We start from the raw sequence: 55296 nt of genomic DNA on the forward strand, positions 1-55296 counted from the left end.
CCCGCGCTAACGGCGAGATCGAAGGGTTCGCGCAGCAGGGCGCGCTGGGCCGCGAGTGCCGCCGCGACCGGCCCCACCCCGCTGACGACCACGCGGGCGGGCAGGTCCGCGAGGCGGGCGGCTTCCCCGGCGGTGGCGACGACGATCAGAACCTTCATGGCAACACCTGCATGGGGCCAACGTAGCGCGCCCCAGCCGCAGCCGGGGCGCAGCACAGAAGCCTGGGCCTACTCCGCGACGTTCAGGCGCACGGCCACGTTGTCGCGGGTCGCCACGCTGTAAGGGCAGACCTGGTGCGCGGCGTGCATCAGGGCCTCGGCTTCTTCGCGGGACAGGCCCGGAAAGCGGCCCTCGAGTTCCACGTCGAGCGCGAAGGCGAGGCCGTTCTTGTACAGGCCCACCCGGGCGGTGACGGTGCTGGCCGGGTCGAGTTCGATTTTCTGCCGCAGGGCGACCACGCCGAGCGCCCCCTGAAAGCAGGCCGCATATCCGGCGGCGAACAGTTGCTCGGGATTGGTGCCGGGGCCGCCGTCACCGCCCATCTCGCTGGGCCGGCTGAGGTTCAGGTCGAGGCGGTCGTCGCTGGTCTTGACGGAGCCGGTGCGGCCTCCGGTGGCGGTGGCTTCGGCGGTATACAGGTTGCTCATGGGAACCTCCGGGACAGGAAACAGGGGAGAGGCGGGGGCAGAAACTTCGACTTCTAGCTAAAGGTACACAAGGGAGGGGACGGCGTGTTCGGGCCTGTCCGGTCAAGTCACGGCAAAAAAGGCGGACGCCCCCGCAGAGGCGTCCCCTGGAACGGGAAAGGTCAGGCGTCCGGCTTGGTGGGGGCGGCAGGGTGCGGCGGCTGCACCGCGCTCGCGCCGTTCCCCCGGGGCTGGGCGCGGTTCTGGAGAAGGCTCAGCAGGTTCACGCCGGTCGCGTTCTCGACCTGCTCGACCATGCCGATGATGTTGGCGGGGAGGGTCTGCACGGCGCTTTTGGTCGCCTGGCCGTTGCCGGAGTCGATCACGGTCAGCTTGTCGATGGTCATACCCTGCACGCTCCGGGCGAACTGCTCGACGATGTCCGGCAGCATGTTCAGCACGTAGGCGCGCTCGCCCTCGGGGCCAGCCTGGCGGAAGGCGTCCACCATCAGCGCCACGGCTTGGGCCTTGGCGCGGCCTTCCTCGATGATGGGGGCGGCGGCGGCCTGGGCGGCCAGCAGCTCGGCCTCACGTTTCGCGCGGGCGGGGGCGACCACGTCGGCCTCCAGGCGCTTCTGGTTGAGCAGCACGCGTTCCTGTTCGAGTTGCTGCTCGGCCACCACGCGGGCCTGCTCGGCGGTGACTTTGGCCTGGTTCTCGCGGGCGGCGGAGATGGCTTCGAGTTCGGCCTTGCGAATCCGCAACTCGTTCTCGCGCTCCAGGATCGCCTGCTGGGCGGTCGTCTGGGCGATGGTGGCGCGCTGCCTGGCCTGGGCTTCCACCTCGGCGGCCTCGGCGTTCTGCTGCGCCTCAATGATGCGGGCCTGACGCTGGGCCTCGGCGCGGCGCTGGCGCAGGGTGGCTTCCAGCGCCGCCTGCTCCTGCTCGAAGTTCTGGGTGGCGCGCACCTTTGCCAGTTCGGACTGCACGGCGGCCTCGTTCTGGCGCGAGAGCTGGACCGCGCCCAGCTCGGTGCGGCGCACCTCCAGCTTGTTCTGTTCTTCCAGGATCGCCTGCTGGCTGATCGCCTGCGCGACCTGGCTGCGCTGCACGGCCTGGGCTTCTGCCTGGGTGGCCTCGGCGTTGCGCTCGGCCTCCGCGATGCGGGCTTCTTTCAGCACCTCGGCGGTCTTGCGCCGCCCGATGGAGTCGAGGTAGCCGCCCACGTCGGTCACGTTCTGAATCTTGAGGGTGTCGAGCTTGATGCCGAGGTTGTTGGTGTCGTGTTCGGCTTCCTCGATCAGCGCCTCGGCAAAGCGCAGGCGGTCCTCGTTGATCTCCTCGGGCGTCAGGGTCGCCACCACGCCGCGCAGGTTGCCTTCCAGCGTGTCGCGCACGATAGAGGTCAGCGTCTCGCGCGGCACGTCCAGAAAGCGCTCGATGGCGTTGCTGAGCTGCGGTTCCTGCGCGTTGATCTTCACGTTGGCGACCGCGTGGATCTTGAGGGGAATGCCGCCCTTGGAGTAGGCGTTCTCGATGCTGAGGTCCAGCGGAATGGTCGTGAGGTCCATCCACGACACCTTTTCCAGCACCGGAATCCGGAAAGCACGCCCGCCGCGAATGACGCGGTAGCCGACCGTGTCGCCCTCGGCGGTCTGGCGGCTGCGGCCCGAGATCACCAGCACCTTGTTGGGCGGCACCACGATCAGGAAGTTCTGGATCAGGACGAGAATCAGGATGATCCCCAGCAGGATCAGCCCGGCGGTAATCAGTGTTCCGGTCAATACCATGTTGCGTTCCTCCTCGGGGGTCTGGACGCGGGGGGTCTGCGCTCCTGCGGGTCGCGGGCGCTCACGGCTGCCGCCCGTCCCACGCTTTCACGTCCAGCACGCCCGCATCTGTTCCGATCACGATCACGGTGTCACCCGCGTGCAGGGCATCGTCGCTGCGGGCGAGCAGATGTTCGATCTGTCCGGCGACGGTCAGCGCCACCTTGCCGGGACGGCCGGGGCCGGGCGGCACCAGCACCTGCCCGGTGCGCCCCGCCAGCCGCGCCGCCGCGCCGCTCACCTCGCCGCGCGAGCGGGCCAGGCGGAAGGCGAAGGCGGTCAGGGCACCCACCACCAGGCCCGTGACCAGCGCCACCACCAGCCGCCCCGGTCCCGAGAGGCCCGCCGCGCTGCCCACCACCCCCGCCAGCCCGAAAAAGGCCGCGAAACTCACCAGTGCCCGCAGCGAGAACCACGACGCCAGTTCGCCCGTTCCCGGATGCTCCGCGTCTGCGGGGTGCGCGCCCAGGTCGCCGTGATGCCCGCCCAGCAGCGACAGGGCCAGCAGGCCGCCGCCCACGATCAGGCACAGCAGATAGATGTCCATTGCCAGGCTGTCCTCCTCGCTCTACGGTACGCGGCAAAGAGGGGGAGAGTTGCCGGAGTTGCCCGCGCCTTTGCCCCCTGGTCCCGCGTTACGGCATCAGGCGCTCGATCCGCCACCCCTCGCCCGCCCGGACGTAGCGGAAGCGGTCGTGCAGGCGGCTGGGGCGGCCCTGCCAGAACTCCCACTCCTGCACCTGCACCCGGTAGCCGCCCCAGAAGTCCGGCCTGGGGACGGGCGTGCCTTCCGGGTAACGGGCGTGCAGCGCGGCCAGCTTGGCCTCCAGCACCGCCCGGTTCGCCACCGGCGCGCTCTGCGGGTCGCTGACGTGTGCGGCGAGCTGGCTCTCGCGCGGGCGGGCGTGAAAGTAGGCCGTGCTTTCCTCGCTGGGGACCCGCTCGACCGCGCCATACGCGCGCACCTGCCGCTCGTGTTCGGCCCAGTGGAACAGCAACTCGGCCTGCGGGTTCTCGCCCAGGTCACGGCCCTTGTGCGAGTCGTAGTTGGTGTAGAAGGTCAGGCCGCGTTCATCTGCCCCGCGCAGCAACACGGTGCGGACACTGGGCCGCCCGGACGCGCCGGCGGTGGCGAGGCTCAGCGCGTAGGGTTCGCGCAGGCCCGCTTGCAGGGCTTCTTCCAGCCAGCCCTGAAATTGCCGCAGTGGATCGGGGTTCAGGTCGGCCCGCCGCAACTCGGCGCGGGTGTAGGAGAGGCGCAGGGAAGTGAGGTCAGCCACGGGAAGCTCCTTCCTCCTGAGGGGGCGGGTCCCGGAGCGGCTGACACCGCGCGCAGAAATGCGTGCCCCGCTGCGCCAGCACGATTTTCCGGATGTCGCTGCCGCAGCGTGGGCAGGGCTGCCCGCCACGGCCATAGACGGCGTGACGGCCCTGGAAAAAGCCCACGTCGCCGTCGTGCTGGCGGTAGTTGCCGGAGCCGTTGCCGAGCGAACTGCCGCCCGCCTCCACGGCCTCGGCCATCACCTCGCGGACGGCGTGGTAGAGGCGGCCCGCCTCCTCCCGCGTCAGGTGCGTCTGGGCCGGGTGGAGGCGGGCGCGCCACAGGCTCTCGTCGGCGTAGATGTTGCCCACGCCACTGACGGGCTTCTGCGAGAGCAGCCAGGGTTTCACCGCCCCGGCCCTGGCTGCCAGCCGCGCGAAGTCCTCCTCCCGGAAGTCGTCCGAGAGGGGTTCGGGTCCCATCGCGGCCAGGGTGGGCATCCCGTCGTATTCGCCCGCCGGCACCACGGCCATCTTGCCGAAGCGGCGCGGGTCGTTGAAATAGAGGGTGCCCGCGTCGGTCGTCAGCGTCACGCGCGTGTGCGGCCCCTCTTCCAGCCGGAACCCGCCCGTCATGCCCAGATGTACGATCAGTTCGAGGTCGTGGGGAGCGTCCCCGGCGGCGTCCTGCGCGGCCAGGTGCAGCATCAGGTACTTGCCCCGGCGCGACAGCCCGCTGACCCGGCGGCCCAGGGCCAGCTGCGTGTCGCGGTAGCGGTGCGGCGCGTCGTGGGTGACCTGAAGGATGGTGCGCCCCGCGAGCAGCGGCTCGATCTTGCGGCGCGTGGTCTCGACCTCGGGCAGTTCCGGCACCTGCCGAGCATAGGCGATGACGGCGCGGGCGAGTGGAAGCCGGGCGGCAGTGGACGTGCCGGGCCGGAGCCGCGCCCTATCCTCTCCCCATGCCCACCCTGCTGCTGACCGGCTTCGAGCCGTTCCATACGCACCCCGTCAACCCCAGCGCCCAGGCGGCGGAAGCTCTGGACGGCCTGATGGTCGGGAGGGCGCGCATTCAGTCGGCCCTCCTGCCCGTCGAACCGCAGGCGGCGGCAGACACCCTGCGTGCTCTGCTGGACCGGCAGCAGCCGGACGCGGTGCTGCTCACCGGCCTCGCGGCGGGCCGTCCCCAGGTCACTGTGGAGCGGGTCGCCCTGAACGTGATGGACTTCCGCATTCCCGACAACGCCGGGCAGGTGTACCGGGGCCACCCCGCCCACGCGGACGCTTCCGCGCCTGCCGCCTACCTCAGCACGCTCCCCCTGCGGGCCGTCGTGGCGGGGTGGCGCGCGGCGGGAATTCCCGGCGAGATCAGCAACACGGCGGGGTTGTACGTCTGCAATGTCGTGATGTACCACGCGCTGCATCACCTCGCGCAGACGGGCCGCGCGCCGGTGCCCTGCGGTTTTCTGCACGTGCCCGCCAATGCCGGGGTCGCCCTCGCCCTGCCGGAAGACCGCCCGGCCCTGCCCTACCTCCCGCAGACGGAAATCACGCGGGCCGTGCAGGTGGCGGCGGAGGTGGTGGCCGCTGGAGCGTGAACCCTGGCCCCGTTGATCGCCGCGCTGCTTTCCCCCGCTCGCCTTTCAGGGAAAGGGCGCTTTCCCCGCGACCCAGCCGCCGTCCAGCCCCCCCGTCCAGTGCCACTCCCCGGGAGCGCCGGGTTTGCGGGCCAGCGCTGCCGTAACGGCGGCGAGGGGCACGCGCCGGGCAAAGCGGGTCCGGGCGTGCCAGGCGGCGAGTGCCCGGGCAGGATCACCCGGACGCAGCCCCCGCAGGGCCGCGTCGGCACGGTTCACGGCAAGGTCGAACAGGGCCTCGGGCACCGCGCCCGCCGGGGCTGCCCCGTCCGGGTCGGGGGCGTTCAGGAAGGGGCGCTCGGTGGGGGCCACGGGCCGGTCAGGCGGTGTCGCCGGGCCGTGGCGCGAGGTCGTGGGAGGTCGCCGCTGGCCGGTTCACGACTTCATGCGGTGGAGTTCCACCACGTAGCGCGCGAGTTCCTGTGGGGTGGCGACCTGGCGGGCGATCTCCACGCGGGCTTCCAGCACGCCCACATCGTAGGGGTCCACGCGCAGGAACTCGCCCGCGAACAGCAGGGCGCGCCTCAGATCGCCCTCCTCGCGGGCGCGGTTCAAGCGCCCACGCAGTTCCAGCGTCAGCAGCACGCGCAGTTCCTCGCGCAGCTCCTCGGCCCACTCGCTTTCCATCCGCAGGCCCGGCAGAAAGGGTCCCCGGTACAGCGCCAGTGCGCGCGCCACGTCGCCGCTCTCCAGCGCCCGGCGCAGTTCGGTCACGTCCAGCTGCACGTGGACATCCGGCCCCAGGTGGTAGCGCGGCTGCTTGGGGCTGCCTTCCATCTGCAACACCTCCGGCCCCAGGCGCACGCGCAGCTCGCGGAACACCGCCCGGAAGTAGTCCCCGGCCGTCTTCGGGTCGCGGTCGGGATAGATGGACGCTTCCAGTTCGCGGCGCGTGCGGCCCGGATTCAGCGCCAGGTACGCCAGGGTCAGCACGCTCCCCTCCAGGCTGAGGGGCACCCGCTCGCCCCCGCGCTCCACCTCCGCGCGCCCCAGGGTCGAGACGCGCAGGTGCAGGGGCGCGGCGGCCTCCGAGCGGGCCGAGGTATCCGGAACGGCCAGCTTTTCCAGCACCAGTTGCATATCCGGCGCGAGGTCGGGGTCCAGCAGGGCACGCTGGACCAGATTCGTGAGTTCCTGAAGGTCCGGGCGGTAGAGCATCCGGTCGCGGGCGCTGATCAGGGCCGTCAGGGCCTCGCGGAAGGTCGCCAGGCTGCCGGCGTCGTTCCCCTGCCCGGCCCGCGCCTCCGCGAGATGCAGCAAGGCGCGGAGGCGCTGCCCTTCTCCGAGGCCCGGGGCGTCCAGGGCGCGCGTCAGGGCTTCGGCGGCCTGGGCGTGGTGTTGCCGCCGCCGCAGCAGCACGCCGCGCGTCATGGTCACGGCGGCGTGCGTGGCGTCCGGGGCCAGGTCCAGCAGGGCTTCGAGTGCCCGCCCGTGTTCCCCCTGACGGCTGTAGAGGTCCGCGAGGCGGGCGGCGGTCCACATCAGCAGCTCGAAGTCCTGGGTCGTTTCCACCAGGGCGCGCAGCTCCTGAAGGGTCCGCAGATAGGCCGCCTGATCGCCGGTCAGGTGGTGCAGTTCGGCCTCGACGGTCAGCAGGTACGCCCGGGGGGTGAGGGCCTGGGTCTGGGCCAGGGCTTCCCCGGTCTGCGTGAGGGTGACGCGCGCCCCTCCGAAGTCCCCGGTCAGCACCTGAACATTGGCCAGGCCGGTCAGGGCCGAGAGGCGGGCAATGGGGGTCCGGTCGGCGGGGAGCAGCCGGAGCGCCTCGACGTATAGATGTCGGGCGCGCACCATATCGCCGACCTGCACATGCATCTGGGCGACGGTCTGGGTCACCCGTCCGATCAGTTCGTCGTCCCCGAGGGCCATGTAGCCGCGCCAGGCCCGCTCGCAGCGTTCCAGCCCCTCGGCCATACGGCCGGCCTGAAAGTCTGCGGTTCCCCACCAGCGCAGGGCGCGCAATGCCAGTTCTCCGGTGAGGCCAGGGGTGATGGTTTCAAAGTGCCGGATGGCTTCCGGGAAACGGCCCTGAAGGCGCAGCAGGTTGCCGTACTCCACCCGCGCCTCCTCGTTCCCCAGCTCACTGGCGCGCATCAGGGGGAGTTCTGCATCCGAGAAACGGCCGCTGGCCATGTAGGCCATGCCGAGGAGCCGCCACTCTTTTCCCGTGATGGGCGGCAGAGCCGTAAGGCGGGTAATCACCGTGTCGTACTGCCCGGCATCAAAGCATGCCTGGATCTCCGCGAGCCGCTCCACGTCAAAAGTCATTTCGTAGGTTTAGAATACTCCCATGACCAAAAAAATCGTGAAGGCGGTGGCGGTGCTGTTCGTCCTGGGTTTCTCGCTGGCTCAAGCCGGTGCGAACGACTACGGCATTCTGAAGAAGGCGCAGGTTTCCTCGCCGGACGGTGCGAACGACTACGGGATCCTGCGGACGCCCTGAGAGTGTTCAGACGTTCAGCTGGGGAGACGGGCCGCGTGCCTGCCTCCCCTTTCTGCTGCCCGCTCACCCCGGGTGCCGCGCGTCGGCAAACGCCTGCTGGGCGCTGAAGCTTCCCCCGAGCTTCTCGTACACGCCGTCCGCGCCGAGTTCCCAGGAGCCGCGTTCGTCGGCCCATTCGGTGGCCATGATTTGCAGGAAGTGGTCACGGTGGCGGTCGTCCAGCACCGGGGCGATCACCTCCACGCGGCGGTCGAGGTTGCGGCTCATCCAGTCGGCGCTGCCGAAGTAGACCTCGGGGCTGCCCCCGCCCCCGAAGGCGTAGATGCGGGCGTGTTCGAGGTAGCGGCCCAGCAGGCTGCGGACGCGCACCGTCTCGGAGAGGCCGGGCACGCCGGGGCGCAGGCAGCACACGCCCCGGATAATGAGTTCCACCCGCACGCCGCCGCGCGAGGCCCGGTACAGCGCCTCGATCATGCCGGGGTCGGTCAGCTGGTTGACCTTGACGCGCGCCCAGGCGTCGTGCCCGGCCTGGGCGTATTCGATCTCGCGGTCCAGGAGTGCCTCGAAGCCGCTGCGGGCGGTGTCGGGGGCGACCAGCAGGCGGGTATACCCGGCCTCGGCGTAGCCGGTCAGGTGGTTGAACAGTTCGGACACGTCCGCGCCCAGGTCGGGGTCGGCGCTCAGCAGGCTGACGTCGGTGTACAGCCGCGCCGTCTTGGGGTTGTAGTTGCCGGTCCCGATATGGACGTAGCGGCGTAACCCCCCCTCCTCCCGGCGGACGACCAGCGTGACCTTGGCATGCGTCTTGAGGCCCGCCATGCCGTACACCACGTGTGCCCCGGCGCGTTCCAGTTTGCGTGCCCAGGAGATGTTGCGCTGCTCGTCGAAGCGGGCCTTGAGTTCGATCAAGGCCACGACCTGCTTGCCGTTCTCGGCGGCGGTCCGCAGGGCGCTCAGCAGCCGGGGGTCGTCCCCGGTGCGGTAGAGCGTCTGCTTGATCGCCAGCACCTGCGGGTCGAGCGCGGCCTCCTCCAGAAAGTTCAGCACGTTGGTGAAACTGTCGTAGGGGTGGTGCAGCAGCACGTCACCGTGACGCAGGGTGTCGAACATGCCCCCTTCCTCGTCGCCGTCGAGGTCGGGCACGGCGGGCGCGAAGGCCGGGAAGCTCAGGTCGGGCCGGCCCACCGGCAGACCCATCAGGTCGGCGGTGCCCAGCGGTCCCTCCAGCGTGAAGATGTCTTCCGGTGCCAGCCGCAGCCGCTCTTGCAGGAAGGTGATGATTCCCGGCGGCGTGTCCGCCATCACCTCCAGCCGCACCGCCGACCCGAAGCGCCGCCGCCGCAGGCCGTCCTCGATGGTGGCGAGCAGGTCCTCGGCCTCCTCCTCCTCGAACTCGTAGTCGGTGTTGCGTGTCACGCGGAAGGTGTGGGCGGCCAGCACGGTGCGCCCCTTGAACAGCTCGTTCAGGTGCGCGGCGATCACGTCTTCGAGCAGCAGCAGCGTGTCACCCACGGGCACGATCCGTGGCAGCACGCCCACCGGCACCTTCACCCGCGCGAAATCCGGTTCCTCGCCCTCGCCGCTGCCGAGCAGCACCGCCAGGTTCAGGCTGAGGTTGCTGAGGTACGGAAAGGGGTGGCTGGGGTCCACCACCAGCGGCGTCAGCACCGGCTGGATCTGCGAGAGGTAATGCTCGCGCAGCGCCGCCCGCGCCCGCTTGCCCAGGTCCGAGACCCGCACCAGCCGCACCCCCGCAGTGGTCAGGTCCTTGAGGGTCCTCCGGGCCGCCTTCTCGATCTCGCGCAGCATGACGTGTGTCCGCTCGCGCACCAGCCCCAGCGTCTCGCGGGGCAGCAGGCCGTCGGGGCTGGGGGTCTGCACGCCCGCCGCGATCTGACGGTGAATCCCCGCCACGCGCACCATGAAAAACTCGTCGAGGTTGCTGCCGCAGATCGCCGCGTACTTCAGGCGTTCCAGCGGCGGGTTGCGCTCGTCCCGTGCCTCGGCCAGTACGCGCCCGTTGAAGGCCAGCCACGACAGCTCGCGGTTCAGAAACGGGCTGTCCGGATTGGCAACCGTGCTGAAGGTCCGTCCCCCCTCGGCGGGCAGGGCCGCAGGCCGGGCAGACTTCTTGCGCCGCGTACCCTTCGCGGGGGCGGGCGGCACTTCGGGGGTAGGCGGAAGGGATGTCTCGGCTCGCACGGTAGGGACCTCGCAGGATGAAACGGCCGCTGTGTCAGGAGCGCGTCAGGTCAAGAAAACGTCGGGCACAGGCAACGGGCCTGCCCCGAGCGTAGCAGACGGCCCCGCGCCGCCCGGAGAGCATGAGGCAACGGGCAAAGGGGACGGGACGGCACTTCACGCCGCCCGTCCCCTTTGCCCTGGCCCGCTCTAGACCCGCCTGAACAGCAACGCGGCGTTCTGGCCACCGAAAGCGAAGGAGTTGCTCAGCGCGTACTCCACCTGCTGTTCGCGTGCGCCTTCCGGGATGTAGTCGAGGTCGAGGACCGGATCGGGGTCGGTCAGGTTGATGGTGGGCGGCAGCACGCCGTCCCGGAGCGCCTGCGCCACGGCGATGGCCTCGATGGCCCCCGCCGCGCCCAGCAGGTGCCCGGTCATGGACTTGGTGGAACTGATCGCCAGATCGTGCGCGTGGGCGCCGAACACGTGCTTGATGCCCTGCGTCTCGTGCAGGTCGTTGAAGTGGGTGCTGGTGCCGTGCGCGTTGATGTACCCGACCTGCTCGGGATTCACGCCCGCCGTGGCGAGGGCCATGCGCATGGCGACCTGCGCGCCGCGGCCCTCGGGCGCGGGCAGGGTGATGTGGTGCGCGTCGGCGCTGGTGCCGTAGCCGACGATCTCGGCGTAGATGGTGGCCCCGCGTGCTTTGGCCTGCTCGTACTCCTCCAGCACCACCACGCCCGCGCCTTCGCCCAGCACGAAGCCGTCGCGGCTGGCCGAAAAGGGGCGGCTGGCTTCCTGCGGCGCGTCGTTGCGGGTGCTGAGGGCCTTCATGTTGGAAAAGCCCCCGACGGCGATGGGCGTGATCGCCGCCTCGCTGCCGCCCGCCAGCATTACGTCCGCCAGCCCCAGCTGGATGTAGCGCGCCGCGTCCCCGATGGCCCCGGTGCCGGTGGCGCAGGCGGTGACCACGGTGCTGCTCGGGCCGGTCGCGCCGTAGCGCATGGCCACGTGCCCGGTGGACATGTTGGCGATCATCATCGGGATGAACATCGGGCTGATGCGCCCCGGGCCGCGTTCGGCCAGCAGCCGCGCCTGATCCTCGAAGGTCTTCACGCCGCCGATGCCGCTGCCCAGCACGGTGCCGGTGCGTTCGCCGCGCAGCTCCTCTTCGGAAAGGCCGCTGTCACGCACGGCCAGTTCAGCCGCCGCCAGCGCAAGCTGCACGTAGCGGTCGAGCTTGCGGGCCTCGCGGGCGTCCACGAACTCTGCCAGGTCGTCCGCCACCTCGCCCGCGATCTTGCTCGCCACGTCCGCCGTGTCGAAGCGGGTGATCGGCCCGATGCCGCTTTTGCCGGCACGCTGCGCCTCGGCAAACGCCTGCGCCCCCGTGCCGATGGGCGTCACCGGCCCCAGCCCCGTGATGACGACCCGTTTCAGTCCAGTCATGGTCATACTGGCCCTTTCCCTCCTTGCCCTGTCTCTGCCGCGAGCGGGGCACAACGTGGTCAAACCGGACGGTGCAGGGATGTTCCCCCCGCGCCGCCCGGCCTGAACCTGTTTGCCGCTGGCCCGGCCTTACTGCTTCGAGCCGATGTAATCGACGGCGGCCTGCACGGTACGGATCTTCTCCGCGTCCTCGTCGCTGATGTTGACGCCGAACCGGTCTTCCAGACCCATGATCAGTTCGACGGTTTCCAGGCTGTCCGCGCCCAGGTCCTCGACGAAGCGGGCTTCGGGGGTCACCTTGTCCGCGTCCACCCCGAGCTTATCGACAATCACTTCTTTCACATCTTCAAAAGTCGCCATGTTGAATACCTCCTTGGTCCTGAAGTCTGCGCCAGTCTACACGCGGGGGACCGGAAGGCAAGAGAGGTTGGACGGGGTTCAAGGGAAGGCGGGAAAAGAAGAACCCCCCGGTTTCCCAGGGGGCGCGTCCAGTTCAGCAGGCATCAGGGGGCGAGAGGGCTTACTTCAGGGCTTGAATAAGGTGCGCCAGAGCGGTGATCAGGCCCGCCGCCGCACTGAGAATCGTAATGATCTCAGCCGCTTTCAGGGGCCTTTTCCTCCGCTTCTCGCGCGTGGTAGAGTGCTTCTGTCGCTCAGACATAGCGTCTACCCCCTTTCCGCGCCCGGAGCTGCTTACTCCGGGCGCTTTCGCGTGGAGTATCAGCCCCTCTCGTCTTCCCCTGTCATGCAGCCCGTCCGTCCTGGACAGTCACAGTATAGAGGCTGCCCGCCTCAGTGCGGGTACAGCCCGCCGTCCACCCCGATCACCTGCCCGGTGATGTACCCGGCGGCGCCGGAGGCCAGAAAGGTGACCAGGGCGGCCACGTCCTCCGGATCACCGAAGCGGCCCAGCGGGATGCCGCTCAGGTAGGCTTGCTGCACATCCTCGGGCAGGGCACCCGTCATGTCCGACGAGATGAAGCCGGGGGCGACCGCGTTCACCGTGATGCCGCGCGCGCCGTACTCCTTGGCAAGCGCCTTGGTCAGCCCGATCAGGCCCGCCTTGCTGGCGACGTAGTTGGCCTGGCCGGGGTTGCCCATCAGCCCGACCACACTGGCGATGTTGATGATCCGGCCCGAGCGGGCGCGCATCATGTGCTTGATCGCGGCGCGGCTGGCGGTAAAGGCGCTGGTCAGGTTGGTGTCCAGCACCGCGTTCCAGTCGTCGTCCTTCATGCGGATGGCGAGGGTGTCGCGGGTGATGCCCGCGTTGTTCACCAGCACGTCCAGGCGGCCCATCTCCCGGATGACGGCTTCGACCAGTGTCCCGGCATTGGCGGGATCGGAGAGGTCGGCCCCGAACACCTGGGCGGGCACGCCGAGCGCACGAATCTCCCCCGCCACCTGCTCGGCGTCCGCCTGGTTGCGGCCATAATGCACGGCCACGCCGAAGCCGGCGCGGGCCAGCGAGAGGGCCATCGCGCGGCCCAGGCCCCGGCTGGAGCCGGTCACGAGGGCGATTTTTTGAGGTTGGGCTTCAGTCATAGGTTGTCTCGTTTCAGATCAAAAGGACCAAGAATCGTGTCGGCGCTGCGGTAAAAGCATTTCCAGACAGACTGGCCCGCTGTGCCCTGGAAGTCGGGGCAAAGGAGTTCGCGGTTCTCTGGCCCTGAGGTCAACCGGAGGCGGACGCCTTGCGGAATCGGGGAAGTCTGAGGCTGAATGAACCGGTGGTTGTAGGCAGCGACAACGGTGCCCTCTGCGGTCAGGGCCTGGGCACCCAGCTTGCCTGTCCCCGTCACCGCGTAGAAATACTCCTGCTTATAGGTGGCGGTCAGGTCCAGCGTGAGGGTCTGGTTGGCCGAAACCTGGCCGCTCCACCTTCCCCTCAGAATCTGCGGATCGTTCTGAAACTCGATCAGCGTCGGTGGCGGCTCTGGGGGATGGCAGCCGGACAGCACGGGCAGCAGGAGCAGGGGCAACAGGAACTTTTTCACTACGCGACATAGTAACGGCTCTTTGCTGTGCCCCACGCCTCACTTCCACGCCAGCAGCGTGTCCTGTCCCCGGGGGTTCACAACTTGAAGCCGCTGACCTGCTCCGCCGTGCCGACGTTCAGTGTCCGCGCATCCGGCAGAATCCGTTTCACCAGCCCGGTCAGCACCGTTCCGGGGCCAAACTCGATGAAGACCTCGGCTCCGGCGGCGGCGAGCGCCTGAATGGTTTCCACCCAGCGCACGCTCCCGGTGATCTGCCGCGCCAGCAGCTCCGGCAGGGCGGCGGGGTCGCTGTTCGCCTCGGCGGTCACGTTGGCGAAGACGGGAAAGGCGAAGGGGGAGAAGGTGGTGCTTTGCAGGTCGGGCGTCAGGGCGTCCTGGGCGGGCTGCATCAGGGCGCAGTGGAAAGGCGCGCTGACCTTGAGGGGAATGACCTTGAGGCCGCGTGCCTTCAGCTCGGCGGCGGCGGCGTCCACAGCGGCCTTTTCGCCGGAAATCACGGTCTGGGTCGGCGCGTTGAAGTTGGCGGGCTGCACGGTTCCGGGCGTGGCGGCGCAGACCTCGCGGACCACGTTCGGGTCGCCCATCACCGCACTCATGGCCCCGACGCCGACCGGCACGGCCTCCTGCATCAGTTCGCCGCGCCGCCGTGTCAGGCGCAGGGCATCCGCGAGGTCGAGCGTCCCGGAGGCCACCAACGCGCTGTACTCGCCCAGCGAATGACCCGCGGCGAAGGCGGGCGTCAGGCCGGTGTGCGCCTGCCACGCGCGGAAGGCGGCGACCGAGGCGGCCACCAGCGCGGGCTGCTGGTTCGCGGTGAGGGTCAGGTCTTCGGGCGGCCCCCCCTCGATCAGGGCGCGCAGGCCCGGCAGCGTGGCTTCCGCCCCGGCGTAGACGGCCTCCGCCTGGGGAAAGGCGGCGGTCAGGTCGGTGCCCATCCCGACCGCGTGCGACCCCTGGCCGGGAAAGAGGGCCGCGATCTTCATGCCGTGGCCTCGGCCTGCCGGGCGGCGGCGAGACTAGGCGCGCCCCCCCACCACTTCAGCGTGCCCGCCGCCCAGCTCAGGCCCCCGCCAAAGGCCACCAGCAGCAGTTGCTGGCCGTCACACACGCGCCCGTCGTCCACGGCCTCGCGCAGCGCGAGGGGCACGGTGGCGCTGGAGGTGTTGCCGTAGCGGTCGAGGTTCACGACCGTCTTGCTCATGGGCACGCCGAAGCGTTCGTTGGCCGCCTCGATGATGCGGATGTTGGCCTGGTGGGGAACGACCCAGTCCACGTCGGCGCTGGTCAGGCCGCTCCGGGCGAGAACCTGCTTGCCGCTGTCGCCCAGCACCCGCACCGCGAACTTGAAGACCTCGCGGCCATTCATGCCCACGCGGCTCTCCATCGGGAAGCCGCCGGGCAGACGGTCGGCCATGCAGGGGGCATAGAGGCTGGAGCCGCCCGCGCTGTCCGCGCCCAGCACGAACTCCTGAAAGCCGTAGCCCTCGGGTACGGCCCCCACGACGGCCGCGCCTGCGCCGTCACCGAACAGGATGGCGGTGCCCCGGTCGTTCTGGTCCACGAGTTTGGAGAGCGTCTCCGCGCCGACCACCAGCACGCGCCGCGCGGTGCCGCCCAGAATCAGGCCGTGTGCCATGCTCAGCCCGTAGACGAAGCCGCTGCACGCGGTCGAGAGGTCGAAGGCGCCGGCCCCCGCCAGCCCCACCTGTCCGGCGATCAGGGCGGCGGTGGAGGGAAACAGGGCGTCGGGCGTGGCGGTCGCGCAGATCACCAGGTCCACGTCCCTCAGCCCGTCCGGGTCGCGGGCCAGCAGGTCGCGTACCGCCGCCACGCCCAGGTCGGACGTGAACTCGTCTGCGGCGGCGAACCGGCGCTCGCGGATGCCGGTGCGGCTCTCGATCCACTCGGCGTTGGTGTCCATGCGGGCCTCGAAATCCGCGTTCGTCACAACCTGCGCGGGGACGGCGGTGCCCAGCGCCGTGATGCCGATGCTGGGACGGCCAGCAGGGGAGGGGCGGTCAGGGGTGGCCCCGGAAGAGGTGGTCATGGGAAAACGCTAGCATTCTTTGAACAGCCGTTCAATGAATCCGGTACAGGGTTCAAGTACAGGGTTCAGGCCGGAAGGGGTGGCGAGCGGCCAAAGGGAGAGGGGGCGCATCCCCCCGGACACGCCCCCTCTCCCTTTGGCCCTGCGCGAGCTTATTCCCCGCGGGTCTCTTCGGTCTGCTCGCTGCTCTGGGGTTCGCTGGCGTTCTGCTCGGCCTGCGAGGCGTCGGCCCCTTCGGTGCCCTGCTGCTCGGTGCCGCCGCCCAGCTGCGCCAGGGCCTGCTGGAGGCCCTTCTCGCGCGTCAGGCTGGTGTAGTAGGCGTTGATCCCGTTCGGCCCCAGCTGGCTGCTGAGCTGCTGAGGCGTCAGGCCGTTGGCCTGCGCGAGGGCGTTCATGGTCTGGTTGAACTCGGCGTCGCTGAGCTGCACGCCCAGGTCCTCGGCCAGCCGCTCCAGGGCCAGGTCGCGCCGCACGCGGCTCTCGGCGTTCTTGGCGAGGTCGGCCATGAACTCGTCGAGCTTGCCCTGCTCCTGCATGAAGCTCTCGTACTCGCTCCACTTGACGCCCTGACGGCCCAGGTCGTCCTGGATCTCTTCGAGCATCGCCTCGCGGCGGCGGTCGAGGAGGGCCTGGGGAATGTCGGCCTGCATGCCGTCCACGAGGTGGTTCACGAACTCCTCGCGGCGGGCGGCGTCGCCTTCCTGGTGGGCGCGGCGCTCCAGCTCCGAACGCAGGTCGCCGCGCAGACGCTCCAGGCTCTCGAAGTTCAGGCTCCCGGCAAACTCGTCGTTCAGCTCCTGAAGCTGCTTGGTCTGTACGCCCTGCACGCGCACGCGCACGGTGTGTTCGGGGTGTTCGTGGTCGCCGTGCTGGTGGGCGGGCACCGTGATCTCGACCTCGTCGCCCACGTTCTTGCCGATCAGGGCGTCACGCACGTGCGCCTCGGCCACGTCGAGGTAGACGGGGTAGCTGCCGCCCTCCTCGCCCAGTTCCTCGATGGTGACCTGGTCGGTCGCCTCGATGGGCCGCTCGACCGTCTGGAAGCTCGCGTTGCGCTCCTGGAGGTCAGAGAGGGTGCGCTCCAGCACCTCGTCGGTGATGTCGGGCGCGGTGGCGGTCAGCTGCGCGGTTCGCCAGTCGCCCAGCGTGACCTCGGGGTACGTCTCGCCCTTCACGGTGAAGTTGAAGGCCTGGCCGCTGGCGAGCGTGCCGGGGTCGATCTGCGCGTCCACCAGGCTGAGCTTCAGTTCGCGCGCCGCCTGCGGGTAGTGCGCCTGAAGCAGCCGCTCGCGGACCTCGTTCTCGACGTAGCCCTTGCCCACGCGGCCTTCCAGCACCTTGCGGGGGGCCTTGCCGGGCCGGAAGCCGGGCACGCGCACGTCGCGCGCCAGACCGGCCCACACCTGGTCGTAGGCGCGGTTCACCTCGGCGGCGGGCACCGCGACCCGGAAACTTACCTTGTTGCCTTCTCTGCTGATCAGCTCTGCCATACGTCTCCCATCTTGCCTGCCGTCACGCTGCACCCCTGCGGGGGCGGTGGGGCCGCTCCATTCCGTGTGCCTGTGCCGCCTGCGCCCCTTGCCCCGCCGTGATGCGGGGGCCGGAGCGCGCGACATGCCGCCGCGCATCATAGTGCCTGACGCGCCCGCCATGCGACCCCGCCAGAGAAGCGCGGCCCGCCGGGGGTCCGGGGGCCGCGCTTGGCACTGCGGTGGGGCTGTTTCCCGGCGTGGGCTGAGGCGTGGTGCGAGGAAAGGGACTTGAACCCTCACTCCCTACGGGAACCAGATCCTAAGTCTGGTGCGTCTACCAGTTCCGCCATCCCCGCGCAGGCCCGGGCCGGAAAGCGGCCCATCCGCAAAAAAAAGTCCCGGCAGTCGCGGTGAGCGGCAGCCGGGGGGTTGGGGTGGATTATGGGATTTGAACCCACGGCCTCCGCTTCCACAGAGCGGCGCTCTAACCAACTGAGCTAAACCCACCACGCTTCGCCTTCGCAGGCCCACACATCTTAGGAGAGCCGGGGCGAGGTGTCAATGCGGGGGGCACCCGCGGGGCTGTCCGGAGGCCGTGGGGGGTGGCAACTGGGGCGCGGGCGCTTGCCTGAGCCCCACTTACGCCTGCCCCCTTCCAGGCGTAGCCTGGGTCCACCTATGGACTTCAATCTGCCCGAGGACCTGCGCGACATCCAGGCCACCGTCCGCGACTTCATGCTGAATGTGGTGGAGCCGCGTGCCCATGAGATCGAGGCCACCAACAGCGTGCCGCCCGAGCTGCTGCGGGAAGCGGCGGGCCTGGGCCTCTTCGGTCTGAGCATTCCCGAGGAGTACGGCGGGGTGGGCCTGGGGATGCTGGGCCGCTGCGCCGTCTACGAGGCGATGGGGCAGGGGCACATGGGCTTCGGCGGCGTCATCTCCGCGCACGCCTCCATCGGCACCAGCGGGCTGGTGAGACTGGGCACCGAGGAGCAGAAGCGGCGCTTTCTGCCGCGCATGGCGAGCGGCGAGTGCATCGCGGGCTTCGCGATCACCGAACCCAGCAGCGGATCGGACGCGGCCAACATCCGCACCCGGGCCGAGAAGCGCGGCGACGTGTACGTGCTGAACGGTACCAAGCACTACATCAGCAATGCGCCCATCGCGGGTCTGCTGACCGTCATCGCCATCACTGACCCCGCCCAGGGCACGCGCGGCATGAGCGCCTTTCTGGTCGAACCGCAGAGTACGCCAGGTGTCTCCATCGGCAAGATCGACGAGAAGATGGGCCAGAAAGGGGCGCTCTCCGCCGAGGTGATCTTCGAGGACGCCGAGATTCCCGCCGCCAACCTCCTCGGCCCGGAACACCGGGGCTACCGCGAGTCGCTGGGCATCCTCACCAATGGCCGGGTGGGCATCTCCGCGCGCTCGACGGGGGCGATGCAGCGCCTGCTCGACCTGTCGGTGGCCCACGCCAAGACCCGCGAGCAGTTCGGGCAGCCCATCGCCGAGTTTCAGGCGGTGCAGTTCATGCTGGCCGAGATGGAAATCGCTGTCCAGACCAGCCGGGTCCTGTGGCAGAAGGTCGCCTGGATGGTGGACCAGGGCCAGGACGTGCGCCGCATGGCCAGTGTCGCCAAGTACCACGCGACCGAGATGCTCTCGCAGGTGGCCGACAAGGCTGTGCAGGTGGCGGGCGGCATGGGCTACATGAAGGACTCGCCGGTCGAGCGGTATTACCGTGACCAGCGCCTGCTGCGCATCTACGAGGGCACCAGCGAGATTCAGAAGCTGATCATCGCGCGCAGCCTGCTGGCGTAGCTGGCTCCCCCCGGCCCTACTGGTGCCCCTGCCCCTCGTGCTGGAGGGTGCCCAGCAGGGCCTTGACGGCCACGTAGCCCACCACGAAGAACAGCAGCGGCGTGAGGTTGAGGCTGATCTCGGCGTCCTTCTCGGGGGCCAGCGCGTTCTGCTTGCGGTACTTGATCATGCTCCCCAGCGTACCTGCCGCCGCCCCCGGCCTGCCTTGAGGGTCACTTGGGCCTTCTCGCGCGCGGCCTCCGTGAAGCTCGGCAGGGTTGGCCGCGCGCCTGGGCGCTATGTTGAGACCGCTCGCTGCGTTCGCCACCGTCTGCCCGGGCGCGCAGCTTCCAGCCCCACTCTGTCCCCCTTTCCGAAAGGAACCGTCATGACCGCTGCCCCGACTCCGCCTGTCACCCCCGTCCCCACGACCATGAAAGCCCTCAGCAAGCAGGAAGCCCGCCAGGGCCTCTGGATGACCGAAACGGCAACGCCCACCCCCGGCCCCAACGACCTGCTGATCCGCGTGAGGAACAGCTCCATCTGCGGCACCGACGTGCACATCTACAAGTGGGACGAGTGGGCGCAGAAGACCATTCCCGTGCCGATGGTGGTCGGGCACGAGTACGTCGGCGTGGTGGCCGGGATGGGTAGCGAGGTGCGCGGCTTCGAGATCGGGGACCGGGTGAGCGGCGAGGGCCACGTCACCTGCGGGCACTGCCGCAACTGCCGCGCGGGCCGCCGCCACCTCTGCCGCAACACGCTGGGCGTGGGCGTGAACCGGCCCGGCTCCTTCGCGGAATATCTGGTGCTGCCCGCCTTCAACGCCTTCAAGATTCCCGATGACGTTCCCGACGAGATCGCGGCTATTTTCGACCCCTTCGGCAACGCGGTGCATACGGCCCTCAGCTTCGATCTGGTCGGCGAGGACGTGCTGATCACTGGGGCCGGTCCCATTGGCGTGATGGCCGCCGCCGTCGCCCGCCACGTCGGCGCGCGCAACGTGGTCGTGACCGACGTGAACGACTACCGCCTGGACCTTGCTCGGAAGATGGGCGCCACCCGCACCGTAAATGTCGCCCGTGAGGACCTCTGGGAAGTCGCCCAATCCGAACTGGGCATGACGGAAGGCTTCGACGTGGGCATGGAGATGAGCGGAAACGGGGCCGCCTTCGCGCAGATGATCCGCACCATGAACAACGGCGGCAAGATCGCCATTCTGGGTATCCCCTCGGGGCAGGTGGACATCGACTGGAACGACGTGATCTTCAAGGGCCTGACCCTCAAGGGCATCTATGGCCGCGAGATGTTCGAGACCTGGTACAAGATGACGGCCCTGATCCAGTCGGGCCTGGACCTGACGCCCGTGCTGACGCACCGCTTCCCGATAGGCGACTACCAGAAGGGCTTCGACGCGATGCTCAGCGGGCAGAGCGGCAAGGTGATTCTGGACTGGGAAGCGGGAGTCTAGCGGGAGGCTGCTAGGCTGGCGCATGGTTGACCCCCAGCAGTACGGCGCGTTTCTCCTGGCTGCCCTGGTTCTCGCGGTGCTGCCCGGCCCCGGCCTCCTGTACGTTCTGGCCCGCAGCCTGAGCGGGGGGCGGCGCGAAGGGGTGCACAGTTCCCTCGGGACGCTGGTCGGCGGGATGGTGCATGTGTTCGCCGCGGCAGCGGGCCTCTCGGCCCTGATTCTCGCCTCGTCCGTGGCCTTCAGTCTGGTGAAATACGCGGGAGCCGCCTACCTGATGTTCCTGGGCGTGCGGACCCTGCTCACCAGGGCACATGCCCCACTGGAGGCCGGGGCGACCGCCGCGCCACAGCGGGCCTTTGCCCAGGGCGTCATGACCGAACTGCTCAACCCCAAAACGGCGCTGTTTTTCCTGGCCTTGATTCCCCAGTTCGTTCGGCCAGAGGCGGGAGGCGTGTTCTGGCAGTTCGTGGTGCTGGGCACCACCTCCGTCCTGCTCAACACACTCGCCGACCTGCTCGTGGCGGTGTTCGCCGGTCCCCTCGGCTCACGGCTGCGGCGGAACGCCCGTTTCCAGAAGGGCCAGCGGCTCGCCTCGGGCGGAGCCATGATCGCCCTGGGCACCTACGCGGCGCTGGAGCGGTAGGGAAAACGGTGGGTGGGGGCGTGAGACTTGCTATGCTCTGGACCATGAGCCTGCCCCTCGCCTGGTGGTGGCCCGGAGATTAGCCGGGTCCCTTCGCCATGCCCCGCAGGCAGGCCGCGCCCGGAGTGATCCGGGTGCGTTTTTTTTGGCCTCCCATTCCCCTCCCAGGAGAATCCATGACCATGACTGCCCCCCGACCCCGCATCCTGACCGGCGACCGCCCCACCGGCCCCCTCCACATCGGCCACTATGTCGGCTCGCTGAGAAACCGCGTGGCACTTCAACAGGGCTACGACACCTATGTCCTGCTGGCGGACGTGCAGGCCCTCACCGACAATTTCGAGAATCCCGGGAAGGTCCGGGCCAACGTGCTGGAAGTGGCGCTCGATTACCTGGCGGTGGGCCTGGACCCGCGTGAGGCGACTTTCGTGATCCAGTCGCAGGTGCCCGAGATTGCCGAGCTGACGGTCTTTTACCTGAACCTCGTCACGGTGTCGCACCTGCGGCAGAACCCGACCGTCAAAACCGAGATCGCGCAGAAGGGGTACGGCGAGGCGGTGCCCGCCGGGTTCTTCGTCTATCCCGTCTCGCAGGCGGCGGACATCACGGCGTTCGGTGCGAACCTCGTTCCGGTCGGAGAAGACCAGCTGCCCATGATCGAGCAGACCCGCGAGATCGTGCGGCGCTTCAACCACCTCTACGCGCCCGTGCTGGTCGAACCGCAGGCGCTGGTGGGCGAGGTGGCCCGTCTGCCCGGCCTGGACGGCAGGGCCAAGATGAGCAAGTCGCTGGGCAACGCCATTTTTCTCTCGGACAGCGCGGATGAGGTGGCCCGCAAGGTGCGCGGCATGTACACCGACCCGAACCACCTGCGGGTGGAGGACCCCGGTCAGGTGGAGGGGAATCCGGTGTTCGCCTATCTGGACGCCTTCGACCCGGACAGGGCGCGGGTGCAGGCCCTGGGGGACCACTACCGGCGGGGCGGCCTGGGCGACGTGAAGGTCAAGCGGCACCTGTTGGAGGTGCTGGAGGCGACCCTGGCCCCCATTCGTGCCCGCCGTGCCGAATTCGCCCGGGACCGGGCCGGTGTCGAGGCGGTCGTCCGCGAAGGCACCGAACGGGGCCGCGAGGTGGCCGCCGGCACGATGCGGGCCGTGCGCCAGGCCATGCGGCTGGATTACTTCTCTCTGGAGGACCTCTCCGGGGACGCCTGAGCTGTTCCCCACCCCCCCCAGGCCCACCCTCCCGCATCCTGAACGCACCCACGTTTCTTGAGTCTGCCCGTGTTAACCTGGGGGCCGGAGGTCAGGCCGCGCCTGGCGACAGACAAACATGGATTATTACGAACTGCTGAGTGTCTCGCGCACCGCGAGCGCCGACGAGATCAAGACGTCCTACCGCAAACTGGCCCTGAAGTTCCACCCCGACCGCAACAAGGAGCCGGGGGCCGCCGAGCAGTTCGCCAGGATCAACGAGGCGTACGCGGTCCTCTCGGATCCCGAGAAGCGCGCCCACTACGACCGCTTCGGCAGCGCGCCGAGTGCGGGGATGCCGGGCGACCCCTTCGGCGGGATGGGGGGCGCGGGCTTCGACCCGATGGACATCTTCGAGCAGCTGTTCGGCGGACTGGGTGGGCGCGGGGGTCGCCGGGGTCCGGCACGCGGCGACGACATCGAAACCGAGGCGCGCGTGACGTTCCTGCAAGCGCGCGCGGGCGAGGAGATCGAGGTGGAGGTGGACCGCCTCACCACCTGCGAACACTGTCACGGCAGCCGCACCGAACCGGGGGGCAAGCCGCCCAAGACCTGCACCACCTGCGGCGGCGCGGGGGCGGTGCGCGCGCAGGCCCGCACGATTTTCGGCGTGGTGGAGACGCAGCAGCCCTGCCCGACCTGCCGGGGCGAGGGCCAGATCATCGAGGACCCCTGCACGGTCTGCAAGGGCCGTGGCCGCACCCTCAAGGCCGAGAAGGTGGGCGTCAAGCTCCCGCGCGGCATCGACGAGGGCTACCGCATCCGCGTGGCGGGGATGGGCAACGAGGGGCCGGGCGGCAACGGCGACCTGTACGTGCATATCGAGATGGAACCTCACCCGCAGCTGCGCCGCGAGCAGGAACACCTGATCTACACGGCGAATATCGGCTTTGCCAAGGCCGCGCTGGGCGGCTCGGTCACGGTGCCCACCCTCGACGGGCCGCAGACGGTGGAGGTCAAGGCGGGCACGCAGCACGGCGACCTGCACCGTCTGCGCGGCCAGGGGCTGCCCCGCCTGCAAGGGACCGGGACCGGCGACCTGATCGTCGAGTACGAGATCACGGTGCCGAAGCCCTCGCAGCTCAGCCCGGAGGCGCGCGAGGCCCTGCACGCCTACGCCCAGGCTGTCGGGGACGAGGTGAACGAACACCGCGAGGGCTTCTTCGACAAGGTGGGCAAGATTTTCCGGGGCGAATAGGCCGGACAAGGCGGTGGGGGAGGCGCGCACGGGGGGCCTCCCCCACGCGCCGTCTCTGGCTGTCCCTGGCGGGGAGACGCGGCATGACTGTCCCGTGACAGGCGCGGGAGGGGACAGGTATGCTGCTGTGCGGTCGCGAAAACGCGACACTCCCCAACCCTGCCCCGGAGGTATTCCACCGTGACCGTGCCCCAACCCGCTGCATCCGAACTCGCCGTGTCCGAGCGCCTGGCCCAGAGCCGCCGTCAACCGCTGCTCGTGTTCTCCGGGCAGAGCAACCGCCCGCTCGCGCAGGCCATCTGCGACAACCTCGGCGTGCCCCTGGGGCAGAGCAAGACCGAGAAGTTCACGAACGACAACCTGATCGTGCATTACGAGCAGTCGCTGCGTGAGGGGGACGTGTTCATCGTGCAGTCGTTCAGCACGCCGGTCAGCGACGCGATCATGGAACTGATGCTGATGATCGACGCCGCCAAGAGCGCCTCGGCGGGCCGCGTCACGGCGGTCATTCCGTACTACTCCTACTCGCGCAGCGACAAGAAGGACAGCCCGCGCATCTCCATCGCGGGCCGCCTGGTCGCCGATCTGCTTCAGGCCGCCGGGGCCGACCGCATCCTGACCATGACGCTGCACGCGCCGCAGGTTCACGGCTTTTTCAAGGTGCCGGTCGATCACCTCTCGGCCGACCGGGTGCTGAGCGCCCACTTCAAGGGGTGCGTGCCCAACGCCAATGAAGGCGTGGTGCTGGCCCCCGACGCGGGCAGCATCAAGCGCGCCAGCCAGATTGCCCGCCGCCTGGACGCGGGCCTCGCCATGATCGACAAGGAGCGCCTCTCCGACACCGAGGTCCGCCCCCGCGCCTTGATCGGTGACGTGGAAGGCAAGACCGTCTTTATCGTGGACGACGAGATCAGCACCGCCGGGAGCCTCGTCGAGACCGTGAACATTGCCCGCAGCCTGGGGGCCAAGGACGTGTACGTGGCGGTCACGCACGGCGTCTACACCGGCCCGGCCATCGAGCGCATCGCTGGCCTGGACGTGACCCAGGTCGCCAGCACGAATACGGTCCTGGTGTCTGAGGAAAAGATCCGGGCGTCGAACGGCAAGCTGGCCGTGCTGGACGTGGCCCCGCTGTTCGCCAACGCCATCGCCAACATCCACACCGGGGAGAGCGTCAGCACCCTGTTCGAGTGAGGGCGAGAGAACGTGGGGCGTGGGGAGGCGGCGGCTTCTCCACGCCCACGTTTTGAGAAAGGGGGCGGACCGGGGGGAGGCTGGCCGCGCCCTGCCCTCCCGCCTCAGCGCAGCAGCTTCAGCACGCCGTCATACAGGGCGATGAACTGTGCCTCGTCAAGCGTCCGGGCATCGTTCCAGGTGGCGCTGACGCAGAAGGTGCGGCCCACCTTGTTCGTCACCTGGGTGGTGAGGTTCAGCACACCCGGCTCGCTGCCGCCCTTGTAGCTGACGCGCGCGAAGTCGGTGGGATCGGCCACGCCGGGGTTCTGGGTCGTCTCGGGAAGGGCGGCCACCTCCTTCATCAGCGTGCAGAGGCGCTCGGTGCTGACGAACCATTCCACATCGCGCGCGACGGGACCGCCAGCAAAGACCGCCGCGTTCGGGAGCGGCGCGGTGTCGGCCTGGGCCAGCACGGCCCGCCGCGCCGCGCGGTCCAGGCCCGCCGAGCGGTAGGCGCGCAGCAGGTTCAGATTCGCGGGGTTCTTCAGGGCGAAGAATTCCCGCGTGTTCGGCATGGCGGTCTGCCCCAGGCGCGCTTCCACGCCCGCGCGGCCCACCACCCGCAGCAGCAGGTCGGTGGCGGTGTTGTCACTCTCCCGGATCATGCGGGCGGCGAGGTCGCGCAGGGTGTAGCGGCTCCCCGCCGGGGCATTTTGCAGGGTGCCGCTGGGCAGGCTCTTGCCGGCGTCCGTCAACGTCACCTCGTCCGTCCAGGCCCGCTCGCCGCGCGTCACCTGGGCCTGCAACTCGGCCAGGATCGCCAGTTTGAAGGCCGAGCCGACCGCCAGGAGGCGCGTGGGGTTCAGGGCCACGGCATTCCGGCCGGTCGCCACGTCCCGCACCAGCACGCTGACCTGCCCCGGCAGCGCGGCGAAGGCGGCCCGCGCCTCCTCCAGCGAGGTGAAGTTGACGTCAGGGAGGGGTGGAGCGATGACCAGCGCCGTGATGCGCCCCTGGGAGTCCACGCCGAACGCCGTGACGTTCAGCGCCCCGCGCTCGTAGACCACCTGCGGCAGCTTCCCCGACAGGTCGATCCGCACGAAGGGGCCGTACTCGGCACGAACCGACGCCAGCAGGTCGTCGAGATTCGCCGCCGGGACCGCCGCCAGGAACTCCGGGGCGAAGAGAGCCGGGTCCACCTTTTCCGGCTGGAACACGTGGGTCAGGGTCTGAAGGACCGCCTCCCGCTGCGCCTCATTCTGCGCGGGAACCACCCTCAGGCCCGTGACGAGTCCCTGGGCATTCACGGTGAACGCCGTGACGTCCAGCCTTCCGCGCTCATAGATCACCTGCGGCAGCTTCCCCGACAGGTCGATCCGCACAAAGGGGCCGAACTGGGTGCGGAAGCTGCCCAGCGATGCCTGCAAGGTCGCCGCCGGGACCGCCGCCAGGAACTCTGGGGCGAAGAGAGCGGGGTCCACCTTCTCGGGCTGGAACACGCGGGTCAGGCTCTGAAGGACCGCCTCCCGCTCCGCCTGGCTGGGAGCGGGCGCGCCCTTCGGCGCTGGGCCGGGAACCGCCCCGAAGCTGGTCAGGCGGCCCTGCGCGTCCACCGGGGCCACCGTGACGATCAGGGTGCCGCGCTCGTAGACGGCCAGTGGGCGGCCCTGAAAGGTCTCCAGCCGCTGAAAGGCCCCGTATTGCTGGCGAATGCTGGCGAGCTGCGCGGCGATGGTTTGCAGAGGCACCTGTGCCAGGAACTCCGGCGCGAACCATTCGGCGCGGGGTTGTTCGGCGCCCAGCAGGCGGGTGAGGGCCTGCGCCTGGGTCCGCACCTCGCCGCTCTGGGCGGAGGCGGTGGCGAGCAGGCTCAGCGTCAGGGCCGTCGGCAAATGGGCACGCATGGCTGACTTTACCGGACCTCACGCGCCGGGCACGCGGGAGGAGTCAACCGACACAGGGTCTAGCCGGCAGAGGGTCTAACCGTCACCCCACTTGGCCCTGGAGTTTTATAACAGTGAGACGGTCAGACCGTTTGCCGCTGCTGGTGGGGCCGTCCCCGCGTTCCCAGCCCCACCAGCAGCGTCCCTGCGGCCAGCAGCGCGAGCAGCAGCCCCGAATGCCCGACCGCCAGGAACGCGAGCGGAATCAGGGCCGCCACGACCAGCGGCGGGAGGAACGCGCGCCCCAGTGCCAGCACCCCGAACACCACGCCCACCAGCGCGCCGAGCGGCACGGCGGCCAGCGGCGGCAGGTACGCGGTCAGGACGCCGCCCAGCGCAAAGCCCACGCTCAAACCCAGCACCGCGCCCGCCAGCCGCAGCGGGGGCAGGGACAGGCGGCGCAGCAGCGCCCAGGCGGCGGCCAGCAACGCGGCCAGCAGCAGCGCCAGCGGTTCCACCAGGCCCACCTTGGCGAGCATCTCGCGCACACTGCCCTGCGCGAACACCACCGACACGTTCTGTGCGGTAATCACGTCCTGGAGCTGCCAGCGCAGCGTCTGCGGTCCACCGAACGCGGCGCGGCTGGTGGAGGTGGGGTAGAGGCTGTAACGCTCGAACTTGGCGGGCCGGTCGGCACTCACGGTCAGGTCCAGGTTTCGCAGCGGCTCCCGCCGGTCCGAGAGGCGGTAGCTCCAGCCGCGTGACCCCTGATGGCGGTAGGTCACGTTCACGCGCACCGTCTGTCCGGCGGGAACCACGCCCTCCCACACGCTGCCTTCGCGCAGGTCGCTGGCGCGGTAGCTCTGGCCGTTGACGGTCAGCCGGAAGCCGCTCAGGGTGCCGCTGCCCGAGGGCAGGGGAAAGACGAAGCGCACCGGGGTGGCCTCCGCGCGCGGGTTGGTGAAGGTGTAGTCGGCGCTGAAGACCGCGTTGTAGTACGTGCCGCGCCCCCCCGCCGGGTCCACGAAGCGCAGGTCGGCGCGGGCGCGGGTGGTGTCCAAGCCCAGGGGTTCTTCCGTTTGCAGGGTCACGTCACGGCGGTAGATCAGGTTGCGGCCCTGCCGCGTGAAGCCCTCGCGCAGGTCCTCCACGCTCAGGCCGGGCGGGTTTCCGAAGTACGGCAGCAGCGTTTCCCAGCCGCCGTTCAGGTTCAGCCGGGCGTACACGTCGGCGGGCAGGACCACGCTGCGCGAATACGTGCGGGTCGTCAGCAGGCTGACGCGCGGGGCCGTCTGCACGGTCTGTCCGCCCGCCGGGTCCGCCGCATTGGCGTACCGGGCGTTCAGTTGTGCGCCCAGCCGGGCATCCACCGCGCGGCGCGTGACGTGGACGGCGAGGATGCCCGCCCCCACCGCCAGCGCCACCAGCGCCCAGCGCCCCAGTCGCGGCAGCCTTGCCCCCGCCCAGTTCAGCCCCGCCCAGAAGCGCTCGCGGTCCAGCAGGCCCACCAGCAAAAGCGCGAGCAGCAGTGCCCCCAGCAGGATCGCCAGCGGCACAGCCAGGCCCGCCAGCCAGGAAAGGGCGTCGTACAGAGCATTCAGCGCGGTCTGAACCATGGAAACCTCCGGGAGAGAAAAAGTAAGGGGACTCACCGGAGTATGTACCTCAAAAGGAGGCTCTACCTCATCCATCTTTGGATGGAGGGTCCCGCCGAAAATGTAGCGGCTGACTTTCTAAACCGGTTGCTTTTTTAAAGCATAAGGCTCACACTGGGGATATGCTTCCTGCTGCTGCTGTCCTGCCTCCCTCCACGCATGTCGCCTCCGTCACGTTGCTGGCCCGCGACCTTCCCCGCCTGGCGGCGTTTTATGCCACGCTGCTCGGCCTGACCCCCATGACATCCTCGGCAGATGCGGTCACGCTGGGGGCGCACGGAACCCCGCTGCTGCACCTGCTGGCCCGGCCCGACCTGCCCGCCCCGGCCGGAAGCCGCCCCGGCCTGTACCACACCGCCTTCCTGCTGCCCGGCCGCGCCGATCTGGGGCGCTGGCTGGCGCACGCGGCCACGCTGGGCCTGCGCCTGGGTACCGGCGACCACCTCGTCAGCGAGGCGATCTACCTGCAAGACCCCGAGGGCAACGGCATCGAGGTTTATCGCGACCGGCCCCGTAGCGAGTGGACCTGGCAGGACGGTCAGGTGCGGATGGACACCCTGTCCGTGGACGTGCCCGGGGTGCTGGCGGCGGCGGAAGGCACCACCTTTGAGGGTGCGCCCGCCGGGACCTCGGTCGGTCACGTTCACCTCAAGGTCGGGAGTGCGGCCGAGGCGGCCCGCTTCTACGCGGATGCGCTGGGTCTGGACGTGGTGTCGCATTTTCCCGGCGCGGCCTTTCTGTCCTGGGGCGGCTATCACCATCACCTCGGCCTGAACGAGTGGCATTCGTGCGGACAGGGGCGGCCTGCTGCGCCCGCTGCCGGTCTGGGCGGCCTCGCCTTCGTCACGCCCGACCTCGCGCCGCTGCGGGCACACCTCGCGGCGCGTCCCCTGGCGGTGCAGGATGACGGCGACGCCCTGAGCTTTGATGACCCCTGGGGCAACCGCGTGACGGTGCAGGCCCAGGCTTGACTCAGGTGCTGTTTCGGCGGCCAGTCGCCCGCTAGACTCCCCCGCATGAGCGAGCAGGTGAAGGTGCCGCAGGTCGGAGGTCAGCGCGTGCGGGTCGGCGCGGAGGCGGAATTGCCGGAGGGCAGCCAGACGGAAGTGACCGTGGACGGCGTGAGCGTGGTCGTCGTGCGCTACGAGGGGCAGTTCTACGCCCTGCGGAACAACTGCACGCACAAGGACTACCCGCTGCTGGGCGGCGAGGTCAGCCTGGGCCGCATCACCTGCCAGAAGCACGGCGCGAAGTTTGAACTGGCGACCGGCAAGGCCAAGACGCTGCCCGCCGTGAAGCCCGTCAGGATTTACCGGACGCTGGTGGAGGACGGCGTGGTCTCCGTGACGCCCCTGTGAAGCTGGACGGATGAGACTGGCCTGCTGGCCGATGTGACGCGGTTCCGGGCCTGGGAGGCTGGTGCGTATGCGTGTCCTGAATGTGCCCGTTTCGCCCGAATTGCTGGACGCCTGGGCCGGGTGGCTGGCTCCGGCCCGGCAGATGCTGTCTCCCGCCTCCCGCCGGATGCTGCTGCGGGCACAGGCGCAGTATGGGCGGGGTGGGGTGCCGCGTGTCCGGGACTTTGCCGATCTGCTGCCGAACCTGACGGGCGGGCGCTTCGTGTGGTGGCCGTCCCTCATTTCGCCTCCCGTGCTGACGCGGGTGGTGTCGGCAGGCCATCCCCCCTGTCAGCAGGCCAACGTGCCGGAGGCGGTCTGGGCGGGTGCCGCGTCCCTCCTCCCGCGCGCCCGCGCACTGGCAGGAACCTTCCCACTCGCGAGCGGCCCGAACTGCTTCGGGACCGTCATGGGTGCGGCGGGCGTGGAGGGGGCCGAACAGCAGTGGATGCAGCGGGGGCCGTTCGAGGCGTTCCTGGCCGCACGCACCCGGCCCGGTGGACAGGATGACCGGCCCGGAACCCTGCTCGTCTGGCGCGGCGACGGGGGAGCCGTGCAGCATGCGGGCGTCACCCTGGGAGGCGGCTGGGCACTGCACAAGCCCTCTCAACTGTGGATGACGCCGCGCGTTGTCCTGCCGGTGGGTGACCTGGTCCGCTTCTGCCGCACGCGCGGCTGGCGGCTGCACCGCTCCAGCCTGGTGACGCAGCAGCCTGTGGCGTAAAAGCTACCGGTCCTTTTTCGTCAGCCGCCACAGCGTCACGCCGTTGGAGATCAGCAGCAGCGCGCACAGGATCGCGAAGGGGACATTCTCCTTCTGGATGAAGCGAATGGTCAAAATACCCCACCCGCACATCAGCGCGACCACCAGCCAGACGCGCCACGCGGGGGCGTTCACGGGGTTCTCCGGGTTTTCATGGGGGTAGCCTAGCGTCCGGGTGGGGGCAGGGCGTCCCGGGGGAGGCAGTGGGGTGGAGGAGGAGAAAGCGGGCGCCAGAAGTTCCGGCCCTGGTCCCACACCCTCCACCCCATCGCCTCCCTACCGCACCGCCCGCACCGCCGCCTCCGCGTTCAGCATTCCCCGGCCACAGCTTTTGCGCGGGTCGGGGTCGCAGCGTCCGCCGGGAAAGGGCGTGGCCGTGCGCGTCAGCAGGTCGCGGACCTGTGCGGGCGTGAGCGCCGGCTTCAGGCCGAGCAGCAGGCTCGCCACGCCCGCCGCGTGGGGGGCGGCAAAGCTGGTGCCGTTCGGGGTCCGCTCGCCGCCGGGACCGCTGACGCTGCTGCTCGGCAGGCCGTGGCCGGGTTCCCCACCGGGGGCGGCCAGCGCGACGCTCGCGCCCCAGTTGGCGTAGCTGGGCCGTTGCCCGCCCTCGGTCACGCTGGTCACGGTCAGGACACCCCGGCACCCGGCGGGCGAATACCCGCCTGCGTCCGCGCCGTCGTTCGCGGCTCCGGCTACCACCAGCGCCCCGCGCGCCGTGACCGCGTCCACCGCCGCCTGAATCCGCGCGTCACACCCCGTCAGCGGGATGAAGTCCGCGAACAGGCTGAGATTCAGCACCTTCGCGGGGTTGGGATTCAGGGGCGCGCCCGGCACGCTCAGCCCCGCCGCCCAGCGCAGCCCGTCGGCCAGGTCCTGCGGCGCGATCAGGCCGTCGGTGCCCGCCACCCGCACCTGCACCACCCGCGCCTGCGGGTTGATCCCGGCCATGCCGCGCCCGTCGTGGGCCGCGCCGATCAGGTTCCCGATCACCTCGGCGTGATAGGCGAACTGGCCCACGCCGCTGGCGTCCGCGTCGCGCCCGTTGCCGTCGCCCGCCCGCGCCGGGTCCGACACGAAGTCGTAGCCGTTCACCACCCGGCCCGCCAGCTCCGGCGAGTTCACGAAGCCGGTGTCCAGCACCGCGACCGTGACCCGCGCGCCCCGCCCGGTTCCTGCCAGTTGCGCCCATGCGCCCGGCGCGTGGATCGCCTGGAGGTTCCATTGCCGCGCGAAGAGGGGATCGGAGGGCCGGTAGGCCGTCGGCAGGGTGGGGGCGGCGGGCGCGGGCGAGAGCGGCAGCAACGGGGGGGCAGTCAGCGGGCGCAGCGGCTCCGGACTCAATTCGGGGAGGGGCGACGTGGGCAGCGCTGGAAGGGGCGTGGCCCCCGGCGCGGCGAGGGCCGCCGCCCCCAGGAGCGCGGCGGTGAGCAGGGCGGACGGCAGAGCCTTCATCCGACCAGTCTCGCGTGCCCGCCTGACGGGGGGCTGAGGGAAAGCCGGGCACCCTCCCCACCGTTTCCCTTTACCATCGCCGCATGACTTCTCCTCCGGCAGCGCCGCGCGTGGTCGTCCTGACCGGGGCGTCCAGCGGCATCGGACGCGCGACGGCCTATGAACTCGCCTCGAGGGGACACCGGCTGGTGCTGGCGGCCCGCCGCGCGGAGGAACTGACGGCCCTGGCCCGCGAACTGGACCCCAGCGGCTCGCGCGTGATCGCCGTGCCGACCGACGTGACCGGGGAAGCTTCCCGCCGCGCCTTGATCGGGGCGGCGCACCGCCACTTCGGCCGGGTGGACGTGCTGATCAACAACGCGGGCGTGACCGTCGAACGCGGCTGGTGGTGGGACGATGCCGACCCCCTGCGTGTGCTGCGCGTGAATCTGGAAGCGCCCATCGAACTCACGCGGCTGCTCCTGCCGGAGTTGCGGGCGCGCGGCGCGGGTCACATCGTGAACATCGGCTCGGTCGCGGGGCGGGTGCCGTTCAACGGGATGTACTCCGCGAGCAAATTCGGGTTGCGCGGCTTTTCGCAGGCGCTCCGGCGGGAACTGCTGGGCACGGGCGTCCATGTCAGCCTCGTCTCCCCCGGGTTCGTGCGGAGTGAGATGACCCGCGCCGCCCGCCTGCCCATGCCCGGCCCGGAGGTCATTGCCCGCGCCGTCGCGGACGTTCTGGAACGGCCCCGGCGCGAGGTGATCGTGCCGAAGGTGTACCGGCTGCTGGTCTGGCTCGACTCGGTCCTGCCGGGTGCGGTGGACCGCGCCGTGCCGCCCGTGATCCGGCGGAGGTACGCCCACCGCCAGGGGTAGGCGGGCGGGCCACCTTTTCCAGCCTCTGCTTCCAGCCTCGGCCGGTGGTCCCGCCGCCGTCTCTCAGTATTCTCTTCAGGCGGGCAGGCCACGGCCCCGCCCGAAGTCCGTAGACTGTCGTGCAGATGAACCCCGCCAAGGCCGCCCTGAGGGCATTCCAACCCGCGCTGGAACGGGCGCTGCTGGCCGCAGACCACGCGGTCAGCGGCTACGTACAGCCCCGCCGGGCGCGCGGCAAGCTGATCTTGCAACCCTACGTGGGCTGGGGCACCCCGCAGGCCGCAGAACTGACCGGGCGCGTGCTGCTGCCCCGCACGCTGGCGCCTGCCCGGAAGGGCGACCCGCGCTGGCGCAACTTCCGCAGCATCCTGCGCCGCCTGCTTTCGCGGGAGGTGGCGGGCGTGCGCGTGAGCGGCACCCTCGGCGAGGTCACCGCGAGCGGCGTCAGTGACAGCGACGGGTACTTCACCCTGACCTTCACCCCGGAACCGGGCGGCCCGCCCTTTGCCGGGGGCTGGCACGAGGCGAGCCTGAGCATCGGGGGCCGGGAAGGCACCACCCGCGCCCGCGTGCAGGTCGTTTCGGAGGCCCGCTTCGGCATCATCAGCGACCTCGACGACACCGTGATCCAGTCGGACGTGACCAGCCTGCCCCGGATGCTGGCGACCAGCCTGACCGGCAACGCCCGCACCCGCCTCCCTTTTCCCGGTGTCGGCGCGCTGTACCGCGCCCTGACCCGCGACGGCGAGGCCCGCAACCCGATTTTCTACGTGTCCAGCAGTCCCTGGAACTTCTTCGACCTGCTGTGGCAGTTCCTGGATTACCGCCGCATTCCGCTGGGGCCGCTGTTTCTCCGCAACTGGGGGTTTGACCTGCTGGGCGGGCACGGCGGCTACAAGCACGGCGTGATCGAGCGCATCTTCACCCGCTTTCCTGACCTGAAGTTCGTGCTGGTGGGCGACAGCGGCGAGAAGGACCCCGAAATCTACGCCGAGGTCGTGCGCCGTCACCCGGGCCGCGTGCTGGCCGTCTACATCCGCGACGTGACCGGGGCGGCCCGTGACCAGGGCGTCCTGAGCCTCCGCGAGGAGGTCCGCAAGGCGGGCGTGGACCTCGTGCTGGCCGCCGACAGCCTGAACGCCGCCAGCCACGCGATGGCGATGGGCCTGATTACCCCCGGCGAACTGCGGAGCGTGCTGACGAGCGTGGCGCGGACCTACGAAACCTGAGGGCGGGCCAGAGGTTTTCCCCCTGACCCGCCCCGCCTGATCCCTGCGCCTGCCTGTTCCCGAGGGGCTTACCCCTGCGGGCCGCTGCTCCCCCGGCGACCCCGGCGGCGGCGGCGGCGCTTGGCGTCCGCGTCGTTGCCGGCCTGGGCCGCGTCCGTCTGAACGGGGGCCTGTGGCGCCTGTGGACGGGGCGCGCGGCCCCCGGCCTGCGGCGCATTCTGGCGTCCGTTCAGGTCGCGCACGGCTCCCCGGTCGTTGCTGCCGCGCGAGAAGCCCTGGCCCCGGCCGCCCCGGTCACTGCTCCCCCGGCCCTCGCGCCCGAAGCTGCGCCCGCCCCGGTCACCCTGGCCGTCCTCGGGGGGCATGTTGTCCACCGTCCAGTCGCCGAAGTACATGCGCTGCACCGTGATGTTCACGGGCCGCAGGTGTTCATTCCGGGGCCGTTCCAGCGTGATGACGCGCCTCTTGTAGCCGCCGCCCTGGGGCCGCATGGGGGCGCGGCTTTCCCCCCGCTGGCCGCCTTCGCGCTGGCCCTGGGGGCTGCGGCTGCCGCGTCCCTGGCCCTGCCGGGCCGGGCTGCTGGACGTGGCGGGCTGGGGATCGTCCAGCGTGAACTTGCGCGGCGCGGTGGTGCTCACGCTCTGGAGCTTCTCGCGCTTTTCTGCCTCGCGGTCCTCGCGGCGGCGGGCGCGGGGCCGGGTCGTGTTGTCGTTGCCGTCCATGTCGTTCTCCTGGGTGAAATCGATTTGCCGGGCCAGGGGGTTCACCTGGCTGATGGTGACCGTCACGGCGTCCCCGAGGCGGAAGGTGCGCCCCGTGGAGCGGCCCCGCAGCATCTGCGCGTCCTCAAGGTAGATGTAGTAGTCGTCGTCGAGGTTGGAGATGTGCAGCTTGCCTTCCACCCCGTTGTCCAGCGCCACAAAGAGGCCGCTCGACACCACGCCCGACACGTTGCCGGTAAACGTCTCGCCGAGATGTTCCTGCGCCCACTTCGCCTGGTAGTACTTGGTGAGGTCGCGCTCGGCCTCGGCGGCCTTGCGCTCGCGCTCGGAGGTGTGGTCGCCCATGCCGGGCAGCTTCGCCCGCAGGTCGTTCACGGCGCGGCTGCTCGCGCGCAGGTCGCCCGACAGCACGCCCTTCAGCACCCGGTGGACCAGCAGGTCGGGATACCGGCGGATGGGTGAGGTGAAGTGCAGGTACTCGTCGAACGCGAGGCCGAAGTGGCCCAGGTTCTCGCCCGCGTACTTGGCCTGCTGCATGCTTCTCAGCAGCAGCGTATTCACCACGCTCTCGCGCGGCGTGCCCCGCACCTGCTTCAGCACGGCCTGATACGCCTGCGGCGTCGGCTCGCCACCCGGGAAGGAGAAGCCCAGCCGCCCGATGGCCCCGGTGACCTCCTGAAAGCGCTGGAGGGTGGGTTCTTCATGGATGCGGAACAGGGTGGGAATCTCGCGCTCGATCAGGAAGTGCGCGACCACCTTGTTGGCGAGCAGCATCAGGTCCTCGATCATGCCGCGCGCCGTCTCCTCGCGGATCGGGATCAGTTCCATGCGGCCGTCCTTGCCGACGTCCACCTTCACCTCGCGCATCTTGAAGTCCAGCGATCCCTCGCGCAGGCGCTTCTGGCGCAGCTTGGTGGTGATCTTGAGCAGCAGGTGCAGGTCACCTTCGAGGTGGCGGGCCTCCTCGGGCAGCGTGGAGGTCGCCTCCGAGTACGCCTGAACCTCGTCGTAGGTCAGCCGCGCCTTGCTCTGAATGACGCTGGGCGCGAGCTGGACATTCAGGATCTCGCCCTCGGCGGAGAGTTCCACCAGCGCCGTCATCGTGAGGCGGTCCTGGTAGGGAACGAGGCTGCACACGCCGTTGCTGAGGTGTTCGGGCAGCATCGGCAACACGCGACCCGGCAGGTAGACGCTGGTGGCGCGGGCATACGCCTCGTCGTCCAGCGGCGTGCCCTCGCGCACGTAGTGGCTCACGTCCGCGATATGGACGCCCACCACGAAGGTGCCTTCCGGCGTGGGCTGGATGTGGATGGCGTCGTCGAAGTCCTTGGCGTCGCGCCCGTCCACCGTGAAGATGTTGAACTCGCGCAGGTCCAGGCGGCCCACCAGGGCCTCTGCGGGAATCTGGGTGGGGATGGCGTTGGCCTGCTCCAGCACATCTTCCGGAAAGTCGCCGCGCAGGGCGTATTTCACGATGACGGCTTCGGTCTCGGTTTCGGGGTCGTCCTGCTCGCCCAGCACGCGCGTGACCTGGCCGAAGACCTCGTCCTCGCCGGTGTGTTCGGGCCAGAACAGCTCGGCCACCACGCGCGCGCCGCTTTCCAGCCCCTCGATGCCTTCCGGCAGCAGCAGGATGCGGTGGCGGGCGCGGTGGTCGTCGGGCTTCAGGATGGGGTGGCCCTTGCTGAATTCCAGCGTGCCCACCAGTTGCTTGTATGCGCGCTGCACGATACGGGCCACGCTGGCGCGCGGGCTGCCGTCGCCGCGCTGGCCCCGGCGGGGACCGCCGCCTCTGCCGCCGTCGCCCCGGCCTTCCATGCGGACCAGCACGGTGTCGCCGTTCCAGGCTTCCATGGTGTGGTCGGCGGCCACGTAATAGTCCTCGCCGCCCGAATCGGGCACCACGAAGCCGAAGCCCGCCGCCGACGCCTGGAACTTGCCGCGCACCAGGCTCATCGCCTCGGGCAGGCCGTAGGTGCGCCGCCGCGTGCGGATCACTTCACCCGTGCGGGTCAGGTCGTCCAGCAGCGCCTCCAGATCGCGCCAGTTGCCCAGGCGGTCGAGCATCTGCCGGGTAAAGGTGCGTTCCAGGTCGCGCACGTGAATCGGGCGGCCCAGCTTGCGCAGCTGCGCGACGACCATTTCACGGGCAGGGTCCTGCTCGCCGCTCTCCCCGGTGGCCTCGTCCGCTGGGACGTCCTCGGCGGCATCCTCGGCTGCGACCTGGGCCGGGGCGACCTCTGCCTGAGGTTTCCGCCGGGGCTTGCGGCCCTTCGGCGGCGTCTGGACCGGCGCGTCCACCTCCTCGACCAGCGTGGTATCCACGACCGGCGCGGGGGTGTCCTCCAGCCCGTTTCCGGTGAAAGTCAGCGTGGCCTCGGCGTCCGGGGTCGGTTCCTCGACCTGCACGGGTTCCACGCCGCCCAGGACCGTATTCAGGGGTGCTTCTTCGGCGTTGGCATCGGAGGTGACCTGCGGTGCGGCGGCCTTGGGCTTGCGGCCCCGCCGCCCCTTGGGCACTTCCAGCAGCACCGGGTCGGTCGGCTCCGCGACGGGCGGGAGGACCTCCGGGGTCGCCTCGGCCCTGGGCGGACGTCCGCGCCGCGCCCTGGTGGGCTTGGGCGTCTCCGCTGGCTCGGCCTGGGCCAGTTCGGGGGCCAGTTCGGGTTGCTCCGCTGCCGCTTTCGCCGGGCGGCCCCGGCGGGTGGGGCGGGCAGGCGCTTCCGGCTGAGGAGCCACCTCGACCGGCGGTTCTGCCCCGGAGACAGCTTCCGCAGGAGCCGCCTCCGGGAGCGCCGGGGCCGGCTGAGCCTCAGCTTTCGGCTTACGGCCCCGGCGGGGTTTGGCGCCCGGCTCGGGGATCGTCGTTTCTGGCGCCTCGGCCGCTTCGGCCACCGGGGGCTGAGCCTCGGTCGCGGCAGCTTTCGGCTTGCGCTGGCGCCTGGGCGTGACGGTCGTCACAGCCTCCGGGGCGGGCGTCTGGGGGGAAAGGGCTTCTGGGGCTTCAGCAGGAACCGGTGCCTGGGCGGCACTCTTGCGGCTGCGCCCGGCCCGGCTCGCGGTCTTGGGTTGTTCTTCGGAGGGGGCGTGAACCTGTGAAACGTCCTGCGCCTCCCGCTCCTTTTTCGCTCTCGGCATTCCTCACCTATCAGGACGCCCGTGGGGTGTTCTCGTGTGGGACGCGGGCAGGCCACCTCTTGCACATGCTCCCTGGCCTGGCAGGGTGGTGGCCCTGGGCGTGCATCTCACCCACGGGGTGGAGGGGTCGCTTGTCTCGGGCCGCGCCCGGCTCGCCCTGGTGGCGGTGCGGGGGCGCTGTCCTGTTGCCCGGAAGCGAGGTCAGTCTATCACGTGTTCTCACGCCGCGTTTCCTCATCAGGTCCCGTTTGGCGGCCGAAGGGGGGCGGCCCGCTCGGGGGGCAGGCCGCGCAGGTCCACCGTGCCGGTCAGCGGCGCGTGGTCGCTCAGGCGCAGGGTGCGGTCCACCCGCAGGTCGCGCACCGGCACGCCCGCCGCGAGCAGGTAATCGATGCGCCAGCCCACGTCGTTCGCGTAGGCGTTCGCGCGGTTGCTCCACCAGGTGTACTCGGCGCGGTCCCCCAGGTGCGCGCGGTGCGTGTCCGTCAGGCCGGAGGCGAGGTGGGCCGTCATCCACGCCCGCTCGTGGGGCAGGAAGCCGCTGTTTTTCTGGTTGCCGCGCCAGTTTTTCAGGTCCACCTCCTGATGCGCCACGTTGTAGTCGCCGCCGATGACCAGCGGGAGGCCGTCGGCAAGGGTGGCGACGGTCCAGGCGTGGTAGTCCGCCAGCACGCGGTCCTTGAAGCCCTGCCGCTCCGGACCGCTGCTGCCGCTGGGCAGGTACACGCTGGCAAAGCGCACGCCCTGCACCACGGCGCTCAGCACCCGGCCCTCGCGGTCCATTTCGGTGTGGGCCATCCCTGTCCGCACGTCCGAGAGGGGGCGCAGACTCAGCACGGCCACGCCGCTGTAGCCCGCCTTCTGCGCCGGGAACCACGCGCCCGCGTAGCCCAGCGCCGCGAGGGCCTCGGGCATGGGATCGGCGCGGACCTCCTGAAGCAGCAGCACGTCGGGCCGCTCGCGCGCCGCCCAGCCCTCCAGGCCCTTGCGGAGGGCACTTCTCAGGCCGTTCACGTTCAGCGTCGTGACCTTCAGGGCGGTGGGGGAGGGGTCGGGCATCGGCGGGAGAATAGCGTGCTGGGCGGCCTCTCAAGGAACGCTGAGCCTGTTCGTGTGCCGGGTCCACCCGCCGTCCGTTACGCTGGTCTGACTATGGTCGAGATCAAGTTCCGTAACGAGAAAGACGGCGGCGAGTTTCAGATGACCCACCCCCGGGCGGCCCGCGTTCTGGCGGACGTGCGGGCCTGGGCCGACCGGAACGGCTTTGAGCACGTCACGTTCTGGCGCGACCCCGAAGACGACCACAAGCTCTGGGTGCAGCTCGGCGAGGACCGCCTGAACTACTGGATTCACGACAGCACCTTCACGGAAGGCAAGCACGAGACGGTCGAGATGCAGCTCGACTACGCGCGGGGAGCGCAGCGCCGCAGCGCCGCCGGCTACGACAAGTTCGACAAGTAGTCGCAGACCTGAAAAGCGCCGCAGGAGAGGGCAGAGGCATAGAGAGCCGGTTCAAAAAGCTCTCTGGCCCTCTGCCTGGCTGACCTCCACCCGGAGATGAAGGGTGTCCTGTACGGGAAAGCCGCTCCCCGCAGGGCCTAAACCGTCACTCGCGGCGAGGGCGCGTGCCGCGTCGGCTGTGATCGTCAGCGGAATACGGAGGTCATGGGTGTAGACGCTGGCGGGCGCAGCTGCACTTGCCCCGCTCAGGTCCTGCCCCAGCGCCCGCCACGTTTCCCGCAGGTGGCCGGGTCCGTGCGCCGCCACGACGAGTCGCCCGCCGGGCCGCAGCACACGCCGCGCTTCTATCAGGGCCGCTGCCGGACCAGGCAGATGCGCCAGCACGCGCACCAGCAGCACGGCGTCGAAGGAGGCGTCCGGGAAGGGGAGCGCGGCGGCTGTGGCCCGCAGGACACCCTGACCCGGCAAGGGGTCCACACCTACGCCGCGCCCGGAATGACCCCGCTTTCGCAGCAGCGCCAGGAATCTTCCGTCCCCCGCCCCTACGTCCAGCACATCGGCCCCGGGCGCGAGAGCCAGCGCCTCCAGCAACGGCCCGTAAGGCCAGTTCACCCCCGACAGGTCCGAGAGCAGGGCGTCACGGGTGTGGAGAGGCACGGCGGCCAGCCTGGCTTCTGGTGATCCTGTGCTGGCCCAGAGACAGGGTCTACCATCCCATTTAGCCCCGGCTTACCCTTCCATACGCAACCGTCCACGCAATCTTCATAACGCAGCAAAACTTACGTTTCGGCCCTGGAGGGCGCGACAGAGTTGACCTGTGTCCGCTCGCGGGCGGTTCCGAGAACGACAGCTGTTGCCGCCCCACGTTCCAGGCCCTTTTCTCTTGAAAGCAGGTGTTCCATGAAACTTTCGAACATCATGTACATCCTCGGTTTCGCGTCTATTGCCATGTCGGCAGCCAGCTTCGGCAGCGGTAAGGCCGACGACGGTCACGACGGCGAGGAAAAGCAGCGCAGCGGTCTTTTTGTGGGCTTCTGGCCCCCCACGTTCTTCATCCTGGGCAAGATCATCGAGGACCGCGAGAACAAGAACCAGAACATCCTCACGGGCGAGTAAACACCTCGTAAAAGAGAGGGGCGTGGATTTGATTCCACGCCCCTCTCTCTTTGAGTGCTGAAAGACCTGGGCAGGAAAGCCCCGCTCCGGCCTCACATCTCCATGCGTGTCTTCAGGAAGTTGGTCATCACGGCGCCCCGCTTGTAAAAGGGGTTGTCCATGATTTTCACGTACAGCGGGATGGTCGTTTTCGGCCCCTGGATCACGGTTTCTTCCAGCGCCCGCTTCATCCGGGCGATGGCGTCCTCGCGGGTGTCGTGGTGAACGATCAGCTTGCCGATCAGGCTGTCGTAGTGCGGCGGAATCACGTAGCCGGTGTAGGCGTGGCTGTCCACCCGCACGCCGGGGCCGCCTGCGAAATGCACGTCGTCGATCTTGCCGGCCGCCGGGCGGAAATCCTTGTCGGGGTCTTCGGCGTTGATGCGGCACTCGATGGCGTGGCCGCTGAGTTCCACGTCTTCCTGCTTCAGGCTCAGGCCCTCGCCCGCCGCGATCTGGAGTTGCAGCTTCACGAAATCCAGGCCGGAAATCATCTCGGAAACGCAGTGTTCCACCTGGATGCGGGTGTTCATCTCCATGAAGTAGTAGTTGCCGTCACGGTCCACGATGAATTCCAGCGTGCCCGCCCCGGCGTAGTTCACGTGCCGGGCCAGACGCACGCCCGCGTCCAGAATCTCCTGGCGCAGCGACTCGGGCAGGGTGCTGGGCGCCTCCTCGATCAGCTTCTGGTTGCGCCGCTGAATCGAGCAGTCGCGCTCCCCGATGTGGATCACGTGGCCCTGGCCGTCGCCCATCACCTGCACCTCGACGTGCCGGAACTCCTCCAGGAACTTCTCCATGATGATGGCGGGGTCGCCGAAGTACAGCCGCGCCTCCTCCTGCGCCTGCGCGAAGGCGGCCTTCAGTTCCTCCTGGGTGCGGACCACCTTCTGCCCGCGCCCGCCGCCGCCCGCCGACGCCTTGAGCAGCACCGGGTAGCCGATCTGCTTGGCGGCCAGCAACGCGGCGTCGGTGTCTTCCAGCACGCCGGTTCCGGGCACGACGGGCACCTTGCTGTTGGCCGCGATCTCGCGCCCGCCCGCCTTGGACCCCAGCGCCCGCATGGATTCCGGCGTCGGTCCGATAAACACGATGCCGTGTTCGCGGCACATCTCGGCAAAATCCGGGTTCTCGGCCATGAAGCCGTAGCCGGGGTGAATGGCCTCCGCGCCCGTCATCAGCGCCGCCGAGAGGATATTCGGGATATTCAGGTAAGAGGCGTTGGAGGCGGGCGGCCCCACGCAGACCGATTCGTCGGCCAGCAGCACCGGCAGGCTCTTTTCATCGGCGGTCGAGTACACCACGACCGTCTTCACGCCCATCTCGCGCGCGGTGCGAATCACGCGTAGGGCGATCTCGCCACGGTTGGCGATCAGGATTTTTTTAAACATGCTTGCCTCCGGCAAGGGTCTAACGGTCAAAGGTCTAACCGCCTAACCGAACAGCCAGTGCCGTTAGACCGTTCGACGGTTTGACCTGCTTCACTCGATGATGAACAGCGTCTGCCCGTACTCGACCGGTTCGGCGTTCTTCACCAGAATCTCGCGCACCGTGCCGCTGACCTCGGCCTCGATCTCGTTCATCAGCTTCATCGCCTCGATGATGCACAGCACCTGCCCGGCGCTGACCGTGTCGCCCACCTTCACGTAGGCGGGCGCGTCGGGGCTGCTGGCCGAGTAGAAGGTGCCGACGATCGGGGCCTTGACGGGGGTGCCCGCGCTGGCGCTTTTGGCGGGAGCAGCAGGCGTGGCCTCGGCGGCCGGGGCAGGCGTGGGGGCCTCAGTGGCAGCGGGGGCAGGGGCGGCCCCTTCGGTGCTGGTCGCCGGGGGCTGGAAGCTGGGCGCGGCCGGAGCCATGGGCGCGGCGGGCGCGCTGGGGGCAAAGGCCGGGCCACCCATGGCCTGCGGACCGCGCTTGAGGTCCAGGGCGAAGCTGCCGGTCTTCAGGCTGAACTCGCGCACGTCGGCGAGGCTCAGGGCATCGAGGATTTTCTTGAGATCGTCTGGGTTCATGGCGCCTCCTTAAGTCTTGAACTCTGCTGCGCCCATCATGACGCGGGGCGTGTGGGCGAGGCTGTCACTGGTCTCCGAACGGTCGTTAGGCTGCACCGAGTCTAACCAGAAAAGGGGACGCCGCCCCCGGCTGAATGGGAGCGGCGTCCGTCGGCTTCATTTACGCGCGGCTGAGGTACTGGCCGGTGCGGGTGTCCACCTTGACGCTGGTGTCCTGCTCGACGAAGAGGGGCACCTGCACGACCGCGCCCGTCTCCAGGGTGGCGGGCTTGGTGCCGCCCGAGACGGTGTCGCCGCGCACGCCGGGGTCGGTCTGCACGATCTTCAGAATCACTTGGTTGGGCAGGGTGATGCTGAGGGCCTTGTCGCCGTACATCGACACCTCGACCTCGGTGTTCTCCTTCATGAACTTGGCGGCGTCCCCGATCAGGCTGGGGGGCAGATGTACCTGATCGTAGGTCTCCATGTCCATGAACACGAAGTCGTTGCCGTCCTTGTAGAGGTACTGCATGGTCTTGCCCTCCACGTAGATGTCCTGGAGCTTTTCACCGCTGTTGAAGGTGCGGTCCACGATGCTGCCCGATTCCATGTTGCGGAACTTGGTGACGACCTTCGCGCCGCCGCGTCCCATCTTGAGGTGCGAGTACTCCAGGCACTCCCACAGGCCGCCGTCCATCTCCACCTTGGTGCCGTTCCGCAGTTCAGTCACGCTGATCATGTTCAGTTTCTCCTTGTTTCGCCGGGGCACGCGCTCCCCTGCCTTCCCCATCAAGCGGGGGGCGGGGGGACGCGCCGCGCGGCAACAGGCCCGATTCTAGCAGAGGCCCCCCTGCTCCCGGAACCCACACCCCCCGCCAGTTTTGCTACACTGCCAGGGTTGCTTGGCCCCCGCCCCCGCCCCCGGTGCAGACCGGACGCGGCGCGAGTGAGGCGGCCAAAGTGCCCCCCGGAGGAAACACGCACATGGAACTGAAGGCCACCCCCCGCAAGAGCCAGGAAAAGCTGGCAGCAGGCATGATCCCCGCCGTCGCCTACAACAAGGAAAACAACGTCTCCTTTGCCATCGAGCGCAAGGCCTTTGACCGCGCGTTCCGCCAGCAGGGCACGACCGGGCTGTTCGACATCACCATCGAGGGCGGCGAGACCTTCCCCGCGCTCGTCAAGACCGTGCAGATGGACAAGCGCCGCCGCGAGGCCATCCACGCCGACTTCTACATGGTTACCTACGGTGAACCCATCGAGGTCAGCGTGCCCGTCCACACCACCGGCAAGAGCCAGGGCGAGGTCATGGGCGGCCTGGTGGACACCGTTGTCCACAACCTTCAGGTCATCGCGCCCGGCCCGCGCCGCATCCCGCAGGAAATCACCGTGGACGTGACGCGCCTGAACATCGGTGACCACGTCACCGCCGGCCAGATCAAGCTCCCCGAAGGCGTGAAGCTCGCCGCCGACGCCGAACAGGTCGTCATCAGCGTGCTGCCGCCCCGCCTCAGCGCCGAGGAGCTGGAAGCCGAGACGCAGGCAGCCCAGGTCGCGGGTATGGTCGCCAGCGGCGAGATCTCCGAGGAAGCCGCCGAGGCCGTGCTGGAAGGCGGCGCGAGCATCGAGGAAGTCAAGGCCGACAGCGAAGGCAGCGAGGCCCAGCGCGAGACCGAAGAGGCCAGCCAGGAAGCCAACCAGGGCCAGTAAGCCTGGGGCGCGGGGCCGGGATTCCCAGAGCGGGATTCCGGCCCTTGCCTTTGAATGGGCCAGGAGGAAGGGCGTTCCCGGAACAGTGGGAACGCCCTTCCTCCTGTTGCCTGGGTTTACGCTCCCGGCGCGGGCGCGGCGGTGGGGGGGCTGGCTGGCGCGCTGGCCCCGGCTTCCCGCTGGACTGCTTCCCGCTGGGCTGGGCGCAGGGCGCGGCCCCGCTCGAACAGGGAGAAGGCGGCGGGCACGACGTAAAAGGTCATCAGGGCTGAGACGCTGATGCCACCCACGATCACGATGGACAGGCTCTTGCCGAACTCGCTGCCGCTGCCCCGGTTGAGCAGCAGCGGAATGCTGATGACCAGCACGGTCAGGGTGGTCATGACAATCGGGCGGAAGCGCAGGCGGCTGGCCTCCAGCAGGGCGTCGCGCAGCGGCAGTTCCTGCATCTTCTCCACCACGAATTCGAGGTAGATGATCGCGTTCTTGGCCGAGAGGCCGATCAGGAGCAGGAAGCCCAGGACGCCGAAGATGTCGAGCGTGCTGCCCGCCAGGAACATCATCCAGTAGGCTCCGGCGACCGCGAAGGGCACCGGCAGCAGCAGGTAGAGGGGATAGCGGAAGGAGTTGAACTGCGCGCCCATCACCAGGTACACCAGCAGCAGCGAGAGGGCAAAGGCCTGGAGGCCCAGCGACCCCACGCGGCTCCCCAGCGCAAAGGCGCTGTTGCGGTCCGCCTTGCCCACCGTCACGAGGTTGTCGATCACGCCCGCGCGGGTCAGGGCCGCCGTGAGCTGGTCCTGAAGCTGCGTGCCGGTGAGCTGGCTGGCGGGGTCGGGTTCGATGGACAGGTTCAGGCTGTACAGCCGGTTGGTGCGCTGCACGCTGGTGGGCGTACTCGCCTGCACGATGCTGCCGAGCTGGCCGACCGTCACGCTGCTTTGCAGGCTGGGGCTGTAGATCGGCAGCGACAGCAGCGACTGGTCGTCGCGCAGGTACTGCGGATCGAGTTCCACGCGGATGGGGGAGGTGACGCCGCCCATCTCGACGTTGCCGCCGCTGGAGCCGCTGCCGTAGGTGCCCAGCGCCTGCGCGACGGTGCTCGCCGTCAGGCCCGACTGGGCCAACAGGCCGGGATTGGGCACGAACTGGTTTTCCAGCGTGGTGTTGTCCAGGCTGCTGCTGGCGCTCAGCACTCCCGGCTGCTGCTCCAGCACGTTCACGGCGGTGGCGGCGCGCTGCTTGAGGAGGTCGTAGTTGCTGGCCACCAGCGTGAGGCTCTGGCTGTTGCCCTGCCCCCGGAACCCGCCGCCGCTGAAGATGTTGGCGCGCACGTCGGGAACGTCGCTGAACATGCCGCGCAGCGCCTGCTGGTAGGTGCCGGTCAGGGTAGCGGTGTCCTCGCGCTCGGTCTTGGGCTTCAGGGTGATGTTGAGGCTGGTGCCGTTCCCGGTCACGCTGGTCTGGACACTCTGCACCTCGGGCCGCCCCAGGAAATAGCCTTCCATCCGGCTGACGAGTTCGTTGCGCGTGTTCAGCGACAGGCCGCTGGGCAGGCGCAGCCCGGCCCGCAGCGTGCCGGAGTCGGTGGCGGGCGTGAAGGTGAAGTTCATGCGCGGCACGACCAGCAGCACGGTCGCCACCAGGAACGCGGCGGCGATCAGCAGGACCCCGGCGCTGGCATTCAGGGCGCTGTCCAGGCTGCGCACGTAGGCTTCCCGCACCCCCACCAGCAGCCGGTCGGTCAGGCCGTGCAGCGTCAGGGTAAGGGCCTCCAGCACGGCGAGCAGCACGCCCCAGAGGTAGCGGGCAACTCCCAGCAGGACCGGCAGCAGCAGGGCGGTCAGCAGCAGCAGGCGGTTTTCGGTGCGCGTCCACAGCACGGCCAGCAGGCCGGCGGCCAGCACCCAGAACCACCACGTCCGCACCGAGGCCAGACCCCAACGCATTGCCCCCGGCAGGCGGCCCAGCACGCGGGGCACGTCCCGCCAGGTTAGCGGCGCGGCGTCGGGCGTGTAGGCCATCCGGACGGTCAGGAACAGCAGCGCCTCCAGCCACGAGAGCAGCACGGCGGCGGCCAGCCCCAGCGCGAACTGCTTGACGTACTCGCCCACGATGCCGCCCATGAAGCTGACCGGAATCAGCACCGCGAGCAGCGACAGCGAGGCGGCGGCCACCGCGCTGAACACCTCGGACGCGCCGCGCAGCACGGCCTGAATCCGGTCGAAGCCCATCGCCCGGTACCGCTCCACGTTCTCGGCCACCACGATGGAGTCGTCCACCACGATACCGATGGCGACGATCAGCGCCAGCAGCGACACCTGATTGAAGGTAAAGCCCATTAGCTTGTAGAGGATTGGCGCGGCGGCCAGCGAGATCGGAATGGCCGCGATCACGGTGAGGGCCGTGTTGAGCCGCCCCAGGAACAGCAGCGTGACCACCGCGACCACCAGCGCCGTGACCCACAGCTCATGGGTGGTGGATTCGATGCTGGCGCGAATCGGCCCGGTCGTGTCGTTGCTGTAGGTGACGTTGTATCCGGCGGGCAGCCGGGTCTGTGAGATCAGCGCCTTCACGCCGTCCACGACCGCGACCGCGTTGCTGCCGGAGGTCTGCTGAATGCTGACCAGCACCACCGGCAGGCCGTTCACGCGGGTCACACCGGTCGCGGTGCTGCTGTCCTTCACGCTCGCCACGTCCGCGACCCGCACGCCCTTGGAGGCGTCCAGAATCACGTTGGCGATGTCGTTCAGGCTGGTGAGCCGGGCGTTGGTGGTGTAGGTGAGGCTGTTGCCCCCCCGCGTGACGGTGCCGATGGAGGAACGCACGTTGCTGCCGCTGATGGCGTTCGCCACGCTCTGCGGCGTCAGGCCGTAGGCGCTGAGGCGGTTGGGGTCGAGCAGCACCTCGACGCTGCGCTGCGAGCCGCCGCTGAGTTCCACGTCCGCCACGCCCTCGACGCGCTGGAGGGTGGGCACCAGTTGATTCTCGACGTAGTCGTACACGTCGGCCTGACTGGCCGTGCCACCCGAAACACCGAACTCCAGAATGGCCTGGGCATTGGGGTTGAAGGTGCGGACGCTGGGATTCCCCGCGCCCTCCGGCAGTTGCCGCGTCGCGCCCGACACCAGCGAGGCCACCTGGTTCGCGGCAGCGTTCTGATCGGTGCCGTCCTCCAGTTGCAGCGTCACGCGGCTGCTCCCGGTGTTGCTGGTGGAACTGATGCTGGTCACGTCGGGCACCTGCGCGACTGCGCTCTCGATGACCTGCGTGACCTCCTCGTCCACCGAGGTGGGGCTGGCCCCAGAGTAGGACGTGCTGATGGTGACCACCGGGATGTTCGTGCTGGGCAGCAGGTCCACCCCCAGCGAGCGCATGGACACGAACCCGAACACCACGACGCCCACGAAAATCCCGATGGCGAGCACGTAGCGCGCGACCGAGAAGCCCACCAGCGAGTTCACGCCGCCGAAGACCTTCTGACCGACCTGGCGAATCACGGCATTCCTCCGGGAGGCGGGCCACCTGCGCCGGGGCCGGCCGCGCTGCCCCGCTGCCGGCTGCTGCTGGCGGTGGTCACACTCGCGCCGTCCAGCAACCCGGTCGGCGGCTGGGTGATGACCTCGCTGCCCGCGTCGATGCCGCTGACCGCCGACTGCGTGCCCGCCTGCCCCAGCACGTTCACCTCCTGCTGCTGCGCCTGGCCGTTCTCGATGGTGAAGAGGTAGGTCTGGTCGTTGTCCGCCTGGAGCGCCGTACTGGGCACCAGCACGCCCGACGCCACCTTCGCGGAATACACCACCGACCCGACGGTGCCCAGCGCCGGGGGGCTGGCCTCGGTGAAGCGCGCGACGATAGGCACGCTGCCGCCCGTGGGGGCCGCCGCATTCTGCGCCACCTTGAGGGGATACTTCTGCTGCCCTACCACGAACGTCAGCGCCGCGCCGACCGGCAGAGTTCCGGCCTCCGTGGCGGGCACGTTGACGGCCACCTGCCGCTGGCTGCTGACCAGGGTAAAGGCGGGACTGTTGGCGGTGAGGTACTGGCCCTCACTGACGTTCAGACCCGTGACCTGCCCGGCAAAGGGCGCGGTGACGCGGACCGCATCTGCCGCCGCCTGCGCCTGATTCAGCGCGATCTGGGCGCGCTGCACGGCGAGTCGGGCCTCGGCCAGCCCCTCCGTCTGGGCGCGCGTGTTCTCTGCGAGGTTCGCCTGGGCGGTGGTGAGGGTGGTGCGGGCCGCCTGCACCTGGGCGTTCTGGTTGTTGAGTTCCGTCCGCGACGTCGCACCGATGGCCGCGAGCTTCTGGAGGGCCGCGAGACTCTGCTGGGCATTCGCCAGCGTGGTCTGCGCCGCGCTGACCTGCTGCTGAAGCTGGGCGCGCTGGCTCTGCACGCTGTTCGTCTGGCTGCGGAGCTGCACCTGTGCCGTTTCCAGCGCGTTGCGCGCACTCTCCACACTGGTATTCAGGTCGCTGTTGCTGAGCGCCAGCACGGTTTGTCCCGCGCTGACGCTGCTGCCCACGTCGGCGGCGATGCGGCTCACCGTGCCCGACGTGCGCGCCGAGACGGTGGTTTCCTGCGCCGCCGCGACCGTGCCAGTCAGGCGGCGCTCGGTGCGGAGGGTGCCTTGTTGGACGGTCGTGGCCTGGACCGGGGTGGTGACCCCGCTTCCGCCGCTCGTCTGTCCCGCACCGCCCGCACTGCTGCGTCCGCTGCGTGTTCCTGCTCCGGCGGCACCGCTTGCAGCGCCGGTCCGGCTGCCGGCCGCCGACCCCGTGCCCGCCTGTCCACCCGCCGCCTGCCCAGTTGCGGCCTGTCCACTGGCAGTCCGGCCCTGGGTGCCCCGGCCACTGCCTGCCTGTCCACTGCTGCCCTGTCCCGCACCGCCTGCCGCCGATCCACTGTTGCCAAACCCGGCACCGCCGAAGCCTCCTCCAGCCGTGGCTGCGCTGCTCGCGTCGTCCTGCCCCAGCCGGTAGCCGACGTAGCCGACGCCGCCCAGCAGCAGCGGCACCAGCAGCCAACCCCAGGGAAAGGCGCGGCGCTTTTTGTTCGGCGTAGGGGCAGGCGGGCTTTCCTGAGTTCCAACGGGCCTCGTCACCTGATCCATAGGGCCATGGAACCACCATTTCACGAAGGAATATCGAAGGAGTTTCGCCCGTTCCCACGCCTTCTGCCCCGGCAAATGCCCGGCTGCGCCGCACTCCGGCTTTCCGTTTCGTCTTCGCAGAATCTTCACACTGCCGGGAGCGTGGCCCATGCTCGCCGCTACCCTGGGACATGAATCCCGAACTGTTCTACCTGCCCCAGGGCGGTCCCATTCCCAACAACCCCCAGCCCGCTCGCCTCTTCCGCGCCGCGCTGAAGGGGCAGACGCCCACGCAGATAGAGGCCCACCTGGCGGAACGTGGCTGGACGAACAGTTGGCGCAACGGCGTCTACCCCTTCCACCACTACCACTCCACCGCCCATGAAGTCCTGGTGATCGTGCGGGGACAGGCTCGCCTCACCCTGGGCGGCGAGGGCGGAGAGCAGGTGCAGGTGGGGGAGGGGGACGTGCTGGTGCTTCCCGCCGGAACGGGGCATAAAAATGATGGCAGCAGCCCCGACCTGCTGGTCGTCGGGGCTTACGCTGGGGGGAGGGAATGGGACCTGTGCCGGCCGGAGGAGACGGACGTGGCGGCGGCGCGGGAGAGGATTGCGCGGGTGCCGGGGTGGGGGGAGGAGCCGGTATGAACAGTATCGACCCCACCGATTTCTGGCAGTGGGCCTACTCGGACTTTCTGTCTAATGCCTTGCGCGGCGTTCTGGCGGAGTACATCGTGGCGCAGGCCGTGGGTTGTACACATAGACCCCGTACCGAGTGGGACGCCTACGACCTGAAGACAGATGCGGGCCTGAAAATCGAGGTGAAGTCCGCTGCCTCCCTGCAAACTTGGCCGCAAAGGCAACCCAGCCTGATTCGCTTCGACATCGACCTGAAGCGGGGTTGGGATGCTGAAACCAATGTGTACGCAGCAGAAGCGACACGCGCCGCTGACGTGTACGTGTTCTGCGTGTTCACAGCGCAGGATAGAGCCACAGCAAACCCCCTAAACCTGGAGCAATGGTTTTTTCTGATCTGCCCGACGGAATTGCTGAATCAACGGTTTCCCACGCAGAAATCCGTGTCGCTCTCCTCGCTGGAGGCGCTTGGATTGGCGCGGGTGGACGTTAAGGAGCTTGGCATGGCGCTTGCACACCTGACAGTCAGTCTCTCCCCAGCCTGACCTGCAAAGGTGAGTCATTGTTCGGCCGAAACTCCGCCCTCCTGAGCCAGCACCCGCTCGATCCGCCGGTCGGGAATCAACCACATCAGCGCGACGGCGGTCAGCAGCAGCCCAGACACGATGACGCCCGTATGTCCGAAAAAGGGTGCGACAATCGCAACCAGGTAGCCCACAATCGACACGTTGCCCTTCAGGTCACGGCCCGTCGCATCCGCAAGCAGGTGGTTGCTCACGGCGGCGCGGATGATGGTGCGGACCAGAATGGTGTAGGCCACCGCGCACATCAGCGCCACGAAGCCGTAACAGGTCATCGGCACGGCTGCGAAGTGGCTCTCGCCCGCCCAGCCGGTCACGAACGGAAACAGGGACAGCCAGAACAGCAGGTGCAGATTGGCCCACAGGATGCCTCCGCTGACGCGGTGCACTGTTAGCATCAGGTGATGGTGGTTGTTCCAGTAAATCCCGACGTACAGGAAGCTGATGACATAGCTGAGCAGCACCGGCCAGATTCTCGCCAGCTCTCGCCACTCGTGGCCTTCCGGCGTTCTCAGCTCCAGCACCATGATCGTGATGATAATGGCGAGCACACCGTCCGAGAAGGCTTCCATACGGGACTTGTTCATCGTGGATGCGGCCTCCGGGCGGTTACTGGGGCGCGGATTCGCCGCCGAGGAACGCTTCCACCTCGATGGTCACGCCCGTGCCCGACTGAAAATAGAAGGTGAGCCGCCCGTGGTTCTCGCTGGGGGCCGGGGGATTGAAGCCGCCTTCCGTGAGGCGGGCGTGCAGGTCGCGCACCTGCTGGGGGGTGTCTTGCAGAAAGCCGATGTGAAAGGTCTGCGGGTACGTCACGTCCTTGCCCCGGAACATGGACAGCAGAAAGCCGCTCTCGTCGCGCAAAAACGCCATGTGCGCGTTGCAGGGCATCTCGGAGCGCGAGAGGCCGAAATACGTTTCGAGCAGCGCGACCGTCGCCGGAACGTCGGTGACACTGAGGTTGATGTGGTTGAGCCGCATACGGTTCAGTCTACGTGGCTGCGCCCGCTCCAAAAAAGAAGGCGGCCAGCCCGCAAGCCGACCGCCGAGGCAGGGGGCGTGCGCCTTACGCCGCCCCCACCTTCTGAGCAATGATCCCCTCGATGTACTTCACGACGCTTTGCAGCGGCACCCGGCTCAGCACGTCTTCCAGGAAGGCCGTCACCAGCATCTTCTCGGCCAGTTCCTTATGTATGCCGCGCGAGCGCAGGAAGAACAGCGCCTCCTGGTTGACCGGGCCGGTGGTCGAGCCGTGCGAGCAGCGCACGTCGTTCGCGTTGATCTCCAGCTGCGGCACAGAGTAGTTCTGCGCCTCGCTGGAGAGCATCAGCGTGCGGTGCTTCTGGTAGGCATCCGTCTTCTGCGCGCCCAGGTCCACCTTGATCATGCCGGAAAAGACACCCACGCTCTGGTCGGCGTTGACACCCTTGTACAGCAGGTCGCTGTGCGCGTGCGGCGCGGCGTGGTGCTGGAGCGTGTAGTGGTCGAAGTGCTGGTCCTCGTTGGCGAAGTACAGCGCGAGCATCTCCGAGTCGCTGCCCTGGCCGCGCAGGTAGCTCTGCATCTCGGTGCGGCTGAGCGTCCCGCCCATCGTGACCACCAGACTGTTCAGCGTCGCGTCACGGCCCACGTCGCCGCGCTGGCGCTGAATGTGCGTGACGCCCTTGCCCCAGTTCTGGATGGAGACGTACCGCAGGCGCGCGCCGTCCTTGATGACCAGTTCCACCGCGCCGATGGCATAGGTGCCCGGCAGGTCTTCGCTGTCCTGCTCGTCGATGAAGGTGACCTGCGCGTTTTCCTCGGCCACCACCAGCGTGCGGGTCGCCGTGTAGGTACCCGCCTCGCTCATCACGCGGAAGCTACCCAGGGGCAACTCGACTTCCACGCCGCGCGGCACGTACACGAAGGCCCCGTTGGTCCACAGGGCCGCCGCCAGCGCGGAGAACTTGCCTTCGGAGGGATCGGGGGACTTGCTGGGCGTGGTGCCGGGCGCGGCGATGGTGGTGTCGTCGGGCACTTCCGCTGGCACCACGCTGTAGAGGTACTGCTGCACCTTGTCCGCGTGCTGCTCCACCGCCGTCTTGAGGTCGGTGAAGATCACGCCCTTCTCGCGCAGTTCAGTGGGCAGCTCGGTCGCGTACACCACATCCGGGCCGTCCAGCACGAGGTAAGCGCCCACGTCGGTGCTCGTCAGGCGCTTCTGCACACTTGCGGGCAGCGCGGAAATGTCGGTCACACGCTCGCGCTTGCCGTGGGGGCGCAACTCGCTGAAGTCCACGTCCACGCGGGTGTACTTCCAGGCCTCGACGCCCTCGGTGGGGACTTCGAGGGTGTTGAACAGGTCCAGCGACTCGCGGCGCTTGTTGCGGAGCCAGTCGGGGCCGCCGACCTGGGCGATGAGTTCTTCAGTAAAAGGTTGGGTCATAGTGTCTCCAGAAGCGCACGGACGCCACTTGTTCAGGCGTCCGCGCCGCACGTGGCCTTTAGCCGACGCTGCCTTCCATCTCCAGTTCGATCAAACGGTTCAGCTCCACCGCGTACTCCAGCGGCAGTTCCTTGGCGATCGGCTCGATGAAGCCGCGCACGATCAATCCCGCCGCCTCGTCCTCACTGAGGCCGCGCGACTGGAGGTAGAGGATCTGCTCGTCGTTGATCTTGGAAACCGTCGCCTCGTGGCCCACAGAAGCGTCCTTTTCCTCGATCTCGATGTAGGGGTAGGTGTCGGTGCGGGCTTCCTCGTCCAGCAGCAGGGCGTCACACTCGACGTTGGTCTTGGAGCCGCGCGCGCCCTCGTAGATCTTGACCAGGCCGCGGTAGGAGCTGCGCCCGCTGTCCTTGGAGATGGACTTGGAGACGATGGTGCCGCTGGTGTAGGGCGCGAAGTGGACGATCTTCGCCCCGGCGTCCTGGTGCTGGCCGCGGCCGGCCATGGCGATGCTCAGCACCTCGCCGCGCGCGCCCTCCTCCAGCAGGTAGCAGGCGGGGTACTTCATGGTGACCTTGCTGCCCAGGTTGCCGTCCACCCACTCCATCACGCCGTTGCCGTACACGGCGGCGCGCTGGGTCACCAGGTTGTAGACGTTGTGGCTCCAGTTCTGGATGGTGGAGTAGCGGAAGCGCGCGCCCTCCTTCACCACGATCTCGATCACGCCCGAGTGGAAGGAATCCGAGTTGTACGCCGGAGCGGTGCAGCCCTCGATGTAGTGGGCCTGGGCGCCCTCGTCCACGATGATGAGGGTGCGCTCGAACTGGCCGCTGCTCTCCGCGTTGATGCGGAAGTACGTCTGCAAGGGAATGTCCACCTTCACGCCCTTGGGCACGTACACGAAGGACCCGCCCGACCACACGGCGGAGTTGATCGCCGCGAACTTGTTGTCCTCGGGCGGGATGATGGTGGCGAAGTGCTCGCGGAAGAGGTCGGGGTACTGCCTCAGGCCGTCCTCGATGCTCAGGAAGACCACGCCCAGCTTTTCCCACTCCTCCTTGAGGTTGTGGTACACCATCTCGGACTCGTACTGCGCGCCCACGCCCGCCAGCGCGGCCCGCTCGGCCTCGGGGATGCCCAGGCGCTCGAAGGTCTTTTTCACGTCGTCGGGCACGTCGTCCCAGGAGCGGGCGTTCATGCCTTCGGGCTTGATGTAGTAGTAGATCTCGTCGAGGTCGAGGCCGCTGAGGTCCGCGCCCCAGGTGGGCATCGGCTTGCTGTAGAAGATGTCCAGCGCCTTGAGGCGGAAGTCGAGCATCCACTGCGGCTCGTCCTTCGCCTTCGAGATCATCTCGACGACTTCACGGCTCAGGCCCTTGGGGGCCTTGACGGCGTAGCGCTCGGGGTTGCTCCAGCCGTACTCGTAGGAGGTGTTGATTTCCGAGACTTCAGGATTGATGGTCATGTTCAGACTCCTTGAGGCTCAGGCGCCCGCGACCGCGAGCTGCTTGACCCAGTCGTAGCCCTCGGTGTCGAGCTTTTTGGCGAGTTCGGGGCCGCCCGACTGCACCACGCGGCCGTCCACGATGATGTGGACCTTATCCGGCACGATGTAGTCCAGCAGGCGCTGGTAGTGGGTGATGATCAGGCCGCCGAGATTCGGGCCGCGCATGGAGTTCACGCCACGGGCGACGATCTTCAGCGCGTCCACGTCCAGGCCGCTGTCCGTCTCGTCCATGATGATGTAGTTGGGGTCCAGCATCAGCATCTGGAGAATCTCGTTGCGCTTCTTCTCGCCGCCGCTAAAGCCCTCGTTCAGATACCGCTCGACGATGCTCTCGTCCCATTCCAGCGTCTTCAGGGCGCTCTGGAGCTTGCCGTAGAACTCGGTAAACGACACCTCCTCGCCCTCCGCCTTGCGGGCCTGCATCGCCAGACGCAGGAAGTTGGCGATGGTCACGCCGGGAATCTCGACCGGGTACTGGAAGGCCAGGAACACCCCCAGGCGGGCGCGCTCGTCGGGTTCCATCTCCAGGATGTTTACACCGTCCACCAGCACCTCGCCTTCCGTCACGGTGTACTCGGGGTCGCCCACGATCACCTTGGCGAGGGTGCTTTTGCCGTTGCCGTTCGGTCCCATGACGGCGTGCAGTTCGCCGCGCGGCACGGTCAGGTTGATCCCTTTGAGAATCGGCTGGTCGCCGACGCTGGCGTGGAGGTTGCGAATCTCGAGCTGGTGGGGCTGGTTGGTCATAGAGGCTCCTTTGGGCGGGTCCTGCATCGGGAATCTCTCTTCTTGAGAATGATTCCTACTTACTGGGCCATTGTACCCGTCCGGGCGGGCTAAAGTCGAGTGGTTTACTGCGGATTGAACGGCAGTGCTGGACGCGGGAAAAGAGGGGCGGGTCTGTCTGCCGCGCCCCCCACGCATGAGTGCCCGCCCGCTCTTTTTCACGCTTGCCACCTGCGCGCGTGCTACCCGTGAAGACGATGAACCTCCTGGCTCTGATTCAGGCTGCCGGACCCCTGCTGTGGGTGCTGCTGGCGCTGTCCGTGTACGTCGTCTACACCGCCGCCGTGCGCGCGCAGGCCCTGGCGCGGCTGGGACGTGACCCCTCGGCGCTGATCGAGCGGACGCGGGCCGTGACCGCCGAGAGTGGCCCCG

General features: G+C 68.9%; 53 protein-coding genes and 2 tRNA genes (2 of these 55 running past the window's edge). 19 read left to right on the top strand and 36 right to left on the bottom strand.

What is annotated here, in order from left to right; genetic code table 11:
- The 6 genes from mqnB to DEIPH_RS09300 all read right to left on the bottom strand — a co-directional run.
- Positions 1-158, bottom strand: the beginning of a protein-coding gene (gene mqnB, locus DEIPH_RS09275) for a futalosine hydrolase (protein WP_034357219.1). Its footprint begins 496 nt before the window's first position; the window shows 158 of its 654 coding nt (coding positions 1-158); it begins with the start codon at positions 156-158; the stop codon falls past the left edge of the window.
- 69 nt (positions 159-227) lie between these two features.
- Entirely contained in the window at positions 228-647 is a 420-nt protein-coding gene (locus DEIPH_RS09280) for an organic hydroperoxide resistance protein (RefSeq protein ID WP_034357222.1), read from the bottom strand.
- 161 nt (positions 648-808) lie between these two features.
- Positions 809-2416: a flotillin family protein gene (locus DEIPH_RS09285; RefSeq protein WP_034357224.1), complete on the bottom strand. Its 1608-nt coding sequence runs from the start codon at positions 2414-2416 to the stop codon at positions 809-811.
- Between the two features lie 61 nt (positions 2417-2477).
- A complete protein-coding gene (locus DEIPH_RS09290) occupies positions 2478-3002 on the bottom strand; it encodes an NfeD family protein (RefSeq protein WP_034357227.1) in 525 nt (174 codons plus the stop codon).
- A gap of 88 nt (positions 3003-3090) precedes the next feature.
- Positions 3091-3735, bottom strand: coding sequence for a pyridoxamine 5'-phosphate oxidase (gene pdxH / locus DEIPH_RS09295; RefSeq protein ID WP_034357229.1), 645 nt, complete (start codon positions 3733-3735; stop codon positions 3091-3093).
- Positions 3728-4588, bottom strand: a complete 861-nt coding sequence (locus tag DEIPH_RS09300) for a DNA-formamidopyrimidine glycosylase (protein ID WP_034357231.1) — start codon at positions 4586-4588, stop codon at positions 3728-3730. Before DEIPH_RS09300 ends, pdxH begins: the two co-directional genes overlap by 8 nt.
- Positions 4589-4677: 89 nt before the next feature.
- Between DEIPH_RS09300 and DEIPH_RS09305 the strand changes: the two genes are divergently transcribed.
- Positions 4678-5313, top strand: a complete 636-nt coding sequence (locus DEIPH_RS09305; RefSeq protein ID WP_034357234.1) for a pyroglutamyl-peptidase I — start codon at positions 4678-4680, stop codon at positions 5311-5313.
- Between the two features lie 45 nt (positions 5314-5358).
- Here the strand turns inward: DEIPH_RS09305 and DEIPH_RS09310 are convergent, their stop codons facing one another.
- Together DEIPH_RS09310 and DEIPH_RS09315 are read right to left on the bottom strand one after the other, a co-directional pair.
- Complete coding sequence (locus tag DEIPH_RS09310) at positions 5359-5664, bottom strand: hypothetical protein (RefSeq protein ID WP_034357236.1); 306 nt, start codon at positions 5662-5664, stop codon at positions 5359-5361.
- Between the two features lie 63 nt (positions 5665-5727).
- Positions 5728-7620, bottom strand: a complete 1893-nt coding sequence (locus DEIPH_RS09315; RefSeq protein WP_034357238.1) for an SARP family transcriptional regulator — start codon at positions 7618-7620, stop codon at positions 5728-5730.
- 22 nt (positions 7621-7642) lie between these two features.
- On the opposite strand from DEIPH_RS09315, the gene DEIPH_RS20175 reads away from it, so the two are divergent.
- Complete coding sequence (locus DEIPH_RS20175; RefSeq protein ID WP_161636056.1) at positions 7643-7795, top strand: hypothetical protein; 153 nt, start codon at positions 7643-7645, stop codon at positions 7793-7795.
- Positions 7796-7858: 63 nt separating this feature from the next.
- On the opposite strand, the gene ppk1 is transcribed toward DEIPH_RS20175, so the two are convergent.
- From ppk1 to DEIPH_RS09365, 10 genes are all read right to left on the bottom strand, one after another.
- Positions 7859-9997 carry a polyphosphate kinase 1 gene (ppk1, locus tag DEIPH_RS09320; RefSeq protein WP_051517280.1) on the bottom strand — a complete coding sequence of 713 codons (2139 nt, stop codon included), beginning with the start codon at positions 9995-9997 and terminating at the stop codon, positions 7859-7861.
- A 189-nt stretch (positions 9998-10186) separates the two neighbouring features.
- Entirely contained in the window at positions 10187-11431 is a 1245-nt protein-coding gene (gene fabF, locus DEIPH_RS09325; RefSeq protein ID WP_034357244.1) for a beta-ketoacyl-ACP synthase II, read from the bottom strand.
- Positions 11432-11554: 123 nt separating this feature from the next.
- The gene (gene acpP / locus DEIPH_RS09330; RefSeq protein ID WP_034357246.1) at positions 11555-11785 is read right to left on the bottom strand and encodes an acyl carrier protein; all 231 of its coding nucleotides are present in this window, start codon (positions 11783-11785) and stop codon (positions 11555-11557) included.
- 432 nt (positions 11786-12217) lie between these two features.
- Positions 12218-12970 (bottom strand): 3-oxoacyl-[acyl-carrier-protein] reductase, encoded by a 753-nt coding sequence (gene fabG, locus DEIPH_RS09335; RefSeq protein WP_034357248.1) that lies wholly within the window; start codon positions 12968-12970, stop codon positions 12218-12220.
- Positions 12967-13422 (bottom strand): hypothetical protein, encoded by a 456-nt coding sequence (locus DEIPH_RS09340; protein ID WP_034357252.1) that lies wholly within the window; start codon positions 13420-13422, stop codon positions 12967-12969. Before DEIPH_RS09340 ends, fabG begins: the two co-directional genes overlap by 4 nt.
- Positions 13423-13499: 77 nt before the next feature.
- Positions 13500-14408, bottom strand: a complete 909-nt coding sequence (gene fabD, locus DEIPH_RS09345) for an ACP S-malonyltransferase (protein ID WP_034357254.1) — start codon at positions 14406-14408, stop codon at positions 13500-13502.
- Positions 14405-15472, bottom strand: a complete 1068-nt coding sequence (locus DEIPH_RS09350; protein ID WP_034357256.1) for a beta-ketoacyl-ACP synthase III — start codon at positions 15470-15472, stop codon at positions 14405-14407. Before DEIPH_RS09350 ends, fabD begins: the two co-directional genes overlap by 4 nt.
- 152 nt (positions 15473-15624) lie before the next feature.
- Complete coding sequence (gene tig / locus DEIPH_RS09355) at positions 15625-16962, bottom strand: trigger factor (RefSeq protein WP_034357259.1); 1338 nt, start codon at positions 16960-16962, stop codon at positions 15625-15627.
- 252 nt (positions 16963-17214) lie between these two features.
- Positions 17215-17300 (bottom strand) — tRNA-Leu (locus DEIPH_RS09360).
- 74 nt (positions 17301-17374) lie between these two features.
- Positions 17375-17451: transfer RNA gene (locus DEIPH_RS09365), tRNA-His, on the bottom strand.
- 171 nt (positions 17452-17622) lie between these two features.
- Between DEIPH_RS09365 and DEIPH_RS09370 the strand changes: the two genes are divergently transcribed.
- Entirely contained in the window at positions 17623-18765 is a 1143-nt protein-coding gene (locus tag DEIPH_RS09370; RefSeq protein WP_034357261.1) for an acyl-CoA dehydrogenase family protein, read from the top strand.
- Positions 18766-18781: 16 nt separating this feature from the next.
- Here DEIPH_RS09370 and DEIPH_RS20415 read toward each other — a convergent pair whose 3' ends face one another.
- Complete coding sequence (locus tag DEIPH_RS20415; protein WP_162834001.1) at positions 18782-18934, bottom strand: hypothetical protein; 153 nt, start codon at positions 18932-18934, stop codon at positions 18782-18784.
- Between the two features lie 243 nt (positions 18935-19177).
- Here DEIPH_RS20415 and tdh point away from each other — a divergent pair, with 243 nt between their 5' ends.
- The 5 genes from tdh to DEIPH_RS09395 all read left to right on the top strand — a co-directional run bounded on the left by tdh (position 19178) and on the right by DEIPH_RS09395 (position 24503).
- Positions 19178-20215 carry an L-threonine 3-dehydrogenase gene (gene tdh, locus DEIPH_RS09375; RefSeq protein ID WP_034357328.1) on the top strand — a complete coding sequence of 346 codons (1038 nt, stop codon included), beginning with the start codon at positions 19178-19180 and terminating at the stop codon, positions 20213-20215.
- A 22-nt stretch (positions 20216-20237) separates the two neighbouring features.
- Complete coding sequence (locus DEIPH_RS09380) at positions 20238-20858, top strand: LysE family translocator (RefSeq protein WP_034357263.1); 621 nt, start codon at positions 20238-20240, stop codon at positions 20856-20858.
- Between the two features lie 176 nt (positions 20859-21034).
- Entirely contained in the window at positions 21035-22072 is a 1038-nt protein-coding gene (trpS, locus tag DEIPH_RS09385) for a tryptophan--tRNA ligase (RefSeq protein ID WP_034357266.1), read from the top strand.
- Positions 22073-22190: 118 nt separating this feature from the next.
- Positions 22191-23309 carry a molecular chaperone DnaJ gene (gene dnaJ / locus DEIPH_RS09390; RefSeq protein WP_034357268.1) on the top strand — a complete coding sequence of 373 codons (1119 nt, stop codon included), beginning with the start codon at positions 22191-22193 and terminating at the stop codon, positions 23307-23309.
- A 180-nt stretch (positions 23310-23489) separates the two neighbouring features.
- The gene (locus DEIPH_RS09395; protein WP_235183211.1) at positions 23490-24503 is read left to right on the top strand and encodes a ribose-phosphate diphosphokinase; all 1014 of its coding nucleotides are present in this window, start codon (positions 23490-23492) and stop codon (positions 24501-24503) included.
- A gap of 104 nt (positions 24504-24607) precedes the next feature.
- Here the strand turns inward: DEIPH_RS09395 and DEIPH_RS09400 are convergent, their stop codons facing one another.
- Positions 24608-26389 carry a serine hydrolase gene (locus DEIPH_RS09400; protein WP_081790859.1) on the bottom strand — a complete coding sequence of 594 codons (1782 nt, stop codon included), beginning with the start codon at positions 26387-26389 and terminating at the stop codon, positions 24608-24610.
- Positions 26390-26511: 122 nt separating this feature from the next.
- Positions 26512-27984: a hypothetical protein gene (locus tag DEIPH_RS09405; protein WP_034357271.1), complete on the bottom strand. Its 1473-nt coding sequence runs from the start codon at positions 27982-27984 to the stop codon at positions 26512-26514.
- A gap of 161 nt (positions 27985-28145) precedes the next feature.
- Between DEIPH_RS09405 and DEIPH_RS09410 the strand changes: the two genes are divergently transcribed.
- The 3 genes from DEIPH_RS09410 (at position 28146) to DEIPH_RS09420 (ending at position 30144) form a co-directional block, all read left to right on the top strand.
- The gene (locus tag DEIPH_RS09410; protein ID WP_034357273.1) at positions 28146-28994 is read left to right on the top strand and encodes a VOC family protein; all 849 of its coding nucleotides are present in this window, start codon (positions 28146-28148) and stop codon (positions 28992-28994) included.
- 45 nt (positions 28995-29039) lie between these two features.
- Positions 29040-29381, top strand: a complete 342-nt coding sequence (locus DEIPH_RS09415) for a Rieske 2Fe-2S domain-containing protein (protein WP_034357275.1) — start codon at positions 29040-29042, stop codon at positions 29379-29381.
- 67 nt (positions 29382-29448) lie between these two features.
- Entirely contained in the window at positions 29449-30144 is a 696-nt protein-coding gene (locus DEIPH_RS09420; RefSeq protein WP_034357278.1) for a hypothetical protein, read from the top strand.
- Positions 30145-30147: 3 nt separating this feature from the next.
- Here the strand turns inward: DEIPH_RS09420 and DEIPH_RS20420 are convergent, their stop codons facing one another.
- Positions 30148-30318, bottom strand: a complete 171-nt coding sequence (locus DEIPH_RS20420; RefSeq protein WP_162834002.1) for a hypothetical protein — start codon at positions 30316-30318, stop codon at positions 30148-30150.
- 141 nt (positions 30319-30459) lie between these two features.
- A complete protein-coding gene (locus tag DEIPH_RS09425) occupies positions 30460-31635 on the bottom strand; it encodes a S8 family serine peptidase (protein WP_034357279.1) in 1176 nt (391 codons plus the stop codon).
- Positions 31636-31718: 83 nt separating this feature from the next.
- Here DEIPH_RS09425 and DEIPH_RS09430 point away from each other — a divergent pair, with 83 nt between their 5' ends.
- Positions 31719-32492: an SDR family NAD(P)-dependent oxidoreductase gene (locus DEIPH_RS09430; RefSeq protein ID WP_034357281.1), complete on the top strand. Its 774-nt coding sequence runs from the start codon at positions 31719-31721 to the stop codon at positions 32490-32492.
- 125 nt (positions 32493-32617) lie between these two features.
- Positions 32618-33721 carry an App1 family protein gene (locus DEIPH_RS09435; protein WP_034357283.1) on the top strand — a complete coding sequence of 368 codons (1104 nt, stop codon included), beginning with the start codon at positions 32618-32620 and terminating at the stop codon, positions 33719-33721.
- Between the two features lie 68 nt (positions 33722-33789).
- On the opposite strand, the gene rnr is transcribed toward DEIPH_RS09435, so the two are convergent.
- Positions 33790-37581 carry a ribonuclease R gene (rnr, locus tag DEIPH_RS09440; RefSeq protein WP_034357285.1) on the bottom strand — a complete coding sequence of 1264 codons (3792 nt, stop codon included), beginning with the start codon at positions 37579-37581 and terminating at the stop codon, positions 33790-33792.
- Between the two features lie 237 nt (positions 37582-37818).
- Positions 37819-38640 (bottom strand): exodeoxyribonuclease III, encoded by an 822-nt coding sequence (locus DEIPH_RS09445; protein WP_034357288.1) that lies wholly within the window; start codon positions 38638-38640, stop codon positions 37819-37821.
- Positions 38641-38733: 93 nt separating this feature from the next.
- Here DEIPH_RS09445 and DEIPH_RS09450 point away from each other — a divergent pair, with 93 nt between their 5' ends.
- A complete protein-coding gene (locus DEIPH_RS09450; RefSeq protein WP_034357290.1) occupies positions 38734-39042 on the top strand; it encodes a hypothetical protein in 309 nt (102 codons plus the stop codon).
- Between the two features lie 51 nt (positions 39043-39093).
- On the opposite strand, the gene DEIPH_RS09455 is transcribed toward DEIPH_RS09450, so the two are convergent.
- The gene (locus DEIPH_RS09455; RefSeq protein WP_034357291.1) at positions 39094-39699 is read right to left on the bottom strand and encodes a class I SAM-dependent methyltransferase; all 606 of its coding nucleotides are present in this window, start codon (positions 39697-39699) and stop codon (positions 39094-39096) included.
- A gap of 243 nt (positions 39700-39942) precedes the next feature.
- Between DEIPH_RS09455 and DEIPH_RS09460 the strand changes: the two genes are divergently transcribed.
- Positions 39943-40158 carry a hypothetical protein gene (locus tag DEIPH_RS09460; protein WP_034357292.1) on the top strand — a complete coding sequence of 72 codons (216 nt, stop codon included), beginning with the start codon at positions 39943-39945 and terminating at the stop codon, positions 40156-40158.
- 92 nt (positions 40159-40250) lie between these two features.
- Here DEIPH_RS09460 and accC read toward each other — a convergent pair whose 3' ends face one another.
- From accC to efp, 3 genes are all read right to left on the bottom strand, one after another.
- Positions 40251-41588: an acetyl-CoA carboxylase biotin carboxylase subunit gene (accC, locus tag DEIPH_RS09465; RefSeq protein WP_034357293.1), complete on the bottom strand. Its 1338-nt coding sequence runs from the start codon at positions 41586-41588 to the stop codon at positions 40251-40253.
- Between the two features lie 90 nt (positions 41589-41678).
- Positions 41679-42209 (bottom strand): acetyl-CoA carboxylase biotin carboxyl carrier protein, encoded by a 531-nt coding sequence (accB, locus tag DEIPH_RS09470; protein WP_034357296.1) that lies wholly within the window; start codon positions 42207-42209, stop codon positions 41679-41681.
- Between the two features lie 160 nt (positions 42210-42369).
- Entirely contained in the window at positions 42370-42927 is a 558-nt protein-coding gene (gene efp, locus DEIPH_RS09475; RefSeq protein WP_034357335.1) for an elongation factor P, read from the bottom strand.
- A 245-nt stretch (positions 42928-43172) separates the two neighbouring features.
- Here efp and DEIPH_RS09480 point away from each other — a divergent pair, with 245 nt between their 5' ends.
- Positions 43173-43898 (top strand): 50S ribosomal protein L25/general stress protein Ctc, encoded by a 726-nt coding sequence (locus tag DEIPH_RS09480; protein ID WP_034357298.1) that lies wholly within the window; start codon positions 43173-43175, stop codon positions 43896-43898.
- Positions 43899-44014: 116 nt separating this feature from the next.
- Here the strand turns inward: DEIPH_RS09480 and DEIPH_RS09485 are convergent, their stop codons facing one another.
- Both DEIPH_RS09485 and DEIPH_RS09490 read right to left on the bottom strand, forming a co-directional pair.
- A complete protein-coding gene (locus DEIPH_RS09485; protein ID WP_034357302.1) occupies positions 44015-47398 on the bottom strand; it encodes an efflux RND transporter permease subunit in 3384 nt (1127 codons plus the stop codon).
- Positions 47395-49002 (bottom strand): efflux RND transporter periplasmic adaptor subunit, encoded by a 1608-nt coding sequence (locus DEIPH_RS09490; RefSeq protein WP_235183212.1) that lies wholly within the window; start codon positions 49000-49002, stop codon positions 47395-47397. Before DEIPH_RS09490 ends, DEIPH_RS09485 begins: the two co-directional genes overlap by 4 nt.
- Positions 49003-49181: 179 nt before the next feature.
- Here DEIPH_RS09490 and DEIPH_RS09495 point away from each other — a divergent pair, with 179 nt between their 5' ends.
- Positions 49182-49637 carry a cupin domain-containing protein gene (locus DEIPH_RS09495; protein WP_034357304.1) on the top strand — a complete coding sequence of 152 codons (456 nt, stop codon included), beginning with the start codon at positions 49182-49184 and terminating at the stop codon, positions 49635-49637.
- On the top strand, positions 49634-50170 hold the full coding sequence (locus DEIPH_RS09500; protein WP_051517282.1) for a hypothetical protein: 537 nt from the start codon (positions 49634-49636) through the stop codon (positions 50168-50170). The genes DEIPH_RS09495 and DEIPH_RS09500 overlap by 4 nt, the downstream gene beginning before the upstream one ends.
- Positions 50171-50184: 14 nt before the next feature.
- Here DEIPH_RS09500 and DEIPH_RS09505 read toward each other — a convergent pair whose 3' ends face one another.
- The 5 genes from DEIPH_RS09505 to sufC form a co-directional block, all read right to left on the bottom strand.
- Positions 50185-50793 carry a TMEM175 family protein gene (locus tag DEIPH_RS09505; RefSeq protein WP_034357307.1) on the bottom strand — a complete coding sequence of 203 codons (609 nt, stop codon included), beginning with the start codon at positions 50791-50793 and terminating at the stop codon, positions 50185-50187.
- Between the two features lie 22 nt (positions 50794-50815).
- A complete protein-coding gene (locus DEIPH_RS09510) occupies positions 50816-51187 on the bottom strand; it encodes a VOC family protein (RefSeq protein WP_034357309.1) in 372 nt (123 codons plus the stop codon).
- Between the two features lie 85 nt (positions 51188-51272).
- Positions 51273-52631 (bottom strand): Fe-S cluster assembly protein SufD, encoded by a 1359-nt coding sequence (sufD, locus tag DEIPH_RS09515; RefSeq protein ID WP_034357311.1) that lies wholly within the window; start codon positions 52629-52631, stop codon positions 51273-51275.
- Between the two features lie 58 nt (positions 52632-52689).
- Positions 52690-54096 (bottom strand): Fe-S cluster assembly protein SufB, encoded by a 1407-nt coding sequence (gene sufB, locus DEIPH_RS09520; RefSeq protein ID WP_034357314.1) that lies wholly within the window; start codon positions 54094-54096, stop codon positions 52690-52692.
- A gap of 18 nt (positions 54097-54114) precedes the next feature.
- Positions 54115-54885, bottom strand: coding sequence for a Fe-S cluster assembly ATPase SufC (sufC, locus tag DEIPH_RS09525; RefSeq protein WP_034357316.1), 771 nt, complete (start codon positions 54883-54885; stop codon positions 54115-54117).
- A gap of 236 nt (positions 54886-55121) precedes the next feature.
- Here sufC and DEIPH_RS09530 point away from each other — a divergent pair, with 236 nt between their 5' ends.
- On the top strand, positions 55122-55296 hold the 5' end (the start) of the coding sequence (locus DEIPH_RS09530; protein WP_034357318.1) for a MotA/TolQ/ExbB proton channel family protein. Its footprint extends 521 nt past the window's final position; the window shows 175 of its 696 coding nt (coding positions 1-175); it begins with the start codon at positions 55122-55124; its stop codon lies off the right edge, out of view.

Origin of the sequence: Deinococcus phoenicis, assembly GCF_000599865.1 — a bacterium.
In the GTDB taxonomy this organism is placed as follows: Bacteria; Deinococcota; Deinococci; order Deinococcales; family Deinococcaceae; genus Deinococcus; species Deinococcus phoenicis.

What these genes read in the sequence shown, in the direction of transcription:
- DEIPH_RS09280 (WP_034357222.1), bottom strand. Translation starts at nt 647, where the DNA reads ATGAGCAACCTGTATACCGCCGAAGCCACCGCCACCGGAGGCCGCACC.
- DEIPH_RS09285 (WP_034357224.1), bottom strand. Translation starts at nt 2,416, where the DNA reads ATGGTATTGACCGGAACACTGATTACCGCCGGGCTGATCCTGCTGGGG.
- DEIPH_RS09290 (WP_034357227.1), bottom strand. Translation starts at nt 3,002, where the DNA reads ATGGACATCTATCTGCTGTGCCTGATCGTGGGCGGCGGCCTGCTGGCC.
- DEIPH_RS09305 (WP_034357234.1), top strand. Translation starts at nt 4,678, where the DNA reads ATGCCCACCCTGCTGCTGACCGGCTTCGAGCCGTTCCATACGCACCCC.
- DEIPH_RS09315 (WP_034357238.1), bottom strand. Translation starts at nt 7,620, where the DNA reads ATGACTTTTGACGTGGAGCGGCTCGCGGAGATCCAGGCATGCTTTGAT.
- DEIPH_RS20175 (WP_161636056.1), top strand. Translation starts at nt 7,643, where the DNA reads ATGACCAAAAAAATCGTGAAGGCGGTGGCGGTGCTGTTCGTCCTGGGT.
- fabF (WP_034357244.1), bottom strand. Translation starts at nt 11,431, where the DNA reads ATGACCATGACTGGACTGAAACGGGTCGTCATCACGGGGCTGGGGCCG.
- acpP (WP_034357246.1), bottom strand. Translation starts at nt 11,785, where the DNA reads ATGGCGACTTTTGAAGATGTGAAAGAAGTGATTGTCGATAAGCTCGGG.
- fabG (WP_034357248.1), bottom strand. Translation starts at nt 12,970, where the DNA reads ATGACTGAAGCCCAACCTCAAAAAATCGCCCTCGTGACCGGCTCCAGC.
- fabD (WP_034357254.1), bottom strand. Translation starts at nt 14,408, where the DNA reads ATGAAGATCGCGGCCCTCTTTCCCGGCCAGGGGTCGCACGCGGTCGGG.
- DEIPH_RS09350 (WP_034357256.1), bottom strand. Translation starts at nt 15,472, where the DNA reads ATGACCACCTCTTCCGGGGCCACCCCTGACCGCCCCTCCCCTGCTGGC.
- tig (WP_034357259.1), bottom strand. Translation starts at nt 16,962, where the DNA reads ATGGCAGAGCTGATCAGCAGAGAAGGCAACAAGGTAAGTTTCCGGGTC.
- DEIPH_RS09370 (WP_034357261.1), top strand. Translation starts at nt 17,623, where the DNA reads ATGGACTTCAATCTGCCCGAGGACCTGCGCGACATCCAGGCCACCGTC.
- DEIPH_RS20415 (WP_162834001.1), bottom strand. Translation starts at nt 18,934, where the DNA reads ATGATCAAGTACCGCAAGCAGAACGCGCTGGCCCCCGAGAAGGACGCC.
- tdh (WP_034357328.1), top strand. Translation starts at nt 19,178, where the DNA reads ATGAAAGCCCTCAGCAAGCAGGAAGCCCGCCAGGGCCTCTGGATGACC.
- DEIPH_RS09380 (WP_034357263.1), top strand. Translation starts at nt 20,238, where the DNA reads ATGGTTGACCCCCAGCAGTACGGCGCGTTTCTCCTGGCTGCCCTGGTT.
- trpS (WP_034357266.1), top strand. Translation starts at nt 21,035, where the DNA reads ATGACCATGACTGCCCCCCGACCCCGCATCCTGACCGGCGACCGCCCC.
- dnaJ (WP_034357268.1), top strand. Translation starts at nt 22,191, where the DNA reads ATGGATTATTACGAACTGCTGAGTGTCTCGCGCACCGCGAGCGCCGAC.
- DEIPH_RS09400 (WP_081790859.1), bottom strand. Translation starts at nt 26,389, where the DNA reads ATGCGTGCCCATTTGCCGACGGCCCTGACGCTGAGCCTGCTCGCCACC.
- DEIPH_RS09405 (WP_034357271.1), bottom strand. Translation starts at nt 27,984, where the DNA reads ATGGTTCAGACCGCGCTGAATGCTCTGTACGACGCCCTTTCCTGGCTG.
- DEIPH_RS09410 (WP_034357273.1), top strand. Translation starts at nt 28,146, where the DNA reads ATGCTTCCTGCTGCTGCTGTCCTGCCTCCCTCCACGCATGTCGCCTCC.
- DEIPH_RS09415 (WP_034357275.1), top strand. Translation starts at nt 29,040, where the DNA reads ATGAGCGAGCAGGTGAAGGTGCCGCAGGTCGGAGGTCAGCGCGTGCGG.
- DEIPH_RS09420 (WP_034357278.1), top strand. Translation starts at nt 29,449, where the DNA reads ATGCGTGTCCTGAATGTGCCCGTTTCGCCCGAATTGCTGGACGCCTGG.
- DEIPH_RS09425 (WP_034357279.1), bottom strand. Translation starts at nt 31,635, where the DNA reads ATGAAGGCTCTGCCGTCCGCCCTGCTCACCGCCGCGCTCCTGGGGGCG.
- DEIPH_RS09430 (WP_034357281.1), top strand. Translation starts at nt 31,719, where the DNA reads ATGACTTCTCCTCCGGCAGCGCCGCGCGTGGTCGTCCTGACCGGGGCG.
- DEIPH_RS09435 (WP_034357283.1), top strand. Translation starts at nt 32,618, where the DNA reads ATGAACCCCGCCAAGGCCGCCCTGAGGGCATTCCAACCCGCGCTGGAA.
- rnr (WP_034357285.1), bottom strand. Translation starts at nt 37,581, where the DNA reads ATGCCGAGAGCGAAAAAGGAGCGGGAGGCGCAGGACGTTTCACAGGTT.
- DEIPH_RS09445 (WP_034357288.1), bottom strand. Translation starts at nt 38,640, where the DNA reads ATGCCCGACCCCTCCCCCACCGCCCTGAAGGTCACGACGCTGAACGTG.
- DEIPH_RS09450 (WP_034357290.1), top strand. Translation starts at nt 38,734, where the DNA reads ATGGTCGAGATCAAGTTCCGTAACGAGAAAGACGGCGGCGAGTTTCAG.
- DEIPH_RS09460 (WP_034357292.1), top strand. Translation starts at nt 39,943, where the DNA reads ATGAAACTTTCGAACATCATGTACATCCTCGGTTTCGCGTCTATTGCC.
- accC (WP_034357293.1), bottom strand. Translation starts at nt 41,588, where the DNA reads ATGTTTAAAAAAATCCTGATCGCCAACCGTGGCGAGATCGCCCTACGC.
- accB (WP_034357296.1), bottom strand. Translation starts at nt 42,209, where the DNA reads ATGAACCCAGACGATCTCAAGAAAATCCTCGATGCCCTGAGCCTCGCC.
- efp (WP_034357335.1), bottom strand. Translation starts at nt 42,927, where the DNA reads ATGATCAGCGTGACTGAACTGCGGAACGGCACCAAGGTGGAGATGGAC.
- DEIPH_RS09480 (WP_034357298.1), top strand. Translation starts at nt 43,173, where the DNA reads ATGGAACTGAAGGCCACCCCCCGCAAGAGCCAGGAAAAGCTGGCAGCA.
- DEIPH_RS09495 (WP_034357304.1), top strand. Translation starts at nt 49,182, where the DNA reads ATGAATCCCGAACTGTTCTACCTGCCCCAGGGCGGTCCCATTCCCAAC.
- DEIPH_RS09500 (WP_051517282.1), top strand. Translation starts at nt 49,634, where the DNA reads ATGAACAGTATCGACCCCACCGATTTCTGGCAGTGGGCCTACTCGGAC.
- DEIPH_RS09505 (WP_034357307.1), bottom strand. Translation starts at nt 50,793, where the DNA reads ATGAACAAGTCCCGTATGGAAGCCTTCTCGGACGGTGTGCTCGCCATT.
- DEIPH_RS09510 (WP_034357309.1), bottom strand. Translation starts at nt 51,187, where the DNA reads ATGCGGCTCAACCACATCAACCTCAGTGTCACCGACGTTCCGGCGACG.
- sufD (WP_034357311.1), bottom strand. Translation starts at nt 52,631, where the DNA reads ATGACCCAACCTTTTACTGAAGAACTCATCGCCCAGGTCGGCGGCCCC.
- sufB (WP_034357314.1), bottom strand. Translation starts at nt 54,096, where the DNA reads ATGACCATCAATCCTGAAGTCTCGGAAATCAACACCTCCTACGAGTAC.
- sufC (WP_034357316.1), bottom strand. Translation starts at nt 54,885, where the DNA reads ATGACCAACCAGCCCCACCAGCTCGAGATTCGCAACCTCCACGCCAGC.